This is a genomic window from Rhodococcus sp. Eu-32 (assembly GCF_003336925.1).
GTDB lineage: Bacteria > Actinomycetota > Actinomycetes > Mycobacteriales > Mycobacteriaceae > Rhodococcoides > Rhodococcoides kyotonensis_B.
The window spans coordinates 281429-336209 of sequence record NZ_QGNK01000002.1 but is presented as its reverse complement, the minus strand read 5'-3'; the positions used below and the strand labels follow the sequence as shown (position 1 = coordinate 336209).

Sequence of the window (54781 nt, the reverse complement as noted above, 5' to 3'; positions counted from 1 at the left end):
TTCGTTCGGCAGACCGGGTTCCCACCCGCGTCATCTACATCGCCTCCCTGGCACGTCGTCAGTACACGCCTGCGATGTATGCGGTATCGAGTGCGCTGCGCGGGGCGGCAGATCGGATCGCCGGGCACCGGTCGTGAGTGCGAATGTAGAGCAGGCTCTACATTCGCACTCACGACGGGTAATTCGTGCGACGGGGGCAGGCGGCGAGCCGTAATTCAGCGGCGAGCATCAATCCTGTCGGACCGCTGCCGACGACGACCACATCGTGCATCTGTTGCTCCTCACTCAGTCGCGGACGAGTAGTGGAACGAGGCGAACGTACGCGACCATACCGACAAGTTCGACGAGTGTCTGAGTAACCACCACGACTGCTGCCAACGACAGTTCCTCCGGAAGCGCCAGGGCCAACGGCAGGACGACCAGTGAGTTCCGCGTCGCGCCCGAGAACACCAAAGCCCTTGTCGCTCGGACGTCTTGACGCGATACGCGACTCACCGCGAGGCCGACGAACGCCATGATCACCAGGAATGCCACGAAAATCGGTACTGCCGAGAGCAGTTCGGTGCCGTGTGCCCGAACCTCCTCGATCTGCGACGCGACGACGACCAACAGTGTGGCCATCATGATCGGAACCATCGCCGACGCCATCGCATCCATCACCCGCTCGCCGACGCGGTGGCGTCGCGCAACCTTCTGCGTCACCGCGGCCAGCGACAACGGGATGACGATGAGTACGACGAAAGCCTCGACGAACGGGACGATGTCGATGATCGACACCAGATCCGATCCGACGAAGATCCACAGGTACAGCGGGAGAAACGCCATCTGTAGCAGCATCAGGATCGGAGCGGCGGCGAGCAGTCGTTCCGACGCCGCACCTGCCAGGCCGCTGAACACGATGACGTAATCGATGCAGGGGGCGAGCAGAACCAGCAGGATGCCGACGAGCAGAGCATGATCGCCGGCGACGAACCGCGTCAAACCGAAGACGACGATCGGTACCAGAAGGAAGTTGAGGACGACGGCGCTGGTCAGAAAGCTGCTGTCGCGCAACGCAGTACCGATGTCCGAGAACGGGACCGCGAGGAACGTGGCGTACAGCAGGACGAGCAGAACCGGATTGATCGCGTGCCCGAACGCAGGGGCCGTGCTCGGCGCGAGCAGCCCGATGACCGCACCCGCGAGCAGCGCCGACAGGTAGAGCGGAATTTGATGCTTCTCGAGCCACTCGACCTTCACGTGGTGCTCTTCGGCGCAGGCATGACACTCAGGATAGGCGCCTTCCGATTACCGCATGGGTGAGCGGGTTATGCGGTCGTAAGCCCCCCGCGTCTACGGAAGGAAGTATCACCATGTCAGACAGCCGCCCCCTCGCGCTGGTCACCGGCGGATCATCGGGGATTGGATTCGAACTCGCCACACAATTCGCACAGCACGGGTACGACGTCGCGATCTCAGGGCAGAGTGAACGTGTCTACGCATCGGCCGACGCGTTACGTGGACTGGGTGTCGAGGCGTATCCGCACCGCGCCGATGCTGCCACGTACGACGGAGTCGAAAGTTTTTGGACTTTCGTTGCCGATCTCGGTAGACCCGTCGAGGCGACGGCGTTGAATGTCGGGATCGGGCTCGGAGGTGCGTTCGTCGACAACGACCTCGACGACGAGCTCAGGCTCATCGCCATCAATGTCGCCGGGACTGTGCACATGGCAAAAAGAGTTGTGCAACACATGGTTCCGAACCGTCGCGGGAAGATTCTGATCGTGTCGTCGGTGTCGGCGACCACCCCGACTCCCTACGAAACCGTGTACGGACCGTCGAAGGCGTTCGGCTTTTCGTTCGCCGAATCGTTGCGAGAAGAATTGCGGGACAGTGGTGTCAGTGTTACCGCCTTGCTGCCGGGCGCCACCGACAGCGACTTTCACGCCAACGCAGGTATGGGTGATACGAAATTCGGCGACAACAGTTGGAAGAACGACAAATCCGTTGTCGCGCAGCAGGGGTACGACGCGTTGATCTCCGGCGTCGACCATGTAGTAGGTGGTGACGACGCGACCAAGCAGGAAGCCGTCGACAACCGTACGACGCCCGAGCCCGAAAAGGCGGCGAAGATGGCCGAGCAGGCGAAGCCGGGATCGAGGTAGTCGAAGATCGGACTTCGCGATCGCGTGCAAAAACCACTGACCGTCGTCGCTACTTCATTCACGGGATTCGACTCAACCGAGTCTCGTTGACGACGAGAATGCCACGCTCGGATTCCTGAAGCGCTACCTCCTGAGACCGTCCCTGTGTGTTGCCGAGTAGTCCATCGATGGAAACCGATGCTCGACGAGCGCCAGTGGCGGGGTCGACGGTCAAGATGTCCTGCCATCCCACCAGGTAGGCGAGGCCGTCGTGCTCGGCGGTCGGCAGAGTCGAACCCGTTTCGTCGTCCGGAGTCCACAGTTCGGCGCCGGTGCGGAGGTCACGCGCCGGGGCATACCCCGATATCACGACGCCGTCGACGATTGCGATCTCCCCACGGAGGTTCTCGTCCGCCCACAGTCGCTCTCCGGTCGACGGGTCGATTGCGGCGCCGTCGAACATGATTGGATCGTTCCCGTGGGTCGTGTCTGCATACACACGCTGATCGACCTGGGTATCGACGCCGGCGACGACGCGCCCGGTCGAATCGACGAGGTCGGAATGGAATTCGAACAGGTCGGAACATCTCCGGCCTGCTATCACGAAGATCGCGTCTTCTCTGTCTACTCGGGCACGTGCGCAGTCGGGTGAGGAGAACCGGTCGATCAGTTCGCCGCTCTCCGTGTCGAAAAGCACTGTTGCCGAAGCGAGTCGAGCCTCTCCGGCGGTGCCGGCCAGGCGGATCATGTCACCCGTCGTGAAGTCGCTCGTCCAGGTGTCGTCGAGCGTAAGTGACCACTGTGCATCGGGATCATCTAGTGTTCCGCGGTGGATACGCACGGTGTAGCCGTCGGGTTCACCCTCGACGGCGAAGATGTCGGTTCCGTCTGATGTCACGCTGAACACGTTCCACTCCGTCGGGTGGCGCGTGATGGTTCCGTCTGTCGCATTCACCGTCACGATGGCACCGTCGGTGCGACACAGGATCATGTCGTTCAGCAATGCGGTCGAGCAAGTGTCGACGCCATCCGCCGGAGTCTTCCACCGAATGTCGCCAGTCGATGAGTCGATCCCGATCAAGTGGGCCTTCTCGAACTCTCCTGTTTCCTGGTTCGTCAATCCTGTCTTCGCAACGAGAACTGCGCCTGCATCGACGACGCCGCCCTCGATCCCGGCGAAACGACCACCGACTAGATCTTCGAACGTCGCGAATTCGCTACCGAGCGCATCGGCTGCATCGACAGTCCACAGGGCGCCGGGCGACGTTGGTGTCGGCTGCGCGACGGGCTCGATGTTGCGGGGAGCGGTGGCCACCGACGCGATCGCGGCCCCGACGCTCACGACGGCCACGCACGCGGTGAGAGCCAGTCTTCGATTCTGATTCACAGCACATCCAATCCGTCGGCCGTGGCGATCGTTCTGAGCTTGTCGACGCCCAGCGGTTCATCCGGGTTCTCGGCGTGTGAACGCACCTCTACCTGCGTTCCCGACGGGTAGGTCACGATGACGGTCCGATACGTGCCGCCGTTCGGACGCCCCTCCGGCGCAGGGGAATACGTGTACGGCGAGTCATCGACCTCCAGTACGGCCCCGCCATCGAGTATCTCGGTGTTCAGTGGGCGGCTCTTGTACGCAGGGTCGTAGACGTCGGGGATTTCGGGAAGTTCCTGACCACCCTTGATGGTCAGTGACAAGTCGGCGCCGGTGTCTAGTACATCGACCTGAGTGCACACCACGTCGTCCTGAAAGTCTGCCAGCATCAGCGAGTTCAGCCCTCTGTCGAAACGTTCACCGACATCGATGCCGCGCAGCACCTCGTTCAACGTGTGAGCCGTCTCGGCGCGGATCGTCGGTCCACCGGACGTGAAACCGAACGTGCCGTCGCAGCCTCCGCCGGGTTGTGGAGTGTTTGGCGGGACTTGCGTCGTGGCCCGCAGTTCGGGTTGCTGCACAAGCGCCTTCAGCTCGTCGATTGTCAGAACGATATCCCGCTCTCCGCTGTTCGAGGACTGGAATCCCGTTGCGTCCGACGCGGTGGCGCTGATCTGCGAACCGTCGGGTGCGTACGCGGTGACGGTGCGAAAATTCGTTCTCTGAGGCCCGATTTCGTACCACGACTCGTTGATGTCGACGACGGCTCCGTCTGCCTCGGTTGTGCGTTCTCGAACAGCGCCGGCGATGCAGGGAGGTACGCCGGTGTCGACGAAGCCCACCGACACCGAGAGCAACCCGACTTTGTCGCCGCGGCCCATTTCGGCGGAGGCCTGGGCGAAACCGGGGCCGGTAACCTCTATCGGGTCGGGAGACGTCTGCGGAATCGGCTGAAAGATCAACGACTCTCGACGACTGCCGAACAGCACCTCCACGCGGTCTGGAAGCGCCTCGGCCACGGCGTCCGTCATCATGACCGACCGCTGACCGGAGTACCAGGGATACTGCGGATTGTCGTACGCGTCCTCGCTGGTGACGGCCTGCACCCACGTCGATGACTCAGCCGACGGTGGTTCGACGACGGTGCACCCCGGGATGTTCGTCGGGTACGTTACTTCGGGCGCCCGGTATGTTGTATCGGCAGGTTCCGGTGGCGCGGAAGTTGTTTCTGTAGAGGTGGCACGCGGCTCGGCTCGTGTTTCGGACGCAGCCGATGGTGGGGAAGCGTGACTTACGAACGCAGCAACACAGATGCCGAGCGCGACGATGGACACGATTGTCAATGCATCCGCCCACGCACCGGCTCGCCCCGGTTCGAGTCTGTTCACGAAGTAAAGATACCGACCGTCACGCCTAGGGCAGGCGCCTGTCCCGACGGCGGGTATCAGTGGAGTGGACACCCTCGTCGACCAGAAGGACTTCACCATGTCTCTCAGCAAGCGCGAACGTACGGCGACAAGCAACGAACTGCACGCCAATCTGGTGCTGTCGGGTCTGTCGCCGACCGACGTTGCAGGCAAGCTCGACATCGACGAACAGCGCATTACCGCAGCGTTGGCGCTCGAACGGGCACGGCCGGAGGACGTGTGGCTCGTGCGCGACTACCTCGACCATGCAATCAAGTCCGCGGGTCTCACGCCCCAGCAGTATTCGAAATTGACGTAGGCGATGCGCGGGGCTGCGCAGCAATGGTTCCCGCTGACCGACGTCGACGACATCACATTTCGCTGACCACGTCGAACACGAACCGACCTCGGCCGTCCGGACGAAACCCCATGGCTTCCAGTAGCGGCATGTCGAGATGGGTGACGACACACCGCGCGCCCGTATCGGCGGCTTCGTTCAATGCCACCCAGACCATCCACCGGATCTCGGCTTCCGGCACGTCGGCTTGCGATTCCACTCGTTCGAGGACAGCGATCTCGTCGACTTCCTCGACCACCACCGCATGTGCGACGCACTGTCCGCAGCGTTGCAGGTGTAACGACAATGGACCGTCGGCCCCGCCGCGTAGGTAGTACTCGGATCCGCCACGGCGGTCCGGCTGACCGAGGTGGACGACGTCGCCGACGCGACTTCTCCGAGTGCGCACCATGTAACCGGTGTGAAATTCCTCGCTGTACTCTTGCGCAACAGTCGACATCCAGGCGGACGGGTTGTGGCCGGGTGGCCCGATGAAATCACTGTCGGACTGCGGGATTCGCGCAGAGATCACAAAGACATTGGGGTTGTTCTTCCATCGGAAGTGAATCTGCAGGGTCGTGCCGTCGACGACTAGGCGCTTCGTCTGGAAGTCGGTCGTTACCGCGCCACGGCGTCGAAAGATCCGGTGGGCGGCTTCGACGGCATCCCGGGCAACGGGCGTCAAGGACTTTGTGTCGCCGACGACATCCACCGTCCATCCACCGTCGGCGTCGGTACGAGGGTCGCGGAAAGGAGTGGTGTCGACGTACGGGCCCGACGACGCCAGCTGATCGCACAGAGAGCCGTTGACCGCGTGCAGCTTTCGTGGTCTCGAACGGGTGTAGAAGATCAACCCCCAGCGAAAATTGTCGGGCGCGAGCATCGGCTCGCCGTGTTCGTCGACGACAACGACGAACCACTTCTGATGCGGGGGAATCTGCCGTCGTAGGCGGTCCGGGATGTCGATCCGGAGTTGATAGGCGTAGTCGGACAGGTGGTGTCCGAATGCAACTCGGGCCCATGCCTCGGCTTCGTCGTCGGAGATGGCCGCCCGTACGCGACCCGGCCGAGACATGCCGGGCTCCAGGGGATAGGCGTGAACGACGGCAGTGAGGGCGAACGGTGTCACACTCGATGGGAAGGATCCGAGATCGCCTGCGTCTCGTCTGTCGACTCGGACGTCCACACGGGTGTCAGGGAGGAGAACCGATTGGCCGGAAAGCATGTACTCCCGCTGGCGATGCTGGGGTTGTTCGGTGACCTGCGCTTCGACGAGCGCTATCAGCTTCGTATTCATCTGTACCTCTGTTGGTTTGAGAATTGTGCGCCGAGTGGCCCCATGCCCACCCTCGCATTCGTTCAACCAGCACACGGTGATGAAATGTGCGCGATGAACCGTCGTGCGTGAGATGTACTGAGCTGCATTGTCTGTTTCGGGCGCTGCTCACCACGCAGGAGGTTAGCCGGATATCCGCCGGCCGCGGAACGTGCTCGCTTCGAACGAAAGCTACCTACTACTCGGCGGTCTATTCTTCGGCCAGGTCGTATTGCCAGTTGACGCTTTGTATTTCGAGATCGATCCGACGGATGCGTGCGGCAAGATCATCGGCCGTTGCGCGAAGTTCGGAAACCGGCAGCGCTGCAACGTACACCAGTTCGGAACGCAGCTGCCTCGGTCCGTACCGATGCTCGTGTTCGCGACCCGACGCGGCATCCGCAGCTGCTGAGACGACTTTGTGCTTGATGCGCAACACATCTCGATGCGCCAGAGCGTCGGTGACGGTTCCGTCCCCGACGACCGCGATGCTGTTGGTTCGGTTGATGCGGCGTATCAACACTTCCAGTCTGTCGAGCGCCAGGGTCAGCTCGGACAGCAGCTGCGCAGCATCTTCGGCCGGTGACTCGCCTTCTTGATGCCGAGAATTGGCCAGAATCCGAACCTTCAGATGTTCGGTGCGTCGGACGAGTTCTCCTCGTTCTGCGAGGGCCTCAGCGAGTTTCATGATCTACACCCCGGAGTCGCGTCACCGAGAGTGGAAAACGTGCGGGCGCTCATGCGCCTTTCGACGTGTCGAATGTGCTCATATCCAACAAGTACCACAGTAGTGGTGCCACGGTCTACCCGTGACCGCAAGAATGGAGCACCATGCACCCCTTTGCGTTCTCAATGCCGCAATTTCTCTATCTCGTAACGGTTTTTGGGGCAACCCCCACTGCATTCGCTGCGGTTGCCATCTGGAGGGTGCAGTCGGAGGATCGACCTACGGGCGGACGCCTGGGTCTCTGGCCGACCGGTGTCGTCGCCTTCCTCGGGGGATTTGTCGCGTGCGCGGGGTGGCTCAGCTGGTCGGCGTACGGACGCGCCCCCGGATTGCCGGCGCCGAAAGAATTCCCGACGTGGCAGGTCGTCGCATGCGGCGCAACAGTCGTTCTCGCGTGCTTCGTGGCCGCGCATCTGTCGAAGTGGGTGAAGTCCGGCGGCCTGGCCGCGGCGGTGGGGACAGCGGCCGGATTCACGACGGCGTTCTGCGTCAGTGCGAGTGCCGATGACACCGGTCAGTCAGGAGTCGGTGTACTCCTGTCGGAGCTCGGGTGGATGTTCGCCCTGGTCATCCTGATGTCCGCGCGGACCGCGATGCTCCGATCGCCATCGAGTTGACACGCCCGCCTGTGACGCGCAACACTTCGGGGGACCGAGCGATCGGTCGGTCGGTGCGACGGAGAGGATCTACATGGCGACGCTCGTGGACGTCTGGAAAGCGAGGGTGGCGGCGAACCCCGAACATCCTGCGATCGCGTATTTCGACGGCATCCTGAGCGCACGCGAGGTCGACGAGATGTCCGACGCCTTCGCCGCCGCGCTGGCCGGAAAGGGCGTCGGGCACGGTGACAGGGTCGGCATCCACCTGCAGAACATTCCGCAGTACGCGATCGCCTTTCTTGCGCTGTGGAAGCTCGGTGCCGCGGCGCTTGTGCTGAATCCCATGTACCGCAGGGCGGAACTGCGCCATCTCGTCGACGACGCGGGTGCCGTCGGCATCATCTGCGCCGACACCGCCGTCGCCGAGAACGCAGAAACGATGCAGGACAGCACCGTCCGATGGATCGTCAGCACCAGCGATCTCGACTTCCAGACGCGTAACGACCCGCGTGTGTTCAATGACCGGACTCGGGAACGCCACGACGGTGCCGACGATCTGGTCGAGCTCGTCGAGCGGTTCCGCGGTTCGAAGCCCTCGGTCGCCGGGATAACCCCTGCTGACACCGCCATCCTCGCCTACACGTCGGGAACCACCGGACCGCCCAAGGGCGCGTTGAACTCTCACTCGAATGTCCTCGCGGTGGCGACGACGTTCGCCGAGCTCGCCCGCGTCGACGACGGCGACGTCGTGCTGGCCGTCGCGCCGCTGTTCCACATCACCGGCGCGGTCATCAACGCCACGATCGCGTTGATGAAGGACTGCACCCTGGTGTTCGCGAACCGCTTCGCCGCCGACGTCACGCTCGACGCATTCGCCGAGCACGAGGTCACGTACACGATCGGCTCCATCACCGTCTTCAACGCGCTCTACAACTCACCGGCAGCGACGGCGGACCACTTCGCGTCCATCAAGACGCTGTATTCCGGCGGTGCGCCCATACCGCCGGCTGCTGTCGAGAAGTTCGAGAACAAGTTCGGCCACTACATCCACAACGCCTACGGGATGACCGAGACGTCGTCGGGCGTCATCGCCGTCCCGCCGGACCGTCGCGCACCCGTCGACCCCGCCAGCGGAGCGTTGTCCATCGGTATGGCGTTGCCGCAGGTGGAAATTCGCGTCGTCGACTTCGACGGGACGCCGCTGCCCGACGGCACGCAGGGCGAGCTCGAAATCGCTGGGCCGCAGGTCGTTTCCGGGTACTGGCAGAAGCCTGAAGCCACCGCGAAGACGTTTCCCGACGGCCGACTCCGCACCGGCGACGTCGCCATTCGCGACGCCGACGGTTGGATCTACCTCGTCGACCGCCTGAAGGACCAGATCAACGTGTCCGGCTACAAGGTATGGCCTCGCGAGGTCGAGGACGCGTTGGTCGCGCACCCGGCTGTGGGCGAGGCAGGCGTCGTCGGACAGCCCGACGAGTACCAGGGTGAATCCGTCGTCGCCTTCGTCTCGCTCGTCCGCGACGCCGAGGTCACAGAACAGGAGCTGAGGTCGTTCGTCGGCGACAGGCTTGCTGCGTACAAACGCCCCAAACACATTCACATCGTCGACGAACTACCCAAGACCCAGACCGGAAAAATTCGGCGCACCGAGTTGCGCACTACAGAAGCAGAGGCCACACGATGACAACTCAGGCGGCAGCCCCAGCTCTGACGATGCGAGCAAAACGTAAGTCGCTCTTCGCGAGTGCGGTCGGCAATGTGCTCGAGTGGTACGAGTGGAGCGTCTACGCGGTGTTCGCGCCGTTCATCGCAGCGGTCGTGTTCAACAGCGACAACCCCGTCTCGGCGCTGTTATCGACGCTGGCCGTGTTCGCGGTCGGCTTCCTGATGCGTCCGCTGGGCGGCATCGTGTTCGGACGCATCGCCGACCGGCGCGGCCGAAAGTTCGTCCTGATCTGCACGATGCTGATGATGGCGGGCGGCAGCCTGGTCATCGGCGTCATGCCGACGTACGACGCGGTCGGGGTGTGGGCGTCGATCATCCTGCTCGGTGCCCGGATGGTGCAGGGCTTCGCGCACGGCGGTGAATCGGCGACGGCGTACTCGTACGTCAGCGAGATCGCGCCGCCGAACCGTCGTGGCATGTGGGGCAGTGTTGCGTTCATCGCGATCTTCGGCGGATCCGTGCTTGCGTACACGATCGGTGGGGCGATCACCTCGACGTTGTCGGAAAGTGCTGTCGGTCAATGGGGTTGGCGTATCCCGTTCCTGATCGGTGCGGTTCTGGCGCTCGTCGCGCTCTACCTGCGACGCAGCATGGAAGAAAGCGAGGTGTTCGACGGTCAGGCCGACGCGCCCGAGCGAGTGAAGATCCCGCGTCGCACCATCGTTCGTGCCGTCCTGCTGATGATCTGCATGACGTCGGGAATCACTGCCGCGCACTACACGTGGACGTCGTACATCTCGACCTTCGCGATCACGCAGAAGGGCATGGACCCGGACGTCGCGTACTGGATGCTCGTCATCGCGCAGTTGATCGCGCTTGTGTCGCTTCCGTTCTGGGGCCGACTGTCCGACAACATCGGGCGTCGTCCGATGCTGTTCACGTTCGCGGTGTTGTTGTTCGCGCTGCAGGTGCCGCTGACGATGATGATCACCGACGCCGGCTGGACCTTGTTGGTGTCGACGACGGTCGCGCTTCTCATCGTGTCGGTTCCCGCGTCGGTGTTGTCGGCGACGCTGTCGGAGAGCTTCCCGACCGCGTTGCGTACGCAGTCGATCGGGTTCGCGTACTCGCTGTCGGTGGCCATCTTCGGTGGTACCGCACCGTACTTGAACCAGCTGTTGATCAACCTCGAGATCGGTTGGGCGTTCGGGGTCTACATCATGGTGCTGTGCGTCCTGACCGGTCTGGCCTGTGTCTTCATGCGCGAGACCAAGGGAATTCGCTTGGAAGACGCGTGATTCCTGGGTTCTTCGCCCGGTAGCGACAGGCCATGCGGCCGCCCGGTCGGTGGGGGTTTCGAGTGGTTCGGTGTGGTGCACACTACATTTTCGACGTCCTACTCACCGAAAAGGATTCCTATGCGCCCACTTGCACGAGTTCTGACCGGAGCGGCCGCGTGTGCGCCGCTGATGCTGGCCCTGCCCTCCACCGCGGCGGCCGCCGAGCCCGGCGACGTGACCTACTCGTACGCGGTGAACGGTTCGTCGGTGACCAACACCATCACCAACAATTCGGGTGTGCAGTTGCAGTGCGGTACGTCGCTTGCCCCTGCGCCCGGCGGGGTACTCCCACCGGTGGCCGAGGTGCTCGCCAACGGTCAAACTCTGTACTCGACCGACCCTGCCGGACAGCCAGGAGTGAGTACGCAGACGGTCTCCGACGTCCCCGCGGGTGACTACGTCGTGCTCGCGACGTGCGGTACGCAGGACAGCGACCCGGCGTACGCCTGGATCTCGGACTACCCCGGCATCCAGGATCAGCTGGAGACGTTCCCGTGGACGGTGTTCACGGTTCAGCAGGCATCGACGGTCGTCACGGTCGGGCCGCCGAGCCTCATCCCGGACTTGGGTTCGCTTCTCCCCAGCGGTAGCGCCTTCTGAGATTGACGGCCGCGCATCTGGGTAGTTCGAACTCAGGTCCAGTCACCGGAGGAGGAACCATGTCGCAGACCGCAGAGAGCTTGCAGGCCCTGTACGACAGCGCACCCAATGCGCGGCTGATTCTCGAAGAGGGTCGACTCGTGCTCGACGTACCCGAACAGCATGTCGACAACGACGTCGTCGAGGTGATCACCCGCGCCGGGTTGCTCGACCGACTCGCGGAGTTGGGTACCGAGCACCCGTCGGCGCAGGATCTCGAGAACTACGCGCCGGTGGTCGACGACATCGCGGCGAAACTCGGGGCTTGAGGGCGGCTCCGCCGCGCGTGCGCGGAAAGTTGGCCTGGGGTACAACTATTCACGCACGGGTGGCGTAGCCGCACGCTGACCATCACCCGTCGGTCGGCCGGGTGAGGCGAAACCCGAGTCGGTGCAACACCATTCCGACTACCGCGCCGATTGCTGCGCCGGCAGTCGGAACGGCCCATCTGCGCCAACGTGAGAACACGCCCTCCAGAGGTTCGGTATGGAGGCCGACAGATCTGTCGTAGGCGCTTGCTACTTGGACAGTGCTGTGCAACGACTGGTACACGCCGTTGTACATGACCTCGGGTTCGAAGAACGTCTGCTGCACGTAGTCGAAGACCATGGGCAGCAGTCAGACTGCGAGTCCGACAACCATGAGTAGTAGTACGAGTGGGCGCACTGACTCAGAGTATGAGCGAACTGGAGTTCTCCCCGCAACGGCCACTGCCTCGCCGACGGGTGGCGTCGGCGAGGTGCGAGGAAGTCACTTCGCAGCGGCTTTTATGCAGCAGGCTTTCGCCGCCGGTGATAACTGGGAACCGGTTTTCGCTCCGGATCGACCGATATCGGGGGTACGAGGAACGGGTGGCCGTCGTCGCCCATCACGACGTCCCAGCCTCGGTGGTGAATGTCGTTGTGGCAGTTCGTGCAGAGCAGCGTCAGGTTGGTGATGTCGGTGTTACCGTCGTCGCGCCAGAAGACGATGTGGTGCACCTGGCACCAATCGGCAACCGAACCGCATTTGATGCAGCAACGGTCGCGTACGGTGACTGCTATGCGCTGTTCGCGTGTGGCGAGTCGGACAGACTGTCCCATGGCGAGGACGGCGCCGTTGTCGTCGACGATGATCGGGTTGAACTCGGCGTCGCACGTGAGCATGCGGGCGAGGCTGTGGCTGATCGGGCCGGTCCAGTCCAGGTGAAAAGGCCAGCCCGGATACTCGGCCCTTCTGTTCGACGAAGGCGACGGAGTGCAATCGGCGCCGGGGGCAAGCAGGTCGCGAAGCTTGACCGTCGCGTTGACACGTGTGGCAGGTCCGCTTGCGTCGCCACAGCCAGCCTGAAGTTCAAGGATGCGGGAAAGGCCGTCGGCCTGCCGTTTCGACGCACTTCGCGGGTCGCGGGTACCGTCGGGCCCAGGTTCAGGCCGCGAATGCTCGGCGATGGCCGATCGCAGTTTCTCCCCGAGAATTTTGTCGACGTCACCCTGAATGGTGGTGCGGCCGTTGGCCTGCTCGTACAGGTCGAGCTTGTTGAGGTCCGTATTCTCCGAGACAGCGGGCGGTGGAGGTCCGATAGGGTCCTCGTCGTCGACAGGTGGTTCGGCGTCACGCCTCTCGTCCTGCTCGCGCTTCTTCTCCTCGTATCGGGCGCGCGCATCCTCCGCGGCGGCGTGAGCGAGTTCCTGTGCACGGACCTTGACGTCCTCTGGAGTGCCGGCTGTCGCGGACGTGAGAAGGTCGGCAACCACGTCGGCCAACTTCTCTGCTGTCAGGGTGGGATCGGCTGTCTTGATGTGGTTGTGGCCGTCGTAGATTGCTTTGAAATGGCCGGCGTGGATGTCGCTGGCTGCGAGGGCAGCGGTGACCGTCGGGAATGAACCGAGCCAGACCGCGGTGTCGAATTGCCGGTAGGCGTTCCCCAGTGCGACGCGTGTCGCCAGAGCGAGCCACGGTCCGGGTTTCGTGTGCCCGACCATCTCGCTCAGACCCCGCTTCGAAAACTCTGCAAGTGCTGCGAGTTTGCGTGCTGCGAGGAGGTTTTCTGCAGCATGGATCGCAACGACGCTGTCGATGATCTCCTGATCGGACAACGCCTCCGCGGCACCGTACAAGTCCCCCAACTCGTGCATGGCGGGGAAGATACAACGACCCTCCGACAAGTACGGCCGACGGCATCACCAGTGCCAGGCGTCGCCTCCGACGTTCTCGATCGTGCGCTGCAGGACCAGAATTGTCGTTGCGAATTCGTCTTCGGTGATGCCCTGCATGCGCTCGGTCTGCAGTTCGCGCTGCAACGTTTCCGCGCGAGTGAACTGCTCCGCACCAGCAACGGTGAACGTCAACATCGAAGTCGATGCGGAAATCCACCCTTTCGACATGGCCGATTCGATGGCGTCGACGATCGCCCGGGGTGTGTCGTTGTGTCCGATCTTCTCGACCGTCGCGTTGCGGGCGACACCGCCGGGATGGAGCGAAATCTGGTGTAGCAGCCACCATTCGGGTTGTGTCATACCAATGTCGCGTAATGCGCCCTGCGTGCGTCGACGAATAGCCTCGCCTGCGCGGACGGTCCAAAATCCGAGAGGCTGACGTTCGGGTGGTTGCATCGGGCGCGTCGAATTCATGCACGCAACGGTAGAACCTGAAGCGGACTCGAGGTCAAGTGTCAAGGCCACAACGGCTTTCGTGAGTCGGGACCGGTGCCGACTCCCTCCGATCAAACCGACCCATGCCCCAGGTCGAGCAGCTCCTCGTAGAACCCGCCGATTCCGCGCTCGCGGTCGACGAGGTGAATCTCAAGGATCCAGTGGCATCGGCGCCCGGATCGGTCGTTGCGGCGCATCGGTCGGTCGCTCCCAGTCGCGATGTAGGAACCGATCTCCTCGCCGGCGATCTTTTCGTGGGGGAATTCACCGACGAGATGCCCTGCGATGGAGCCTCCGAACTCCCACCCGGACTCTTCGGCGAGTTCGACGACGCGGGCGTACAGCTGCTCCCCGGTGATGTCGGGATGGGCCTCGAAGTGGGCTCGACCGGCATCGAACACCGTCGGGAGGGCATCGCGCAATCGGTGTTTGATCGGGTCGTCACCCAAGACGTAGGTGCGGCCGAAGTCGGCTTCCCACTGCTCGAAGATCGGGCCGAAATCGCAGAAGACGATGTCGTCGTCGGCGATCGTCCTGTTCGGCGGGTTCTGGCGGTAGGGCTCGAGCGTGTTGACGCCGCTGCGCACGATGCGCTTGTGCCAGAACTTGGTGGTTCCGAACATGTCCGACGCGAGGTCGCGGATCTCGTCGCTGACCTGCTTCTCCTCCGCACCGGCGCGGATCAAGCCGTAGTCGGTGATGGCGTCGAACAGTGCGACGGCTTTTGCCTGGGCGTCGATCAGCTTCGCGACTCGGGTCTGTTCGTCCTCGACGGGGGCGGCCATGCCCCGAATCTATCAACCGGTCTGCGTGTCGAAGTAGAGGTGACTGTGGAGCCTGCACCCCGGATTGAATGCCGAAGAGCAGTGCGGGCATTCGGTGACGTTCAGGTAGCTCTCGATGCTGATGCGAGTTCGACATGCGCCGCACAGAACCGCGGGGGAGTCGAAGGTATCCGCAGGCCAGACGGTCCGCGCATGATCCTCGGTCCCGTCGTGGCACAGGTAGCACGGATAGAACTTGCCGCAGCAGTGGAACTCCATCGCGACGATGTCGAGGGCCGTCGCGTAATGGATGCATCTTGTCTGATCGTCGACGGTGGGTCCGTGCACGGTGACCATGTCGTGCCCTCCCATCGGGTGTGCGCGGGTTTCGACGCACCTTACAGATCAGTCGGGTATGGACGCGACGTCGGGAGCGACGACGCCGAACAGATCCGAGATCGCGGCGAGGCTTGCTACCTGCAGAGCCGAGGCGGCCGCGTCGGGAAGGCGTCGTGTTGCGGTTGCACTTGCGACGACCGTCGGCTGATATCCGAGACTGAACGCCCCACGCGCACTGGAATTGATGCACATGTGAGTCATGAAGCCCGCCAACACCAATTTGTCTTGGCCGAGCGCCTTCAACGTGTCGTCGAGGTCGGTGCCGACGAACGAATTCGGGAAGTTCTTGACGATGACCTTCTCGTCGCCCTGGGGTGCGACGCGGTCAACGATTTGGCCGATGTCGGCCGTGACGTCGTACGGGGTTCCGACGCCCGCGTCGTGCATGATGTGCACGATCGGGGTGCCTGCGCGTCGCGCACGATCGAGCAGCGTTGCCGCAGCATCCAAAGCGGGCTGAACGTTCTCCAGTTCGAGCACACCCTCGGTGTACGTGTTCTGGCAGTCGATCATCACAAGGGTGGAGTCGCTCAGCGCAGCCGGAGCATCGGGTAGGCCGGTGAGCTGGCGCAGGGTCACGGGTTCGGTCATGTCTGCCTCCTGAATTGGTTCGTTCCTGCAGGCTCCACTCTCGCCCGGCTCGAGCGTATCCAGGCTTTGGTTGCATGCGAGTTGCAGCTACAGCGGCACCCATACGATTGCATCCATGAGCACCGAAAGCGCACGCGGATCTGCATGGTCGACGGCGGCAGTGATCGTCGGAATCGTCGCGGCGGGCACCGTCGTCGCGGGTCTGTTGAACGAGCCGCAGTCCGACGCAATCTCGATCCCCGGATGCGACGAGGTCATCCAACCGGAGGAGATGGAGCGCATCAATGGTGGGATTGTTGGTGGCGGCGACGCTTCCTGGCTGTCCGAACCAGAGATACAAGCACTGTCCGACGCGTTGGTGCAGTCGGTGCCGGAGGGCGTCGTCGTCGAACAGGATCCGTCGTGGCCTCCGTTCGCTTTCGAGTCAACAACCGGCGGGGAGGAAGTAACCGCGGTCGGAAAGGTGTCCGTCGACGGTTACGACGGTCAGCTGGTCGTGCGGGTGCTGCACTCCGACGACGGGCCCGGCCCTTGTTTCGCCGGAACCGTCGACGAACGACGTACTGACGACGATGGAATCGTTCTGGACATCTCCGATCGCCGCGTTATCGCTTACGTGCCGGACGGCAGCAAGATCGATGTGTCGAGTGATGTACTCACGCGAGACCAGATGATCACCGTCGCAACGGATCCGGGCTTACGCGTCGGCGATTCGTAGGTCGGAAGCGGGCTCCCACCGAAGTAGGTCACCGGGCTGGCAGTCCAGTGCTTCGCAGAGCGCTTCGAGTGTCGTGAAGCGAACGGCCTTGGCGCGCCCGTTCTTCAGCACGGCGATGTTGGCAGGCGTCACGCCGACGAGTTCGGCGAGAGTGCCGACGGACATTTTCCGACGCGCGAGCATGACGTCGATGTCGATGACGATGGGCATCAGATGACTTCGTCGAGTTCGGACTGCAGCTTGGTGGCTTCGGTATCGCGCGCAACCGCCTGTGCCAGCAGCATTCTCAGCACGAGGACCAGCAACGCAACTCCTCCGATCACCAACGATGCGCCGCAGATCAAGCCGACGATTCCAGGCGGTACCGCTTCGCCCGGAGCCAACACCACCGCGAGAGCGAACGCAAGAACGGCAGCTGCCGTCACCGCGCCGATGATGACGTCGACGAACCGAAAAGATTTGGTGGAGAACACGGTTCCCTTGCGGACCAGCGTCAGTAGCTTCCACACGCAGATCGCGACGATTTGGAGGGTGACGATCCCGAGCACGACGATCACGACCAGCGGTACACGCACCGAGGCGGGCGCGTCGTCGAGATCGATCCACGTCAACGGCACCATGACGGCTTGCACGAACACCGAGCCCGCAAGCGCGAGCGCGATGACGACTCGGAGAGCTGCGACGACGATCCGTCCCATGGCAGGTCCTTCCTATCGAGCTCCGATACAAAACTATCGATTATCGATAGATGATGCCATCAGTGCGGCGGAAAGGGAAGTGCGTGATTCAGGGTTCTCGGTCAGGACGCGGTGAACTGTCCGCGGCTCGGGATGTGGGGGGAGGTCGTGTTCACCGTGACGCTCACGCGTCCGGGACCCGTTTCGATGGACGCAATGGTGCGCGCATTCGGCCCGTCCCACCCACTGACGGCCCATGGCCTGCTTCCGGTTTGTCCCGTGTCGAGGTTGCGCCACTCGATTGTGCCGTCCACCAAGCAGACTCGCGAGACGCCGATGAAGTGCGTCGTGAAGGTCAGGTAGTTCGGGGGATACGGAGCGTCGTAGTCCGATGCTGCTCGGACATCGATGTAACCGACGCAGGCAGCGAGCTCGCCGACGACGAGCCCGCGTCCGAACGTGATGATCGGGGAGAAGTTCACGGTGTCGGCCTGGGCGACAGAGGAAGGGGCAATCACAGTCGCCCCGGCCACGGCTGCAACGGCGACAACGCGGGCAACGGTTCTGCGCAACTTGAACGCGGACATGCTGTGCCTTCCGTCAAGTGGTCTGTGCTGGGTGAGTCGTGATGACCATCAAGGTGCAACGATGCACCCTGGGCCAACAGGGATCGCGGGATTCACGGTGACCGTCTGGACCGGACCGCCGGCAGACGTTTGGTAGGCCATCAACGAATGGGAGCCCGGTGCGGTGGGTGTCCACAGCGTCACCTTGTGCCCGAGGATGACCGGCGTGCTGTAGTACGGGTCGAAGTTCCACGCGAGTTCCTGTGGGAGCATGACCGATTCGTTGGTGTAGTCGACGATGTCCGTGCGCGGCTCCGTCAAGTTCTCGGTGCGGGCCACTACGAGATACGTGCATCCGGCGCCGAAAGGCGTGGTCGGTCCGGCGCTGAGACCCGGCAGGATCGTCAGATCCACTACTTCAGCAGATGCACTCGGAGCGGCAGCAAGCGTTCCTACGGCGCACGCAGCGAGGGCGGAGAGAGTGACGCGCAACAAGTTCATACCGATGGGTCGGAAATTCTGCCCAGGGTGTTACGGCTGGTGTTCAGTGACGCGGCTCGGCGAATTCATGCCCACCGGGCCAGCCCTCCGGGAAAATCCTCACCCGCTCCTCCAATCCTCACGCGATGCATTGGATGAGAATCAGGAATCGACGTGAGGATTCCGCAGCAGGCGACCACGTAACACTCAGCTACGGCGGTGCGACGTGCGAAATCGGCGTCAAGGGTCAGCTCACGTGCACATCCATGGGCCGTTCGTTCGTGGCGTGGACGCCTTACTTGAACGTGTCCTGAGCTGAGCGCCTGCGGCGCAACGAGATTCCCGACAGAAGAACCAAAGCCGCACCGGCGACGATCAACGCGAGGTGCGCCCTCGGGACCCACAGGTCGAGCACGAGGATCTGCCACAGCACCCACCCGATGGCCAAAGCCCCGATCAGTCCGGCTGCAGTGGATGCACCGGTGATGTCGACGAGCAACGCCGTCGCGCAGAGGAGCGGCAACATCCCGAGGAACACCAGCACGAACAGGCCCGAGTAGCGGTAGTCCCACGTGTGCCACGACGGGAGCATGTCGACGCGCAATCCCAGCGAACGGCCCGAAGAATCGGTCACCAGGGACACTCCGTTGAACAGTCCTGCGGCGCCGAGCACGGCCAAGATTGCTGCGGTCGACAGTTTCCTCACGACCACAGTGTGTACGACCTACCGCCGAGGATCCACCAGAACCTTCGCGTGCACGCTCTTGCCCGAATCCAATTCGTCGAACATTGCGGTCAACTCACCCAAGCCGATGGTTCCGGTGTGCAGTGACAGCACGTCGACGCGGCCCTCGGCGATCGCCGTCATCGATCCGACGAAGTCCTCGTGCGAATAGGCGAGCGATCCGATGACCGTCAGCTCGCGACTCTGCCAGTCGCCGTAGCTGACCTGGGAGTCCGTGCCCGGGTAGCCGAGCAGCGACAGTATTCCGCCGCGGCGCACCAACTCGGCCGACGGCTGGAAAAGCTGTGCGACGCCGGTGCATTCGAACAGCACGTCGGCACCGAGTCCGTTGGTCGCGGCCTTCAGGACATCCGCGAGTTCCGACGGCTCGACCACATCGCGGAACCACAGCTTCACGGCCGCGTCGCGACGCGCCTGCGACGGCTCCGACACGATGACACGTCCCGCGCCGCTGTTGCGCGCGTGCTGTGCGGTGAGGAGTCCGATGGGGCCTGCGCCCTGCACGACCACCGTCGATCCCACCTTCATCGCCGTGCGCTTGACGGCGTGGAACGTGACGGTGGCAGGTTCGACGAGGGCAGCCTCTTCGTCGGACAGCGCGTCGGGAACGGGGACGACACGACGCTCGGACACTGCCAACACCGTGCCGAAGCCGCCGTGGACGGGTGCGTCGTCGGTGATGCCGTTGGCCTCGGCGAAGGCGAGATCGCAGTGCGCCGCATGACCGGCGGTGCACATGGGGCACTTGCCGCACGCAGGCCCGACGCCTGCCACGACGCGCTGCCCGACGGTCACCGTCGTCACGCCCGATCCGATGGCCAGCACCTTCCCGGTCCACTCGTGCCCGAACACCGCCGGCGGCAGCGCAGCCGACGCGTAGCCGTGTGTATCCGTCGCGCAGATTCCGCAGTAGGTGATCGCGACGACGACGCCGAATTCGGACGGCTCCGGCATGCGCGTCTCTTCGACGGTCTCGGCTTGCTTGGGAGCGACGATGTGGACGTAGCGATTGGCGTTCGTTTCGGGCATGACGTGGCCACTTTCTCGACGGGGTTCGGCGAGGCCATCTTACTCTTCAGCTTGTCAAGTAAGTGAATTACACCCGAATCAGTGCAGCCGTGGGACCAGGACCGCCGTCCCCGTAGACGACGATCACCACCGGCCCGGCGCCGGTGGGCAGCACGCCTGCCCGATCGCTGATCCCCGCATCTCCCGTACGCAGGTTCGCCCAACCGATGTGTACGGACGGCCCGCCGAGCGTCACCGTCACGCGCTGGGCCGCGTGATCGACGACGGCATCGCCGCGCAATTCGAACCTCACGGCGTCGACGCCCACGACGCTCGGCTGCGCTGCCAACGCGGCGACCTCGGTGGGAACGCCGGCTTCCTGCAGGGCGCTGACCGGGTCGACGGGTGGGTTCGCGTGTGCGACGGAGCCGAGGCCGAAACCGACCAGGATCGCGATCACGGCCGCCGCAATCGCAGACGCGGCCCTGGCGAGAGGCTTCATCCGGTCTCCGATCGTCGGCTACGGTCACGAAGCCTCAGTCTGACCCGCGCGCGTCCTCCATGGGATCGAAGTGATCGGATCGTGTTCTCGGGCGGAGATCGAAATAAGAGCTACCGCGACACCGAGCCTGGTCCGGCTCCGTCGCTCCCGCACAATCACCCAAGGCGCATCCCGGGGTGGAGGTGGGCGCGTCGGGACATTTCGTTGCGGAGAGCTGGAGCTGGCAACACCAGCCTGCCGACGGGGTTGTCGTCGGCGCAGGCTGTTCCCGACGGTACGGCCGGTCGCCCTGTAATGTCCCCGATCGTGATTAAAAGAATGGTAAAGCGTTGCGCGGTCATCGCTGGCGCTGTTGCCGTGACGGCTGTCGGCGCGCCGTCGTCAGCGCACGCGCATCATCAGGAGTTCACGCCACTTCCGGTGGCGTACTCGCTGGGAGAACAGTTCTCGGTGCCGTGCAGCGGACAACTCACCGGCGCTGTTCATACGCCGCACGACAACCCCGGGCACGTGACGGTGTCGGTGTCGTGGCTACCGTTCTTCACAGGTCAGTGTCACAACGCGATATTCGTGAACTACTGGTCCGCAGTGGGCGAAAACGGCGAGGGTAGTGGTACGCGCCTGATCCTGCTGCCGTTCGAGTCGCGGGCTTTCCAGCCGCTGACCGGGCAGATCACGTTCCCCATGGCATCGGGTGGAGGATCGATGACTGTGACGACCAACGGGGTGAGTACGACGTACTTGGATCCGTTGGCGAACACGGTCAGATTCACGGTCGCCTGAGTCAGTCGCCGATGTAGCCAGTGTCAGGGTTGATCTGGAGCAGGAAGTCTCTGATCGACTCGCGGTGTTCGGCCACTGACGACGGCTCGAATGCGGAGGGGTCGTTCGCACGATCCAGCACGCTGGGGTAGGCCTTGCACAGGGAGCTGGAGTAGCCATAGCCCTCGTTCGGTCCGGATTCCCAGGTGTAGTCGTACGAGCCGGATTCTCCCGGTCGTGCTGTCACGGTGAAGGTTTCGCCATCGACGATGACGGTGAACGGACCGTCATCCGCGGTCGGGCGTGCGTCGTCCGGGAGTTCGTCCTCGCCAATGCTCATGTCGCGTTCCTGTTCTCACTGGGGCGCCATGAGACTAATCGGGACCGGCGCACGAAGCGACGGAGTTTCTCAGCGGTCACAGGTTTCGAACGCGATGTCCCACTTGCGCTGATCTCAACCGGATTCCCGTGTCGTCAGTGCGCGAGTGGGACATCACTCCCGTTCGGTTGCGCAACGGCCGTCATTGGCAAAGATGCTGTGCCGCAGATAGTCCCATCATTCCGCACACGAAAGTGCGGGACACTTTCCATTCGCCGTCCGAGCGCACGAACGGGATCGGCCCCACTGGATAGGGCTCCGCGCCGAGAAAAGTGGCCTGACCGGACGCCTCCACTGCGTCGGGGCCGACGGGGACAGCGGAGATGAACTCGACTTGTTGAGGGTCGTGCTGCGCGCCCCATTCACGGGCGAGGGAAAGGTTGCCGTCGCTGGGACCCTCGATGAGGCGCGCCCGATCTTCCTCACGAATCGAATAGTCGTAGGACGCGCGGAAGAGAACCGTGAGCTGCTCAGGAGTGGGCTCGGGATCGTTGACAGGTTCGGGTGCTGCGGCGAACTGGGTGGGCCGAACAAGTGCGTTCGATTGCGGTGAATCGATCTCTCCGGTCGGTGAGCAAGCAGCAATTCCTCCCACAATACTGCGACAGCGCTCGCGCTCAGCAGCATTCGCCTCATCGTGTCATCGAGAACCGACATCTGCCTCTTCCTGTCCCTCGTACCGCCAGTTCCTGCGTCGTCGTCGATCGCACCGGCATCGACGCGTCACCGGGCACAATATGGACCGAGCGGAGACTCGGCGCGGTGGATCCGAAAAGTAACGCGCAGATGTTGTAGCTAGAGCTTATATAAGTCAAAGACGGTATTGCTGTCGCCATGCACGCGTTCGACATCCTCGGCGACCCGGTGCGTCGGCGAATTCTCGAACTGCTCGCCGACGGTGAGCAGACCTCCGGTGCGATCACGGACGTCATCCGGTCCGAGTTCGGAATCTCTCAACCAGGCGTCTCGCAGCATCTGAGGGTGTTGCGCAACAACGGCTTCGCATCGGTTCGGGCTGACGGCACTCGCCGGTTCTACGCCGCTGAGCCCGCTCGACTGCATGAGGTCGACGTCTGGCTCGACCGGTTCCGTCGGTTCTGGGATCAGCGCCTCGACGCTCTGGGGACAGAGCTGGCCCGAGGGAAGCGTGCAGCTCGAACCAATGCCGATCGATCATCGAAGGGAACGACACCGTGAAAGACGTACTGGACGAACTCGCCGCCGCACGCCGCACAATGGGCAGCGGCAGCGTGCCCGCCGGCGAGGCGTACACCATCGAGATCCGTCGTCGATACGACGCGTATGTCGACGACGTCTGGGACGCCATCACCAAACCCGAACGGCTGCAACGATGGTTGAAGCCGGTGACCGGCGATCTGCGACTCTGAGGAAAGTTCGAACTCGACGGAGGTGAGCCGCGAGATCCTCGCGTGCGAGCCACCGCATGTCCTCGAGGTGTCCTGGCTCTTCGGGCCCGAGGCCGACGCGTGGCCCGGCACCAGCGAGGTGCGTGTGCGCCTGACTCCAGGCCCGGCCGATGACACCGAACTCGAGCTGGTCCACGCAGTAGTTCTCGAAGAGCCTCTCTTCCCGACGTATGGCCCCGGCTCAGGCGGCGTCGGCTGGGATTTGTTCCTCCTCGCGCTGTCCCGTCTGTTGCACGGCGACGAAACCGTCGCGCATGAGGAGCTCGAAAAGTCCTCCGAAGCACGTGAATTCATCCGATGCAGTGCTGCGGCGTGGGGTGAGGCGCACCTCGCAGCCGGTGGCGAACCAGGGCATGTCGCGGCCGCGGTCGAGGCAACCACGAAGTTCTACGACCCCGATGTGTCCTGAACCAATCTCGTTCGCCGGGTTGTAAGTCAGGGAGCAAGCGCGGCGCATATTTGGGGACGACGAACCCGGGAAGTGAGTCATTCGAACAGTCGACGAGCGGAATGCCCGATTTGCCTGGCCTGTAATGTCCGTTCCCATGATCAAGACAGCGGTGGCGAGGTTGGCAGCAATTGCCGGTGCAGTGGTGGTGTCGGCTGTCGGTGCGCCTGCATTGGCGCACGCACATCACCAGGACGTCACTCCGCTTCCGGTGGCGTACTCACTGGGTGTGAACTTTTCGGTGCCGTGCAGCGGACAGTTGACGGGCTTCGTACATACGCCGCACGACCGGCCAGGAATGGTGACGGTGAGTGTGACGTGGCTGCCCTTCTTCACAACCCAGTGTCACAACGCCATCTCTGTGAACTACCTGTCTGCCTCTGGTTCCGACGGCGCAGGGAGCGGAAATCCGTCGATTCTGCTTCCCTCCGACTCACGGGCGTTCGTTCCTCTGACCGGCCAGGTCACGTTCCCGATGCCATCAGGTGGCGGCTCGGTCGTCGTCGCGCCCAACGCGGTGAGCACGACCTACCTGAACCCCTTGGCGAACACCGTCAGATTCACGGTCGCCTGACTCGTCCGAATTCGCGAAAATCTGTCGGCAGGTGTTGTTTCACCATCACGCGCGGCGGATCATCGCCGACGAGCCGGGAATCATCCCGTCGGTGATGCGGGCTTCGAAACCGAATCGTTCGTACAGTCGTCGGCTTGCGGGCGTCGTGGATTCGAGAAAAGCTGGTGCGGAACCGATTTCGTCCAGACGATACTGAATCAGCGACGTGCCCACTCCTGTGCCTCGGGCTCGCGCCGATGTAGCGATGTCGTGGATGTACCAGTGCGGTTCGTCCGGTCGTTGATCTTCGATCGCTCGATCATGTGCCTGACCGACTTCGGTAGGACTGAAGCTCCGGGACTCGTCGCGGGGGCCGGGAGGTTCCCATATCAGCGCGCCGAGCAACTTTCCGTCCTCGTCGACTGCGACGTCCACGTGCTCGGGTGTGCCCTCGACCTCGCTTGCGTAGAACTCGGCGAGCGCGCGGCGTCGCGTCGACGCATCGGGGAGATGCGCTGCCCATACCGGATCACCGTCGAATGCCTCGCTGAAGATCTCGCCGATTTCGCTTGCGTCAGAGGCAGTTCCGGGTCTGATCGTTGCCACGGGTGAATCCTTTCATCGGGCCGTAAGCCCCCGCCAGCTTAGCGCGAGCCATGCGGTCCGAAATTTTCAGGCGACATTTCGACCGGAACGGGGAGCCTTGTCCGCGAGCCATGGACCGACGAGGATGCTGGGGTGAGCTTCGTCGAACGAGTCCAACGCGCGATCCGACTGACCGAGGACCTGAATTTACTGCGTTATGCCGAGCAGGATGCGATTCGCGCGGCATGGAGCGAGCTGACCGGCAGAACCGTCGACGAGTCCTTTCATCTCATCCCGCCGGTCTATTCGGATCATGGAATCAACATCACCGTCGGCCGCAACGTCTTCGTCAATCAGGGTTGCCGTTTCAACGACATCGGCGGAATCGACATCGGCGACGACGTCATGATCGGCCCCAGCGTCAGCCTCATCACCTCGGGCCATCCGATCGGCCCGGACGAGCGGCGGACGGGTATCACGTCGGCACCCATCGTCATCGGGCGAGGCGTGTGGATCGGCGCGTCGGCGATGATCTTGCAAGGGGTGAGCGTAGGCGACGACGCCATCGTCGCGGCGGGTGCCGTCGTCACGCGAGACGTTCCGGCTCGGACGATGGTGGCAGGGGTTCCGGCGTCGGAGATCAAGACGCTGGATCAGTGACGAGACATCATGCAGGCGTAGCTGTTTCGAGGTACCTGTTCGCGTGCTCGATGAGGTAGCTGAGCTGAGTGCGCGTCTCGGCGATGGCCTGCATCTGTTCACCGAGACGGTCGTGCTCGGCGAGCATGATCGCGATGGACTCCCGAGTGACATCCGACGACGGCGCGTCCACGCACGGCAGGATCGATGCGATGACCGTGCTCGACAGGCCGGCCGAATAGAGCTGACGCAGCAGCCTGACTCGATCGACCGCGTCGGCGTCGTAGACACGGTGTGCGCCGGACCCGCTGCGCCGTGAATTCAGCAGGCCGCACTCCTCGTAGTAGCGCAGCGATCTGACGCTGGCCCCCGTGCGTCGCGCCAATTCGCCTATCCGCATGGGTGACTCCCCTCACAAAGACTTGAACCTGACATCGACGAGAGGTTCTACGGTTGATTCGAACATACTCCTCGATTCGAAGGCGAAGGCCCGTCAATGCTCGCAGTGCAGTACAACTCGTTCGGTGACCCCTCGGTGCTCGAAGTCGCCGAGCGTCCCGATCCGCACGTCGGACCGAATTCCGTGCGCATTCGTGTCCTGGCCGTCAGCATCAATCCGATCGACAGACTCCTGCGCGCAGGGCATCTGAAAGAGGTTCTGCCGCTGGAGCTACCGGCCATCCCTGGTCGCGACGCCGTGGGCATCGTCGACGAACTCGGTGACGGTGTCACCGACGTCGCGATCGGCGACAAGGTGTTCGGACTCGGGGGCGTCAGCGACACGACCGCCGAGTACGCAGTCCTCACCGCGTGGGCGAAGGTGCCTGCAGTGTGGAGTGACGACGAGGCTGCCGCGGCGGGGCTGGCGTCGGTGACCGCGCTACGAGCGTTGGACGCACTGGGCCACGGCTCGACTCTGCTGGTCGACGGTGCCGCCGGCGCTGTGAGGAGCGCGGCCGCAGCCTTCGCAGTCGCCGACGGGGTGCGCGTCGTCGGCACCGCCAGCGAGGCCAACCACGAGCGCCTCCGTGCCATGGACGTAACGCCCGTGACCTACGGCGACGGACTCGTCGACCGCGTCCGCGCCGTAACTCCCGAGGGCGTCGACTTCGCCTTGGACGCAGCGGGATCGGGGTCGCTTCCCCAGCTGATCGAACTTGCCGGTGGCGCAGCACATGTCGTCACCGTCGCTGATCATCAAGGTGCGAGCGAACTGGGGGTGCGCAGCGTGAACGCCGAAAACGATTCGGCTCTACTGCGTCGCGCAGCAGCCTTCGCCGACGCCGGGCACTACACGCCGCACGTCAGCGAGGTCATGTCGTTCCGCGATGCGGCGCGGGCCCACGCTCGGTCCGAAGCGGGTAGCGGGAAGATCGTGCTGCGAATCGATGGCTGACGGCCGGGCTCGCGAATCCTCACTCCCGGTCGTAATGCTCAGGCGATGCATGCCGTGAGGATGAGAATTTCGAGTGAGGATTCGGCGCCGACCCGCCTACAACGTCGTCTACAAAAACTGATAGCGGACTGAATCGAAACTCGACGCTGTCCCTCCTTCCGGAATTACTTTCTGCTTCAATTTTGTTTGAAGCCCTTGTCGTTCGACCCTGTTCGCAGACTGAGGCTGAGCGCCATGGCCCCCGAACGGCGTTGCTCAACTGGTGAAGATCGCATCTCTGTACTCGAACCCAGGACTCACCTGGAGTACGAGGTCCGCAGGATTGCTAGCTTCGAACGCGATCTTGAACTGACTTTCCCTCGACGGCAGGATGACGGTGGACGGGGCGCCACTGATGCCGTTGGCGGTATCGAAATCTTGATCACCTTCAGCGTTGCCGCTCTGCAGCGACGCGGAGAACAGTGCCGGGTCGTAGTTCTTGTCGGACCCATTCACAATCGTCACCGTGAATGCAACAAAAGATCCCGTAGGGTCGTCGGTCGAGGCCGACGCACTCGGGAAGTAAGGCTCGGGTGGACTGACACCCACCGCGACTCCATCCCGGAAGGTAAACGCCTGCCCGAAGGTGGAGTTCGCTGAATCCGACTCGACCGTCGAATCCGGGGAGGCTTGTTCGCCGGGCTGGTTCGATCCAGCGCCGGGGTCCGCTGTGGGCGCGCCTTCTTCTTGGCTACAACCCGCAACGCCCAAGACGAGCATGGCGGTAGCTACTGCAGTAGTTAGTAACTTGAGCATGGCAATCCGTTCACTCGTGTCCGATATTTCGGTCACCCCCTCCTCAGATCGCCGGTGTGTGATCTGCGTTACATACCGTGTGGATAGCGCGGCTTGGGGCCGCATTCCGGAGGGTCATGACATCGCCAACTATTGGCGCGTACTGCCCGGCGTCGGCGAAGGCTGCTGCTCGGCGACAATGCGAACACGGGTGGCGAAGCCGCAATAACATCGGCGGCATGCTCAGTGCGGAAGAGTTGACCCACCGTATTCGCGAACGAGGCCTGCCGGAACCGGTCGTTGCGTTGGCAATTCTTGGAGGAGCTGCGGTGCACCCAGCATTGGAGTATGAAGTCGACTCCATTCACCTCGACGGCGACGGGCCGTCGTTCAGCGTCATCGAGCAGTCGGGGCGGGGCGACCTCGTACCTTTGTGGACCTTGTCGGCAACGGTCACCGTCTTTTCTGCATCAGACGGCACGTTCCTGGAGTGGAGTGCGGAGGACGAGGAGCCCTGGACGATCTGGCCCGACTTCGCAGCAGTAGTGAGACATCTCCTGACCAACCTGTACGAGGCATCGGCGTCGGAACAGCACCGACAGGAGATCGCGGCACTGCTGCTTCCGGAGCGCCAGGCTGTCGGTTCTTTAATGCCCGAGCAGCGTTGACCGGGGGCTCGACGGTTGTGGGCCATAACCGCCGAATTCAGCGTGCGGCTATGCGCCTGAGTGAGGAAGTGGGCTGGTCGCAGGAAGTTTCGGCCGGCTGAGCATGTACGTCGCAGTTGACGCTAAACCTCAGGATTTAGTGTCCGATCACAATCTTCGCGATTGAACCAAAAAAAGTAGTGATGCGTTTCCGTTCGAAGAACATGATTTGTGCCATGATGGGCGGTGTGCCGGTCACCAAGAACAACCCCCAGTATGACGAGCCACCTGTGCGGTCTGTGGTGCTCACGGTCTACTACGCCCCAATAAGTGACCTTGGTCTACCCCTGGCGCTCGAACTATCGAAACTCTGGATGGGCAGCTACCCGGCCGTCAGCCAAGAGACATTGCGGCCACGGCCGCCTGAGCTCCCGGCTACCAGCCCTTTCGAAGGCGATTCATGGCCATTCCCGCGAATCGTGCAGACGGATAGCACTCTGAGTAGGGCCATCTCGTATCAATTCGACCAGATTTCGCTGAGATGGACATTCGACGGTGGGGTTCAAGCCAACAAGTATCCGGGCTTCGAGGAACTTTTTCTTGAATTGACCAACGTTTACAATGATTTTTTGCAAGTTGTGAACAAGATCAGTGAATCGCATGTGATAGTCCAAGGTTGCGGCTGTGAATATTCGAATTCGTTCGACGCCACTCCGCCAGAAAATTGGGCCGTCGGTTTCATGACCGGTTGGAGCTCAGGTATTCCAGATAAGTCGGTAGTGACGGGGCAGAACGAGGTTTTCATCCGATTCTCGGGAGAATCAGCTGTTGATGACGTCGACAAGACTTATTCAGTGCAAGCGAGCCGTGGAAAGACACACGGATCTTCTATCCGAATCAGAGCGACTGCCCGCTATCGCAGCGCCGATGGCAGCGATTCGACCGCAACCGAGTCCGTCAACGAATTTGCGGCTGTATCAGTGTTGATGAATTCGGCCCACGATCTATTGATAGAGAAATTCGAAAGCGCAAGCAGCGACTCGATGAAGGAGGAATGGGGTAAGCATGAGTCTTCACACGCATAACGAGTCCGTAGAAGATGAACCGCTTCGAGTCCCACGCGCTTGGGCGCTTCGTTACCCGCCGTATCGTGCAGATTCGGCGTCCGCATCGGCTTTCGACGAGTGGTTGGAGTTGGAAGAAGCAACTCCTGCATGGGCATCTTCGTCATCGGTGCACGGATCCGAGCCCTCGGCATATCACCACGGCCAGCAGAAAATTGGAGAATTCTTACGTGAATCGTCCATCGACGAGGTAATGTTTACCCGCGCCGCTGAGATGATGAGGTACCTCTTCACCTCGAAGACCATCTTCGCGTCGATCGCGCCAGATGATGGCGACTTAATTTTTTACTGGAAGGCTGCACAGCTTTCCATCGAGATCGACTTGCTCGCGAATGGCAATGCCTGGTGGTCGGTTGACGGTATTGAAGATTCCGAGTTCACCGGCAGCAGTCATGAGCTTCCTCTAGTCGCGTTGAAGCACTACCTCAACATTTTTTCGAAAGAGGTGGAAATGGTCAACCCGAGCTGGCGTAACCTGCAAGAGCAGTGAGTCAGTTCGTAGACGCGGCAACACCACGGGATGACGATGCCTGGATCGTCGACGACGTATCGGTGGCCGACGAGGTTTATTTGCATCGCCGGGTCAAGAAGATCCCGACTCATTTCGAGACCAAAGACTGGATGACCGGCGAGGCAGTCCTGCACCCTGCCGCGTACAGGCTGGACAACGACGGGATGTCGGTGCAGATCGATACATTGCTCAACCGCTGCCCCGCATCGCGAGATGACTTGTGCGAGTGGGGAACCTACGGAGTCGGAGTGTTTGCCGCCCGCGTACCGCGTAGTGCGGGAGGCGGAGTGATAGCCAGCGAGGATGAGCGTGATTCAATCCTCGGGAAGGCTCACGGTCTTGTTCGTCCCCGACAGAGGGGCGACAAAGTCCATTGGAGAGCTGTCCGAAAAGAGCTGATTAAGAACACTAGGTGGTTCCCCAAGGCTCCTATTGTGTTGTAATGCATAGCCTTCGCGTGTCGATCAGGACCTCGTCCGTGCCGATGTCATAGCCAGATGGTGGAACGATGTAGAGGGTACTGAGTCGGTAGACATCGGCTCTGCGCGCTGTCACCACCACGTGCACGGGCATTCCATCGGCGGGAAGCTTGCCAACGGCGCCAGTGAGGACACAGTTCGGTTTTGCTCGTCGACGACACCGAAGCCGACGATGTCCTGCAATGAGGTCAACGTGGTGACGTGAAAAGCGAGCTGCCACAAGCGATTGCTGGGAGCGGCCGGCGGTATATCCCAGAAATCCCCGGCCGTACCGTCGTAGAAGAGGGTGGCCCAGGGCATGCCTCCGGTGACCGTCCAGTCGTACAAATGGTTGTCGTTCATCGGAACGGACCACACGGAGCGGTCGCCCAACTGCACCAGAGTCGGAGTGCCTGCGACTGCAGAACCATGCGGTGGCATCCAGGTCGCCGGGTTGAATGCGTTCTCCGCAATGAGCACCCTCAGCTGGCTTCGGAACAGGCGCAATGTCCGATTCGACGAGTTGCCGATGCGCGGTTGGATCACAATCTGGGACTGATTGCCGGGGATGCCGTCGAGCACCGCATAGCGGGACACCTCAGCCACTATCGACGGAGCAGGAGCGGCTGGGGCCGGCCCGGCAGGCGGGGCTATTGCGCTGTCGCTGTTCGGAGCCGTCGAATTCGAACTGGTCGGGTCGAACACCAGAAACACAGCCGCAACGACAACCACCAGCGCCGCGAGCAGTGCCCAGAACTTGGTCGACGTACCACGCCGTGGGGCTTTGCCGACCGGACCACCTGGGCGTGTCGAGCCACGGCGGGCGGGCCTGCGCTTCGGCTCCGGAGGCGCGCCCTGGCCGCGGGTCTTCGGGTCCAGGAGAAAGTCGGGAATGTACGTCGCAGTCGCCGGATCGATGGTGCGCTCCCCACGTACGGCGGGAGGCGTTACCCGGGCCGGCTTTGCGGGGACAGCGCGGGGTGGCGGCGCTGACACCTGGCGTTGCTCGACGCTCGGGGCGGCAGGTGGCTCCGGTGTTGTAGCTGCCGGTGATGGATCGTCCTGCGAATGTCTCTGGTTCCACAGTTCGTTGCGCATCGCGGTGATTCGACGGGCCTGTTCAGGCTGGCGGATGGACTCGAGGAGTTCTGCTGCGCGAGCCATCGCGATGTACACGTCTTGCTCGGACATCTCAGCGAAGTGCGCCAGGTTGTTCCTGTCATCCCGAATCGCCGATGCGAGTCCTTCCGTCGTCTTCTTCGTGTTCTGTCGCCGCTTCTTCACGAACGCTGGTGCTTCGCGAAACTCCTCGGTCAGCATTCGGAGGCTTGCCTGAGGGTCTCTTTTCGAATACTTGGTGTTGAATTGGCGTTCGTTGTTCCTCGTTGCGGTCGCCCCATCCTTCTTGGCGAGCAAATCAGGCCAGTTCGGACTCTCGATGCGCGTGAGGAACTGATCGAGCCCCTTGGCCACTTCGTCCTTGTAGATGCCGTACAGCCGTGTCTGCCAGTCGAGGGCCATCGTCCAACTTCCTGCCGTAGTCGCTCGATACGACCGCACTGTCGCCCGGGGCGCACGTCGGTTGCTAGATCGTACTGTTATCGATGTGGCCGTGATGGGCGGAAACTTCGATCCCGTGGACTCTCAAGTGCAGCTTTCGCCGGGGTTCTACCGAATCGAGGCGGCGATTTAGTCTGTTCGAATGACGCGTGACCTATAACTCCAGGTTTCGTTGAGGTGAACGCGAACTCGGCCAATGCGACAGTTGTCGGTGAGTGGCTCTACTATCTGCGTGCCGGTACTTCAGCGTCCCGGTGGTTAGTTCACTTCCAGTCCGGGGGACACACAGATCATGCGGATCACGGTTTTCGGCACGGGGTATCTCGGTGCAACCCATGCGGCGTGCATGGCCGAGCTGGGGCACGAAGTTCTGGGTGTCGACGTCGATCCAGCCAAGCTCGCCAAGCTCGAAGCCGGTGAGGTTCCGTTCTACGAGCCCGGCCTCGAAGAGGTGCTGCAGCGCAACATCGCGGCGGGCCGTCTGCGCTTCACGTCGTCGTACGAGGAAGCGGCCGAGTTCGCCGAGGTCCACTTCCTCGGTGTGGGCACGCCCCAGAAGAAGGGCGAGTTCGCCGCCGACATGGTGTACGTCGACTCCGTCGTCGAAACCCTCGCTCCGCTGCTGACCAAGCCTGCCGTCATCTTCGGTAAGTCGACGGTTCCCGTCGGCACCGCGTCTCGCTTGGGTGCGCGAGCTCGTGAGCTCTCGCCCGCGGGTGATGACGTCGAGGTGGCGTGGAACCCCGAGTTCCTCCGCGAAGGCTTTGCCGTCAAGGACACGCTGCACCCGGATCGTCTGGTGCTCGGCGTCGACCGTGACCGTCCCGGCCGCGCAGAGGCTCTGGCTCGTGAGGTCTACGCGCAGTTGCTCGACGAGCAGATTCCGTTCCTCGTCACCGATCTCGCGACGGCGGAGCTGGTCAAGGCGTCGGCCAATGCATTTCTGGCCACGAAGATTTCGTTCATCAACGCCATCGCCGAGGTCTGCGAAGCGTCTGGAGCGGACGTCAAGATACTGGCCGACGCCATCGGTCACGACGAGCGCATCGGCCGCAAGTTCCTCAATGCAGGCATCGGCTTCGGCGGTGGCTGCCTGCCCAAGGACATCCGCGCGTTCATGGCTCGGGCCGGTGAGCTCGGTGCCGACCAGGCGCTGACGTTCCTCCGCGAGGTCGACAACATCAATATGCGACGACGCACCCGCATGGTCGAGTTGGCACGTGAAGCCTGCGGATCGCTCCTCGGTGCGCGCGTCGCCGTGCTCGGTGCCGCCTTCAAGCCCGATTCCGACGACGTCCGCGATTCGCCGGCCTTGAATGTCGCCGGCCAGATCCAGCTTCAGGGCGCAGCGGTCAACGTGTACGACCCGAAGGCCATGGACAACTCTCGTGCGCTCTTCCCGACGCTCGGCTACAGCAGCTCGGCGCTCGACGCCTGTGAAGGTGCCGACGTCGTGCTCGTCCTGACGGAGTGGAAAGAGTTCAAGGCTCTGACGCCCGCCGATCTCGACGGCGTGGTCCGGGCGAAAGTCCTGATCGACGGCCGAAATTGCCTCGATCCGCAGCAATGGCGCGACGCCGGCTGGACGTACCGCGGGCTCGGTCGTCCGTGACCTGAAGAAAACCAGCGTCCCCGACGGAGAAAACTAATGTCGTTCAGTTGAACGAACCAATTACGTCTCCGTTTGGATAGTGTCCTCACGACCCGGCAGAATGATCGTCGATCGAGCATCAATCGGTTCAAAGGATTGTTTCGTGATGATGGCGCCTGCCAGCGTCCGAAATGCTCGTCGGGAAAAGTTTTTACGTTGTTAACAATCATGACAACGGGGTTGTGATTGTGAATCGATGTCACAGAAACGCTGTGTCGCAGCATGATTCGGCAGTTATGTGGCGGTCGACGCTGGCTGTAACGTCGCCTAGACGTGCAGCGATGCTCGGTCTGGTCGGGAATTACTCTCATTGTGTCTGCAGGGCTACCTGCGGGTGTGATAGACCAGGAATGGTTACGTGATCGTCCTGTGATGTAAACCACTTGGCAGAGTTCTAAACCTGACTGCGTGCGAAAATTTGAAAGCTCGAACAGCGGGCAACAGTGACCGGTTTCTTCACGTCAGTGCAGATGTGAGTGGAGAAGGTTCGCGTTGAACCCACAGGACCGTCGGCCACAAGCTGTCGGAGCATCGTAAGGAGGGGGAGTCGGTGGCAACACTGGGATCGGTGCAGCAGGCTCCGCAGGGGGTATCTCCGGCAAGGCAGGCGTGGCGCGTTCGTCGTCTCACGTCTCGGCGCGTGTGGGAACACCAGTACGTCGACCGGTTGAGGGTCACGGATGTTCTGGTCGTCGTCACCGCCGTCGCGCTCGCTCAGCTCATTCGTTTCGGCGAGGCGCAAGCAGGCCAGCCCACGGCGTTCTACGCGTACACGGGGGTGTCGCTCGCGCTGGCTGGTTTGTGGATCGCGTTCCTCGCGATTTTCCGTACGCGTTCGCCGCGTGTCATCGGTAATGGCGCGGAGGAGTACCGCCGCATCGTGTCGGCGACGTTCCGATTGTTCGGCGTCATCGCCATTCTGTCGCTGCTGTTCAAGATCGACATCGCGCGGCTCTATCTGGCTATCGCTCTGCCGATCGGTTTGCTCGGCCTGCTGCTGACTCGGTGGGTGTGGCGCAAGAGCGTTGCAGGCCAGCGCAAAAAGGGCCAGTACCAGACGTCGGTCCTCATCGTCGGCAGCCGCAAGGCCGCTGTGGCAATGGCCAAGCAGTTCGAACGTTCTCCGTCGGCCGGGTACAGCGTGGTCGGCATGTGCCTGCCGCGCTACGAGGTGCACGGCGCCGATGATGCGGTGAACGTCGACGGGTACGAGATCCCCGTCCTCGGTGACGAACACACCGTGACCGAGGCGATCGAGGCGTCGGGTGCCGACACCGTGGCTGTGACCGCGACCGAGCACCTCGGCCACAAGGGCATTCGCAAGATGGTGTGGGACCTCGAGAAGAAGAACGTCGATCTCGTCGTGGCGCCCGGTGTGGTCGACGTGGCAGGCCCGCGCCTGGTCATGCGTCCCGTTGCCGGCTTCCCGCTGATTCACGTGGAGAAGCCGCAGTACAACGGTGCGACGCGGTTCAGCAAGACGGCTTTCGACTTCGTCTTCGCGGCAACGGTTCTGCTTCTGATTTCTCCGATCCTGCTGGTGGTGGCTGCGGCGGTGAAGCTGACGAGCCGTGGTCCGGTGTTCTACAAGTCGGAGCGCATGGGCATCGACGGTAAGCCGTTCCCGATGATCAAGTTCCGCAGCATGGTTCAAGACGCCGACAAGCAGGTCGACAAGCTCCTCGCTCAGAACGAGAGTGAGGGCGGCGTGCTGTTCAAGATGCGTGAGGATCCGCGGGTCACGAAGGTCGGCAAATTCATGCGCCGATACAGCATCGACGAGCTGCCCCAGTTCTTCAACGTGCTGCGCCGCGAGATGAGCGTGGTCGGCCCGCGTCCGCCGTTGCGTCGCGAGGTGGAGACCTACGACGGAGATGTGCGACGCCGTCTCCTGGTCAAGCCGGGCATCACGGGGCTCTGGCAGGTCAGTGGCCGCAGTGACCTGTCGTGGGAAGAAACTGTGCGCCTTGATCTCTCGTACGTGGAGAACTGGTCGATGGTTGGCGACTTGCTGATCATCGCGAAGACTGTGAAGGCCGTCGCCGGGAGCGACGGGGCTTACTAACTAATTTCGGTAGCTTGCCGGCGGTTCGACAGCCGCCGCCTGCCGTGCTGCTCTTATGAAAGAAAGTAGTCGGGGATGAAGAAGCCTTCAGTGGCAATTATCGGTACGCGCGGTTATCCGAGCTATTACGGGGGATTCGAGACTCTGATTCGTAGGCTCGCCCCGTACTTGGCTGACGCCGGGTGGGATGTAATCGTGTATGGACGGCCCGGGACGGTTGCGACAGACGACACTGTCGACACGCGCGTTCGGTCGGTCATCACGCGCGGGTTCGAAACAAAGTCACTCAGCACCTTGAGCTTTGGTTTGTCGGCGATTCTGCATTCTGTGAAGCGGAAGCCTGATGTCACGCTCATCATGAATGTGGCAAATGGGTACTGGCTCCCGATTCTCAAGGTGCGGAAGGTTCCGACGGTCATCAACGTCGACGGTATCGAATGGGAGCGCGCAAAGTGGGGGCGCGCCGCGAAGTTCATCTTCAAGACAGGTGCGAAGCTCACCGCCAAGTTCGGCGACCAACTGGTGTGCGATTCGGCTGAAATCGTCCGCCGTTGGCAGGACGAGTTCAACCGCGACGGTGAGTTCATTCCCTACGGCGGCGAGGACATCGAACCGCTTGCCCCGCCAACCGAGCTCGCTGGCCGCAAGTACGTGCTCGCTGTTGCGCGATTCGTTCCTGAAAACACGATCCCTGAATTCATCGAGGCCGCGAAGACGTTGGCGCGGGATTGGGATGTCGTCATCGTCGGCTCGTCTGGCTACCCAGGGCCACTGGACGTGGCAGTGGGTGGGCTCGCCCGTGACACTTCGCGTGTCCACTGGATGGGGCATATTAGCGACGACAAGCTTCTGTTCTCGCTGTGGCAGAATGCCAGCGTGTACTTCCACGGTCACAGCGTTGGCGGTACAAACCCCGCGTTGGTTCAGGCGATGGCATGTGGAGCGCCGACTGTCGCTCGGGACACGGTGTACAACCGTGAGGTCTTGGGCGATGCCGGACTCTTCACTGATCCGAACCCGACAAGCATTGTTCAAGCGATAGATGCGCTTATTCGGGACGACGCACGCCAGGACGCACTGCGGCGGATGGCCAGACAACGCGCGCGCGAGCACTACACGTGGAAGCTTGTTTGCGAGAAGTACGAGCTTCAGCTGCAGCAAATGCTGTCAGGCGACACAGACCTTTCGGTCGAAACAGTTTGATGAGGGTACTTGTAGACGCCTATTGGTGGGCTGATGGTCCTCCCTCCGGTCAGATGGTTCTTACCAACCTGGTCCAGGGGTGGAGTACGGCTTTTCCTGACGACGAGCTGATCTTGGCAGTGCCGGCGTCGGTCGACTCTGTAGATCTCGACGGCGTTGACGAATTCGAAGTCGTGCGAACTAGGGGACGCATGCACCCTGTTATCAACGCGGTCGAGCTTCCGATCTTGGCCAAGCATTACGACATCGATGCCATATTCGCTCAGAACTTCTCTCCCCTGTTCGGTCGATCCGCGGTATTCATACACGACGTGCTCTTCCAATCGAACCCCGAGTGGTTCACGAGGGGCGAACGCCTGTATCTTTCGTTGATCCCTCGGCTCGCGCGGCACGCGACGTCGATTGTTACTTCGTCCAAAACTGAGGCGCGCCGCATACGGCGCATCAATCGACGATTGCAGTCAGTTCATGCTGTGGGTCTGTCAATCTCCGAGGGTTTGAGCTCAGCATCCTCGGCCGCACCAAGTGGACACGGCTCGGTGTCCCGCTTCGTACTGACAGCCGGCCGAATCAACAGCCGGAAGAATCTCGTGCGCACCCTTGTCGGGGCGCTGCGTTCTGGGGCGCTATCGGTTGACTGTCCGCTTCTTGTGGTCGGTGAGGAATCCGGTAAGACAGACGCTTTCGGCGAAGATGTCGCCACAGCTGTGGACCAGGGATTAATCAAATTTCTCGGCTACGTGTCGAACGATGAGCTCCGCTGGTTGTACGAGCAGTGTCAGTTCTTCTGCTACCTCTCGTTAGACGAGGGATTCGGACTCACGCCGTTAGAAGCCACATTCTTCGGTGCGCCCTGTCTAGTAAGTGATATATCGGTGTTTCATGAAAACCTAAACCGGCCCGGGGTCGACTTTGTTGACCCATATAATGTTGACGATATTGCAGGTGCGTTCCGCTCACTGGCCAATAGGACACGGCCAACGGTCGAGGTCTCACGGCGATCCGGCGCTGCAGCAATCGAGCCGCAGACCTGGGGAGCATCTGCTACAGCTATTCGTAAGTCACTGGTCTCGTCGGAACTAATGGAAATCATATGACTGATATTGGCCGGCAAGTGACTCCTGGCCCGGATTCAGTTCGTCCGGTGGTGGGTTGAGAACGTGACAATGATTAAGAGGCTTGCGAACTCCGCGTACGGTCGCGAGCGGGGCATTGAAGCGGTCATCGACGACAGAGTTCCTGACTCCTACATAGTCGGGGAGGTACTGACACGCTTCGTGCAGAAGGCAAGAGCCGCCGGACGCCTGTACCCTGACGCTTACATCGCCCCGAACGTTCGCATACGGTGCCGACGTCAAGTTCAGATGGGCAGGAGCATCTCGCTTGGGCGAGGGGTCTTAATTAACGGACTCTCTGCGAATGGAATATTGATCGGAGATAACTGCACGTTTGACGAATATGCGGTGGTGAAAGGCAGCGGTGTCATTCGTAACCTGGGCGTAGGAGTGCGAATCGGTCACCGGACCGCAATTGGAACGAGAAATACAATTCTCGGACAAGGTGGCGTGCGAATTGGGGACGACTGTCTACTCGGGCCGAACGTCACAATAGTTTCGGAAAACCACAACATCGCCGAGTTGGAGCGGCCGATCCGCGCACAAGGGGAGACGCGATCGGAAATATTCATTGGCAACGATGTATGGATCGGCGCCGGCGCCACCATCTTGGCCGGATCAACAATCGGTGATGGTGCCGTTGTAGCGGCGGGGGCCGTAGTACGCGGAGCGGTCGAACCCTTCTCGATTGTGGGCGGTATCCCGGCACGCACGATAGGTCGAAGAGGCGGTCATGAGCGCGCTTAGAGTTGCATTCGTCACCGAGTCATCGCAGGTATGGGGCGCTGAGACCAGTCTGTTGCTCCTATTACAGGAGTTCGACAAACTAAGTATTGAGGCGACGACGATCATCGCGGACCAGTCTCCCTTTGCTGAGCAACTTGTTGAAGGCGGGCTTCCGTTCATTAGGCACAAATTTGCCAAGCATCATGCCCTGTCGAGTGGGAGTCTATCGACCGCGAAGATTTCAGATCTTCTGAGGGAACCTCCGCCAATTGTCAAGTCGGCTCTGAGGCTCCGTAAAATTCTGAAAAACTTCGATGTTGTTGTGATCTTCAGTCTTTGGCAATCGGCAGAGGTCTTGCTCGCCAGCAAGCTTGCTCGCGTACAGTGCGTCTTGGACTTACATGAAACCTTCGACGGACGGTTTAGTTCTCAGATTGTAAAGGCTGTATCCCAAGCTTGTGCCGGGGTCATAGCTCCCTCGAAGTCTGTTCTTTCATCTAATAAATTAGAGCCCGGTGGTGCGATTATCGTCGTGCCGCGCCCGGTTCATGCTGAAACACAGGAGACCTTCTCCGTAGGATCTCGGAGATATCGCATTGGAATGTTTGGACAGGTTGTGCCGCACAAAAGAGTTGACCGGTTAGTCGCGGCGGTCGAAAAATGCGGCGACGACACGGTTAGCGTCCTAGTCGTTGGTGGTGAACGTGAAGAGTCCAGCCGCAGCTCGTATGAGGTTGACATGCGAGCGCGGCTATCACAGTTAGAAGGATCTGCGTTCTTGAACAGAGTCAATGACGTCGGTCGCTATATGAAGCAGTGCGACGTTATAGTCAACCTTTCTGATCACGAGGCGTTTGGCCGGACGGTTATTGAGGCATTACAGTATGGTGCATACCCCGTGGTTGTCGACGGCGGAGGTCCTGCCGAGGTAGTTCGCAACGTCGGGGTTGGGTTGGTACTGAAAACGATTGAAGAGCTGGAGAAATTTGTTTGTAATTTGAGGGCTGATTCAACACTAGGATTTACCCGCGAGCGTAATGATTGGCACTTGAAGGTGGCGCAGTACGGCCCGAAACAAGTCGCCAAACATTACGTTGATGTACTAGAAAAACTAATAGTAGAGAATCAAAAATAACATGAACCTAAAGGTGCATTCGAAGCTTGCATGGGCGGCAGTATATCTTCTCGTGCTTGGCGCCGGGGCAGCTGTCGCTAGCTCTTTCTGGGCCGCGCCTATTGTGGTGATCGTTGCCGGCACAGTTTGTTTTCTATCGTATCTGTCGCCGTACATTGGTTGGGCACTTTATGTCTTCGCTATAATGGCGAATGGTCTTGTTGTCTCTGCTCCGTTCGGCACTTTGCGGCCAGAGATGCTGGCGCTGCCAATATTGATTCTAGTATGCCTGAAATTGCGCATAGTGAACTGCGGAGTGCGAGGCATCTTGTACCTGCCCATAGGGCTTTGCTTTTTTGCTACACTATGGCTCTCAATTACCGCGCTCTCAAGTGCCGCGACTGCGCCAGAGTCACTGCGTAGCCTATGGATTACGCTTCAGATAGTTTTAGCTTTCATTACATACGCTTTGATTGCGAATAACGCACAGAAGCAGCAGCTGATCAAAACGGGTAGTCTGGTACTTGGTGCAATTGCTGCATTGAGTTTGGCGGGCTACTTCGCATCGAAATTTTTGGGCGTGTCACGAACAGTAGCGCCCGGCGTCGCTGACGATGGTCGATTGATAGGATTCTCATTTGAGGTAAATATCTTTGCCGCTCAGTGCATTGGCTGGCTAGCGCTTATTTGTGTTTCGCAAGCCGCTCTCGGTCGTTGGCTTATTCCAATCACTTCTGTGCTCTTTGTTTCTTGCCTTCTGAGTGGTACACGCGCGGCATGGGTGGCGTTGGTCATTTTGGCCGCGGTCGTTGGTCGACGATGGCTATCTGAATCGCGAATCCTTCAAATATGCGTCGCTCTTCTGGGCCTTCTGGCGTTCGTTGGATACTTGTCCAGTTATGCGTCCACTGCCAGTTCGACCGATGACATTGCATGGCGAATCTCAAATATTTTGAATACAAGTCAAGGTACGGGAGGCTACCGATTAGATATCTATGAAACTGCAATCTCGGACATTACAAGCTTGCACAGATTCCTTTTCGGATCTGGCGCTAACTCGTTTTCTCAGTATCACCTAATGGATTCGACGAATGTCGGTACACCTTACCTGAGTTCAGTCTGGCCAGCCGTGCTTTATGATTCTGGTGTCGTGGGTCTTATTGCGTTCATTGCGGTGATGGTTCTCTGTGTTCGCAGATTCGAATTAGGACTTAAGTCTGCCATCGTCCCGCTGGTTCTGCTCATCTGCGCGACGACAACAAACATAACATGGTTTGCGTTTTTTTGGATCATACTTGGCTTGGTGGCGACGCAAAAGCAGGTTACTGTCGATGATCTGGCAAAGCCCGTCTCTCGACAGATCTATCATCCATTCAAGAACAGTGATTGGAGAGTGTCGTGAATTACGTCCCAGCTAGTGGCGAGATCGTCGTGCTTGCTGCGTTCGCCGCAAATCCCGATATGAGCAGCGAGACCGGAATCGGTTGGCTCTTCACCAAAGTTGCGGGAAACGTGGCGAGGGAGCGTGGATTCACAGTAGTGCCTGTGATGAACCTACGGTCAGCAGTTCGTGTCAGGGCCGAGTTGGAAAAGTATGGTTTGCATGAGCACGTCAAGCCGATCGGGATTGCAATGCCGCGACGTTTCCGGTTTCTGGAGACAAATCCTCGACTGACGCGGCTGGAGTACTTGGTTTGGTGGTGGAAGGCACGTACGGTCCTTAGGTCACTTAACTCGGAGCACCGTATTACCCTGGCGCACCATGTAACGTTCGCGACAGAGATGTTCCCTACTCCGGTCGGGTGCCTTCCCACTTCTACCTATAGAGTTTGGGGCCCTATCGGTGCATCCGGGGATAGCTCGGTGTATGACATCGCACCTGTGACTCCGATGTCGAAACGTGAAAAGAAAGTTCAACTGGTGCGCGGTTTTCTGGCGCGGCGTGTCGCGCGATTCTTCTCGCAGGGTATCGACTATGTATACGCTCAGAACGAATCAGTCGAAGCGATGTTCGTGAAAATGGGTCGTTCCGTCGAGACCTTTCCCAATGTCGTGCTTTCGGATGGTCTAAGGACGGCGATTTCCGACCTTCCGGTGCCTGAGCCAGCGGAGGATCAGAAGACCGGTATAGATATTCTCGCGGTCGGCCATCTAATACCGCGGAAGAGGTTTGAAATAGCAATTGCTGCGATGGCAGATGACCGGTTGCGTTCGTCTACATTGACTATCGTTGGTGCGCCACTCCCCGGGACACCAAATTACTTGCCAGGTATTGTAGAGAATTTCGGGGTAGGTGACCGCGTGAAGTTTGTCGGAAAAATTGCTCGCGCAGATGTACTCAAGCACATGAATACATGCGACGTGCTCATACATCCGTCGGCGAGGGAGGGCGCAAGTGGTGTTGTGGGCGAGGCTACGGCAGTTGGAATTCCCGTCGTATGCTTCTCTCGCACGGGGGCCTCATCGGTTCTAGATGCGTCAGGCTCTTCTGGAGTTCAGCTTTCGACGAGCGAGTATGACAGTAGCGCCTTGGTTTCGGCTCTTCTGAAGGCTGCAACCATGCCTAGGATCCGTTCTCGTGTATGGACTGAGGCACGTTTCGAGGCCCTGGTTCGTCAGGCGCACTCTGATGCAGTTGCTCGTCGTGTTACGAACTCGTTGAGTTAGAGTCTATGTCTGTTGCTTTGTCGGGCTCCACAGCGCGGGTCTTGGTTCGCATGGCCGATCAAGGTTTGTGGTCCCTCGCGTTCTTCACATTCAACGTGGCAGCGTCCGTGGTTCTCTCGGTGCAGGAGTACGCCGCGCTGGCAGTGTGTACCTCGGTAGCCTTCATCGCAATCTCGATTGTACGTTCCGGCTCAATCAGCTCACGCCTCATAGCTGGTTCGCGCGTTTTGTCGCCCGAGGAGACGCTAAGTGCGAGGTCTGTGTTTATTTGGTCATGCGCGGCAACTTTTGCGACAGTTGCGGCCTCGGTAGTGTGGCTTCTTATAGGAACCGTCCCGGCTGTAATGCTGTCCGTCCTTGCTGTCGGGGCGCTCTTGGTAATTTTGGACGGCCCGCACCAGCTCTTGGTCTATGGGTCGCGGTATGGTTCCGCGGCAGCCTTGTCGGTGGCGTATTTTGTGTTTGGTGCGATTGGCCTGGGATTGTCACACCGTTTCTCGACGTTAGAATTGATTGGGTATTGGTGCATCGCATGTTTAGTCGTATGCGCTGCGGGTTGGAGACTTGCAGGAATTACTGTGCCGTGGCGTGGAATGCGGATCGACTCGACTAAATTCGCATGGCGTTTGTCTGCTGAAGCGTTGTACTCTGGCGTCGCAAGTCAGTTGACAATACTGGTGCTTTTTTTGCTAGACGACAGCGAGGCTGCGGCCGGCTTTCGATTAGGATATGCATTGGTCTTTGCGCCCGCGTTCATGATTGTTCAAGGTTTGATGCCACTCTTCTTGAAGAGCTTAGCGAGAGTGCGCGACTCTGCTGCATTCGCTGAGAAGACAGTTCGGTGGCTGTTTCTTTTATATGGATTGATTGGGGCATGTGCTGTTGCTGCGCCAGCAGTTTCGAGCCTGTTTCCTGGCTATACAGCCCTGCATCTAGCAACGGGGTATCTCGTGCCCGTGGGTTTGTCGGTTCTCGCTAGCCAAGTGCTGGAAGGTGTAACCGCGCCTGCGAGATTTGTGATGGAGCCAAGCGGCCTGCATAATCTGCGTTTGTTTGTTGTAAGTGGTGAAATTTTTTGTCAGCTAATTGGCGTTACTGCTTTCGGGATTCAAGGATTAATTGTGTCCGTAATTTCAGTGGCAGCAGTTAAGCTTGGAATTTCTGCCGCACTTGTCATTCACGTTTCGCGTTCGTCTATCCAACTTTGACTCATCGCGGTAGCCGTAAATCGAACTTGCTCAAGAGTCGCCCGAGGCAAATTTCTCGACTTCGGCTGCCCACAGAATATATCCATCCGCATTCGGGTAGGTCCCGGTGGGGTCTAGCAATGATTCCCAATTCGGTTGCTCGATGAAGCGTTGGTTAATGTCAATTGCCGCAAAGTCGTTGATTTGAAGGGATGTACGTAAATCTGAGATATTAAGCTCATTAGTTTTTGAAACGTCTGCATCGGGCCGCCACGGATTTTGCAGAATGGCCACAATATGCGTCTCGGGATTTTCGTTTCTTAGCTGTTTGAGGCTTGGTAAAGCTGCCTTGGCGAGTGAGCGCGACCCTGCATTCTGGCCTTGGCTGTAGAGGATCAAGTCGATATGATCGGCCATGTCTGCTGTCGGGAGCAGCGTAGGGATACGCAATGCGGTTTCGTGTACAGTCAAGTTTTCAGGATTTGCGTTGAAAATGTTGACCGCTTCGCTATCTATCTGCAGACTTACTGATTGTACTTCGCGGTATGCTGATTCACTAGTAGCGGATGCAGGCTCGTAAATGCGCACCGGTCGTTGGTGATTCGTGCTGACCCAGTTTGCGAAGATATTGACCCACCCGCCTATCATTTTGGACGTGTTGTCGCCAATGATGACAATATTGTATGGCGATTGTCGATTGGACAATCCTGCGTCAACCTGGTCGCTAATCTGACACTTGTCATTCGATTCAGTGATCGTATCGGTCCTCTGCTGCTCGACGTCCTGCGGTGTCGTCGTGTCAGCGCAGCCGGAGCAGCAGATCAAGATCGCCATCGCGACCACGGTCGAAGTACGGCGTCGGAGAGCGCTCATGTGGCGGTCGGTTTCTGAATGCGCTTCACGGAGCCCAGTATATAGGCTCAGAATCCGTTCAATAAGGGCGCAAGCGGGGATCCTGGTCGTATATGCGAGTAGGAAGCGTCTCTCCGGGGGAGTGAACTCGCTGTAGATCATCGGAGCTGCCGTATTGGGTGTCGAGTATGGCAAGAAGCGCCGTGTCAGCGCTCCAAAACGCAGCTTGTAACACATTGGTTTCGAGCAGACGGCCTCTGGTCACAGCGTCGGGCCAAAGAGTGGGCGCCTTTCGCGCCGTGGTGGCGCGGCCGAACATCTTTCAGGCTGGTCTTGGGCAATTCGTCCAGCATACATTCTCGTCGTGCGACAAGTCAGAGCAGTCGATGAATCCTGTTTGAGTGCTGACCTCAGGGTAGGGATCGATCCATACGTGCTTTGCAGTGTGGCCGTCCGTGTCGATCGTTCGAAGCATTTTTAGCGCACGTGTACAGCGGCAGACGAAGTAGATGTTACGGTGCGATGTCCCTCCCTACCGTCCAGGAGTTCCCTTGCATCGCCTCCTTCAGCCGATCTTTTGGCGCGCGTTCCAGACACTTCCTGTGAAACAGCGTAGACAAATCTTGTTCAAAAAATGGATCGGACATCCTTTGCCTGACGTACCCACAACCTTTACCGAGAAGATCCAGTGGCGCATCATCCGCGACCGTCGCGAACTGCTCGCGCGCGGTGGGGACAAGCTATCGATGAAGATGCATGCGCAAACAGCCGACCCATCTATCGCTATCCCACGTACTTTGTGGTTTGGTGAGGACCTGTCGACTGTGTACGAGCGGAATTGGCGCACAGATTGGGTTTTAAAACCCACCACAGGATCGGGGCACAATTCGTTCGGTAGCGGGTCACTGAAAGACTCCGGTATCAGGCTCGACGAAGTTGCCGGGTGGAACGAAGATACCCTCTCAAGGGTGCACGGAGAATGGGCCTACAGCCAGGCACGGCCCGGATACCTGATCGAGGAACGCATCCCTACCGCTGACGGCGAGTCACCTCTCGACATTCGATTCTTCGTTTTCGAGGGCAAGGTACAGGTCATTCAAGTCGATACACCCCGTTCAAATGTCGTGCGGCGTCGTTTTTATACACCCGAGTGGATGCCGCTTGAGGTCAATCAGGGCGGGAAAATTCTGGATGACGTACGCCCGGCGCCAGCGACGTTGGCTCTAATGATTGACCATGCATCGCGCATCGGGGCGGACTTCGACTTCATCCGTGTAGACCTGTACGAAGCACTCGGCAAAATTTGGTTCGGTGAAATTACGCCGTATCCTACAGGCGGATTGGACCCGTTCACTGATCCTGCGTTCGACCAAAAGTTGGGTTCATACTGGAACCTCGCTGTCAAATTATAGTTTCGATATTGTGGCGGTGAGTCGCCAGCGGTGGCGACGTCAGAGTTGTGTGACGACTTCGCGCACTTCTTTCATGTTGAGCGCCAACTCGTAAGCCGGCTTCGTCGGCGGGACACACATCCATGGCGGTTTGTGTTCCAATCGAACATCCTGTGTTTGGATCCGAACCGCTCGACCGGTCGCACCAACAGGCCTTCACCGATCGACAGTCGTTCGCTCGACGAACCCAAGGGGGCCTCCTCCGTCTCGACCTCGACCGCACTGCAGCCGTCGACGTCGACGTCGAATGCGTGCCGCGTTGTGCTTGTCCGAAAAATGCGTGGCGCCGTCGTACATGCTCGGTTATGTTCTCGTGTGTTGATCTCCAGTTCCTCGACGACGACGCCGGACATCTCCGGTGCCCTCGCGATGGACTGACCCACTCAGCCTCACACTAGCCCCGGATCGGATCCGGGGTTTTGTCGTTTCCTGGGTCTGTATCCGTCATCCAGATACAGGAGCGCACTCATGACCCTCGATCACCGCGAACTGAACCGCGACATGTCCGTCTTCACCGCCAATCCGCTCGTCGGGTCCGGCCTTCCCATGTGGTTGCCGGCTGGTGCCGTCATCCGTCACGAACTCGAAGCCCTCGCGAAAGAGATTGCACGCGAGGACGGTTGCCTGGGCGTGTATTCACCGGTGCTTGGGAAGCGGGCGCTGTACGAACGATCGGGACACTTGAGCAAATTCGGTGACGACATGTTCCCTGCCATGCGTCTCGGCGAGGACGAGCTGATGCTGCGCCCGGCGAACTGCCCACATCATGCGCTGATGTACGCGTCGGCCACTCGCTCGTATCGTGAACTGCCGATCCGGCTCAACGAACTTGCGGCGATGTTCCGGGCCGAACGCTCGGGCGTCGTATCCGGACTCAGCCGGGTGCGGCAGATCAATCTCGATGACACCCACGTCTTCTGTCGTGCGGACCAAGTATTCGACGAGGCGCAGCTCGCGCTGCGCTCTGCCATTCGGGCGCAACAAATCCTGGGGCTACCGGTCGACTACGTGCGGCTGTCGATGCGCGACGAGTCCTCGTCCTGGCTGGGAACCGATGCGCAGTGGGCGTCGGGACAGAAGAGCCTGCGCGACGCGGCCGCACCCATCACCAACGAACACGGGCTCGAGCTCGTCGAAGCAGCTGGTGAAGCCGCGTTCTACGGACCGAAGCTCGACCTACAGGTTCGGGACAGTCGCGGGCACGAGCAGACCATCGCGACCGTGCAGCTCGATTTCAACCAGCCGGAACGATTCGGCCTCGAATACACCGGGCAGGACGGGCGACCGCACCGTCCGGTGATGATTCACCGCGGAACCCTGGGGTCGATGGAGCGCGTGACCGCAGCGATGCTGGAGCACTATCAGGGCCGACTTCCGTTCTGGCTGGCGCCGATTCACATCGCGCTATTGCCTGTCGGCGTCGACCAGGATGATGCAGTTCGTTCCTTCGCGGATGCTGCAGCCCGAAAGGGGTTGCGGCCGAACATCGATCAGGCTGGTGCACTCGGGGCCAGGATTCGACATGCACGAGCCCGACGCGACCACCTGATCGGCGTCGTGGGACCGGAGGAGGTCGAAGCGGAGACCGTGCAGGTCACCGACATCGCAGGTGGTGTGCGACGGCAGGTTCGGAGAGACGAGTTGCTCGCGCTGATGCTGGAAGCGCAGCAGTCGCGTTTGAGGAGTCCACGGTGGGAATCGCTATCGTGACGGCCTTAGAAGTACGCCGAACGTCCGAATCTGTGGGCTTGAACAAGCGGAAGCCCCGTTTATAAGGTTCAATCCTTGCATGCGTAACCGACTGCCGAGCCGAACACGTGGCACCGATCTACGATTCCTTCTCCTTGCTGCCGTCGTGGGTCTCACCGCGGGAGCGCTCGTCGTCTTCCTGCTGTGACGACGGTCGCGGCGACCACACGCCCACGGCCGTGCCGTGTGCCACGTGATCGGCGTAAATCGCAACCTTGGTGCGGATGACGTCCAAGTTCTCCCGGAGCGTGGCGATCTTCTGTTCGATCGCGGCCTCGTGCGCGCGCAGGATCTGCAACCGATCCGCCTCGTTGCCGGGGCCGCTACGCACCAGTTGGGCGAATTGCCTGATCGTCGCGATCGGCATGCCCGACTCGCGAAACCTGTTGATCAGCAACAACCAATCGACGTCGCTGGCGTCGTACATCCTGTGTTTGGAGCCGGCCCGCTCGATCGGACGCAACAACAGGCCTTCACGTTCGAAGTAGCGCAGGGCATGCACGCTCAGGCCGATCGACGAGGCGACATCCCCGATCGACAGTCGGTCGGATGGCAAACCCACAGTAGCCCCCTTCGTCTTGACCTAGACCGCACTCTAGTTTCTACCGTCGAGGCATGCCTACAACGCAGCAGCGCATCGGTAGCGGGTTCGACGCACACAGCACGGTCGACGACGTTCTTTCGGAAGTCGATCTGACCGGCCGCACCGCGTTGGTGACTGGGGGCTACTCAGGCCTTGGCCTCGAAATCACGCGCGGGCTGACAGCCGCGGGCGCGTCGGTGATCGTGCCTGCGCGACGGCCGGACCTGGCTCGCGACAACCTGATCGGCGTGGATCGTGCGCGGGCGGTGCCGTGCGATCTGTCGAATCTCGAGAGTGTCGCGCAGTGCGGACGCGGCATCGTTGCTATGGCGTCGAACATCGATCTTGTCATCTGCAACGCCGGCATCATGGCGGTGCCGCTCACGCGGGTGGGGGACGGTTGGGAATCCCACTTTGCGGTCAATCACCTCGGTCACTACGCGCTCGTCAACGGGATTGCGCCGGTGTTGACGGACAGCTGCAGAGTCGTTGTGGTGTCGTCGTCAGGTCATTTCCAATCAACAATCCGGTGGAACGACATGCACTTTCGCGACGACTACGATCGCTGGATCGCGTACGGGCAATCGAAGACGGCCAATGCGCTGTTCGCCGTGGAGTTGAACCGGCGGCTCGAACCCGCCGGTGGCCGAGCCTTCTCGGTACACCCCGGCAGCATCCTGACACCTTTGCAGCGGCACGTACCGGATGAGGAGCAGATCCGTCTCGGTTGGCGAACAGCTGAAGGCAAATCCGCCGATGGCTTCAAGACACCGGCGCAAGGTGCGGCGACCGCAGTCTGGGCGGCGACGTCACCCGCTTTGGTGGATCACGGTGGTGCGTATCTGCAGGATTGCGACGTCGCGGAATTGGCAACGGGGGACGACATGCTCGTCGGCGGCGTGAAGCTGTGGGCAATCGATCCGAGTGAAGCCGAGAGACTATGGGAAGTCACGGCCTCGTTCGTCGGGGTGGATGAGTTCGGTCCAAGAAGGTGAGGTCGATAGCTAGCGGTGCGCGCCGCATCTCGACAGGCGCACAAGTCATCGATGTGCTTATTCGAAGATGCGTTCGCGCACTATCCACGCCACGTCCTGCAACAGCTGCACGTGACCGGTGGTCCATTGGCGGGGCTGTTGATCCCAGACGCAAAGTGTCCCGACGGCATGTCCGTCGTTGTCGGACAACGTGATTCCGAGGTAGGACACCATCAGCTCGCCTGTGACGGCTGCGTGTTCGTTGTAATTGGGGTCGAGTCGCGCGTCCTCGACGACCACCGTTTCCCCAGCGTTGACGACGTACTTGCACATCGACAGCTCCAGCGGGATGTCGCGCGCACCGTCGAGCTCGGACGGTAGCCCGATCGCGCTCTTGTAGAACTGGCGCTCGTCGGTCAACAGTGAGATCGCTGCGCCGGGCGCCGACAACGCATCCGACGCCATCGCGGCGAGCCGGTCGTACCGCTCCTCGACGTCCGTGTCGAGCAACCCCGTGGCCTCGACAGCGCGCAAGCGCTCGGGATCGTGGATCGCGGTACCGGCCAGAGACGGGTCGTAGGAACCGTCCTTACCGCTGTCGAGATTGGATTGCAGGTGGCGTAGCAGCTGCCCGACGTCCGATTCCTCGTCGGCTTTCAGCGCCTCGACCAGCCGAGTCACTACAGCACGCCGAATGAAGGTGTCCACCGTTTCACCGGCTTTCTCGGCCTGCTCGGCGAGAAGCTGATTCAGGCGGGCGTCGAAGCCCGCAACGGGCACAGCGCGAGACTCAGTGGACACGGCGATCCCGTGCCGGTGGTGGGAGGCGCAACAGGATGCGGGTCGACGCGCGGGTGTCGTCGAGCGAGAGTGCGATGTCCCGAGTCGTGTCGGCCAGGACCGGGGCGGTCTGAGCGAGGGCCGACGGGGAGGGTTCGAGGGTGGCAGTCAGTTCGACGACGCGCTCTCCTCGATCGGAACGCGTTGTGCCGCGCGCACTTCGGACATAATCGGACGCGGCCAAGGCGTCGGCTGCGCATCGCGCGATGGTGTCGACGTCGACCGACAACTGTCCGGCCTGATCACCCGTCGACGACACCGAAAGGCGACCGACACGTCGGCCGGGCCGATGCGCGAACAACCACCGGAGCCCGACGAGCACGAAGACGACGGCGCCGGCTCCGAGAGCCCACGGCCACCACGTCGCCTGAATCGTGTTCTCGGCGAACGGAACATCGATGCGCTGGCGCGTCTCCGGCAGGTAACCCCACTGCCATGCCGCTGCCCCTGCGCCGACGGCGATCAAGGCCAGGCCCACGAGCGCCACTGCAATACGGTCGAACGCTATGGTTGCGCGGTTCATGAGCGGGTCCTTCCTGTGGAGGCCGAAACGGTGACCTTCGGTGACTTCGTCAGCGAGGACAACGCGTCGTCGACCGCCGTCTTTGCTTGCTTTTGCAGTGCGGCACAGTCGGTTCCGGGGTGCACCGTCAGCGCAACCGAGACCTTGCGTCGCCTAGCCCGAACTCGGGTCGATGTCACCGAGGGCATGTCGACGACGGCCGCGTGCGCGAGCGCCGGGAGGTCGCGACGGCGAAGCCACACACCCGGGATCGAGGTTGCGACATACGGGCGTCGGCGCGGCGCGACGGCTGCAACAAGAAGTACGACGCCGAGCACGGCGACACCGATGCCGGCAGGCGCCATCCAATTCTGCGCGGTGAGTCCGTCGAGCCAGAGCAGGCCGGCGTCGATCCACCTGTCGCCGGTCAGAGCGCCCGCGGCGATGAGGGCATCGCGGCCTGCGATCACCCCGGCCGCGACGACGGCCGCAGCCAACAGGACCGCGACCGCAGCCGCGGCACCACTGCCCAGTGGTTTCTTCTCCGCGACGGGCGCATCCGAAACCGGGGTTGTCGCACTGTCTTTCGAGATCGTGGTCGGAGCGGTCATTGCACTCTCCTGGTCTGTCGCGTCGAAGAATCGGACGCGGCCGCGACGGCTTCTGCGGTGACGACGAGGACGGTGACGTCGACCGTGTCGACCGTCAGTGCCGTGTAGCGGGCGAGGTCCGCGGCGACACTGTCCTGGATCTGTGCAGCGGTTCGCGCCGTGGGTGCCGGCCACACGATGGCCACGTCCAGCGATGCTCGGATGTGGTCTCCGCGAATCGTGACCTCGACGCGCGGCAGTCCGCGGCCGGTCAGTTTCGACAAGCCTGTCGACTTCGCGACGACGTGCGGCACCGCGAGCGCCGCCTTGCGTGCGATGGTCTCGGCAACCGAATCCCGGATGGTCAGCGCACCGCGTTCATCCGGTTCCCGCAACGCCGTCGTCGGCGCATCGGTGACGGTCGCACCGGAAGGCGCGACGCCACCGTCCAGGGTGGTGGTCGTGTCAGCCACGGCCACGGCCCCGCAGGATCGACTGAAGGTCGACCTCGCCGTCGCGGTAGCTGCCGTAGAGGTAGCCACCTGCTCCGAGAAGCAGTGCGAGAAGGAAACCGGTGAAACCGCCCGCGGCAGCCGCAATGGCGATCAACAAACCTGCCAGAAGTCCGATCGTCGACGTTCTCATGTGGTCTCCACGTGTAAGGAATGAATGGTTGTGTCCAACATGGCTTTCAGCGCCGTGCCGGCTTGGACGAGCCGGTGAGGCGACGCCGGACCTTGCGGCGTACGGCGTCGATAGTGCGGCGCCACGCCCGACGCCGTAGCGAGCGGCGAGACATGCCCTGCACCGCTGTTGCGCCGGTGGCCGGGCGCGATGTCTGCCGTCGATCGAGTTCGGCGAGCAGACGGATGTATGTGTCCGGATCGCCGCCACGATCAGGGTGGTGAGTGCGGGCGATCTCGCGGCGCGCTGCTTTCAATGCAGCAGCACGCCGCTGCTCGGCCGACCTCTCCTGACCTGTCACGAATTCGCCACCTCGACGACGTCCTCGACGGTGATGTGCACGGGACGGTCGGCGACCGCGTGTACTGCGCGGCGCACGGCGTCGGCCGTCTCGCGTATCGGTGCACCGGCCAACAGCGAGATGTGTATGTCGATCCCGTTGTCGTCCAACCGGATTCCGGCGACGCGGCGGCCGGGCAGATAGGTCGCTACTTCTCCGAACATGCCGCCGTGCAGACCCGCAACGCCGTCGGTGGCGGTCACGGTGCGGGCGAGTGCCTCGGACAGGTCGACGTCCCCGCCCGTGTCGGGGCGGGGACGGCCGTTGTCGCTGTCACCCGATGTCATTGGACGCGGACAGGTGCCGCTTCGTCGGTGTCGTCGCTGCCGTCGTCGAGGTAGACGTCGTGGACGGTGATGTTCACTTCGGTGACCTCGAGGCCCGTCATCCGCTCGACCGCGGTGATGACGTTGCGACGGATACCCGCAGCCAGGTCGGCGATGGAGACGCCGTACTCGGCGACGATGTCGATGTCGACGGCTGCCTGCCGCTCACCGACCTCGACCGACACGCCCTGAGATTGGTTGACGCGTGCACCCGGGATACGCTCGCGCAGCGCACCGATGGCCCGGACAGCTCCGCCGCCCACATCGTGCACACCCTGGACCTCGCGGGTGGCGATGCCGGCGATCTTGGAGACGACCGTGTCCGCGATGGTGGTGCGGCCGTCCGAACTGACCAATGCCGAATCGGAGACCGGCTTGGGGCTCGTCTTCGTGGTGGTTGCGGGGGCCGTGCCGGTGGGTGCTGCTTGCGTGGTGGTCATCGTCCATATCCCTTCGTTCGATTGTGTGTTCTTCGGTGATTGGTCGTGGCGACTCGTGGAAAGCGCACGTCCGAAATACGTGTTCTGGATCACACTGGTGAAGGCCGAAAACCCGGGATGTTTGGACGGAACAACCCGGAGGTACAACAGAGCACTGTGAAACGGGGTCGGCACCCGTCGACTCCGTAGGACACGTCGGGTGGTCCTCGAAAGGAACATGGGGATGCTCGACGACGGACATGACATCGATGCAGGTGACGCTGCGTGGCGACGACGCGGCGGCGATGTGCCGGACCAGTCGCTGATCGCAGCGGCTGTCCTCGGGGACCGGCAGGCATTCGAGGCCATCGTGATGCGGTACGGCCCGGACATGTATCGCTTCACCCGCAACCTCCTCAGCGATTCCGGGGCCGCCGAAGAAGTCGTCCAAGACGCGTTCGTCGCAGCCTGGAAAGGGCTCGAGAACTTCCGGGGCGCGTCGAGCCTGCGGACATGGCTGTTCAGCCTGGTCTCGCACAAGGTCGTCGATCACCGTCGTCGACGCGCGATCTCCCCGGCCGAGGACTGGGTGTTCGAACGAGCCGACCACGACCCCTCCGGCGACCCCGAACGTCAGGCGGCGAGTTCCGGGTTCATGGCGGCCCTGGACGCGGCGCTGTCCGAATTGCCCTACCGTCAGAGATCAGCATGGCTCCTTCGGGAAGTCGAAGGCATGACCCACGTGGAAATCGGTCAGATCATGTCCATGTCGCCCGGCGCGGTGCGCGGACAACTGCAACGAGCCCGAACCACACTGAGCGCAAGGATGTCGACATGGAGATGACCCCCGACGAACCCGACGACGCTCTCCTCGCCCGAGCAGCGCAGGAGCTGTCGGCTCACGACCGCGAACCGCGTTGGGTCGACATCAGCAGCTCGGTGCTCGCGAAGGTGCGGGCAACCACGCGTCGCACCTGGCCGGTCGACGCCTCGTACCCGGCTGAGTCCGTCGAGCAGGGGCACGACACCCTTCGCATCAGTGACCACATCGTGCGCTCGACCGTGCGACGCGCTCTGCTCGGCGTGCACGGCGCCGACCCCATCGCCGTCGACCTCGAGCTCGACGGGCACACATGTATCGGGGCCGCCATCACCGTGACGGGTGCGTACGGCACCGACTTGCATGCGGTCGGGCTCGACCTCGGCAACCTCGCGCGCACGACGCTGACCGACCTGCTCGGCCACCACATAGACGACACTGCCGTCACCGTGCACTTCGAGGACGTCACGGAGGGGTAGAGCCGGAGGGGTGCGCTGCTGCGCGGCGTCGTGCGGCGACGATGGACAATGCTGCGGCGACGACGCACAGCGCCGCTCCTGCCCACCAGGCGTAGGTGTAGGTACCGAAGGTGTCGCGGACAACGCCTGCACCGAATGCCGCTGCCGCTGCGCCTATTTGGTGTGAAGCGAACACCCAACCGAACACGATGGTGCCGTTGTCGCCGAACAGCGTGCGGCACAACGCCACGGTCGGCGGGACAGTGGCCACCCAGTCGAGGCCGTAGACGACGATGAACAGCAGCATGCTCGGGTGGACGTGGTCAGAGAGCAACCAGGGCAGCAGCAGCAGTCCGACGCCGCGAAACGTGTAGTACGCGACGAGCAGGATGCGGGGATCGAACTTGTCGGTCAGCCAACCCGACGCGATGGTTCCGATGATGTCGAACACACCGACGGCTGCGACGAGTCCGGCCGCGGTGGTGGTGGACATTCCGTGATCGTGCGCAGACGGTATGAAGTGAATCCCGATGAGTCCGTTCGTGGTTGCGCCGCATATCGCGAATGCGACGGCGAGTGCCCAGAACGCGCG

Annotated in this window: 68 protein-coding genes (2 of these 68 cut by a window edge); 33 read left to right on the top strand and 35 right to left on the bottom strand. The window is 61.4% G+C overall.

Annotated elements, in window-relative coordinates:
* Positions 1-137, top strand: the final stretch of a protein-coding gene (locus DK926_RS05150; RefSeq protein ID WP_114329304.1) for a LysR family transcriptional regulator. The gene continues 790 nt to the left of window position 1, outside the view; the window shows 137 of its 927 coding nt (coding positions 791-927); its start codon lies off the left edge, out of view; its stop codon occupies positions 135-137.
* Positions 138-285: 148 nt separating this feature from the next.
* Here the strand turns inward: DK926_RS05150 and DK926_RS05145 are convergent, their stop codons facing one another.
* Positions 286-1239 (bottom strand): arsenic resistance protein, encoded by a 954-nt coding sequence (locus tag DK926_RS05145; RefSeq protein ID WP_114329262.1) that lies wholly within the window; start codon positions 1237-1239, stop codon positions 286-288.
* Positions 1240-1352: 113 nt separating this feature from the next.
* On the opposite strand from DK926_RS05145, the gene DK926_RS05140 reads away from it, so the two are divergent.
* Positions 1353-2144, top strand: a complete 792-nt coding sequence (locus tag DK926_RS05140; protein ID WP_207890742.1) for an SDR family NAD(P)-dependent oxidoreductase — start codon at positions 1353-1355, stop codon at positions 2142-2144.
* A 58-nt stretch (positions 2145-2202) separates the two neighbouring features.
* On the opposite strand, the gene DK926_RS05135 is transcribed toward DK926_RS05140, so the two are convergent.
* Both DK926_RS05135 and DK926_RS05130 read right to left on the bottom strand, forming a co-directional pair.
* Positions 2203-3510: a PQQ-binding-like beta-propeller repeat protein gene (locus DK926_RS05135; RefSeq protein WP_243636658.1), complete on the bottom strand. Its 1308-nt coding sequence runs from the start codon at positions 3508-3510 to the stop codon at positions 2203-2205.
* Entirely contained in the window at positions 3507-4601 is a 1095-nt protein-coding gene (locus DK926_RS05130; protein ID WP_243636657.1) for a hypothetical protein, read from the bottom strand. The genes DK926_RS05135 and DK926_RS05130 overlap by 4 nt, the downstream gene beginning before the upstream one ends.
* Positions 4602-4980: 379 nt before the next feature.
* Here DK926_RS05130 and DK926_RS05125 point away from each other — a divergent pair, with 379 nt between their 5' ends.
* A complete protein-coding gene (locus DK926_RS05125; protein WP_125833381.1) occupies positions 4981-5220 on the top strand; it encodes a DUF2316 family protein in 240 nt (79 codons plus the stop codon).
* Positions 5221-5272: 52 nt separating this feature from the next.
* Here DK926_RS05125 and DK926_RS05120 read toward each other — a convergent pair whose 3' ends face one another.
* Positions 5273-6535 (bottom strand): hypothetical protein, encoded by a 1263-nt coding sequence (locus DK926_RS05120; protein ID WP_114329256.1) that lies wholly within the window; start codon positions 6533-6535, stop codon positions 5273-5275.
* 229 nt (positions 6536-6764) lie between these two features.
* Positions 6765-7241 carry a DIP1984 family protein gene (locus tag DK926_RS05115; protein WP_114329254.1) on the bottom strand — a complete coding sequence of 159 codons (477 nt, stop codon included), beginning with the start codon at positions 7239-7241 and terminating at the stop codon, positions 6765-6767.
* A gap of 239 nt (positions 7242-7480) precedes the next feature.
* Between DK926_RS05115 and DK926_RS05110 the strand changes: the two genes are divergently transcribed.
* From DK926_RS05110 to DK926_RS05090, 5 genes are all read left to right on the top strand, one after another.
* Complete coding sequence (locus tag DK926_RS05110) at positions 7481-7897, top strand: hypothetical protein (RefSeq protein WP_243636656.1); 417 nt, start codon at positions 7481-7483, stop codon at positions 7895-7897.
* 73 nt (positions 7898-7970) lie between these two features.
* On the top strand, positions 7971-9566 hold the full coding sequence (locus DK926_RS05105) for an AMP-binding protein (protein ID WP_114329250.1): 1596 nt from the start codon (positions 7971-7973) through the stop codon (positions 9564-9566).
* Entirely contained in the window at positions 9563-10846 is a 1284-nt protein-coding gene (locus DK926_RS05100; RefSeq protein WP_114329248.1) for an MFS transporter, read from the top strand. Before DK926_RS05105 ends, DK926_RS05100 begins: the two co-directional genes overlap by 4 nt.
* Before the next feature lie 120 nt (positions 10847-10966).
* Positions 10967-11488, top strand: a complete 522-nt coding sequence (locus DK926_RS05095) for a hypothetical protein (protein ID WP_114329246.1) — start codon at positions 10967-10969, stop codon at positions 11486-11488.
* A gap of 59 nt (positions 11489-11547) precedes the next feature.
* Complete coding sequence (locus tag DK926_RS05090) at positions 11548-11796, top strand: hypothetical protein (protein WP_114329244.1); 249 nt, start codon at positions 11548-11550, stop codon at positions 11794-11796.
* 82 nt (positions 11797-11878) lie between these two features.
* On the opposite strand, the gene DK926_RS05085 is transcribed toward DK926_RS05090, so the two are convergent.
* From DK926_RS05085 to DK926_RS05060, 6 genes are all read right to left on the bottom strand, one after another.
* Entirely contained in the window at positions 11879-12136 is a 258-nt protein-coding gene (locus DK926_RS05085) for a hypothetical protein (protein WP_114329242.1), read from the bottom strand.
* A 158-nt stretch (positions 12137-12294) separates the two neighbouring features.
* Entirely contained in the window at positions 12295-13644 is a 1350-nt protein-coding gene (locus DK926_RS05080; RefSeq protein ID WP_114329240.1) for an HNH endonuclease signature motif containing protein, read from the bottom strand.
* 45 nt (positions 13645-13689) lie between these two features.
* Positions 13690-14025, bottom strand: a complete 336-nt coding sequence (locus DK926_RS05075; RefSeq protein WP_243636655.1) for a hypothetical protein — start codon at positions 14023-14025, stop codon at positions 13690-13692.
* Positions 14026-14231: 206 nt separating this feature from the next.
* On the bottom strand, positions 14232-14945 hold the full coding sequence (locus DK926_RS05070; protein ID WP_114329236.1) for a M24 family metallopeptidase: 714 nt from the start codon (positions 14943-14945) through the stop codon (positions 14232-14234).
* Positions 14946-14957: 12 nt separating this feature from the next.
* Entirely contained in the window at positions 14958-15281 is a 324-nt protein-coding gene (locus tag DK926_RS05065; protein ID WP_243636654.1) for a CHY zinc finger protein, read from the bottom strand.
* Positions 15282-15329: 48 nt separating this feature from the next.
* Positions 15330-15914 (bottom strand): cysteine hydrolase family protein, encoded by a 585-nt coding sequence (locus DK926_RS05060; protein WP_114329231.1) that lies wholly within the window; start codon positions 15912-15914, stop codon positions 15330-15332.
* A 115-nt stretch (positions 15915-16029) separates the two neighbouring features.
* Here DK926_RS05060 and DK926_RS05055 point away from each other — a divergent pair, with 115 nt between their 5' ends.
* Positions 16030-16632 carry a hypothetical protein gene (locus tag DK926_RS05055; protein ID WP_114329229.1) on the top strand — a complete coding sequence of 201 codons (603 nt, stop codon included), beginning with the start codon at positions 16030-16032 and terminating at the stop codon, positions 16630-16632.
* Here DK926_RS05055 and DK926_RS05050 read toward each other — a convergent pair.
* From DK926_RS05050 to DK926_RS05020, 7 genes are all read right to left on the bottom strand, one after another.
* Positions 16612-16842, bottom strand: a complete 231-nt coding sequence (locus tag DK926_RS05050; RefSeq protein WP_068422918.1) for a helix-turn-helix transcriptional regulator — start codon at positions 16840-16842, stop codon at positions 16612-16614. The genes DK926_RS05055 and DK926_RS05050 overlap by 21 nt on opposite strands.
* On the bottom strand, positions 16842-17330 hold the full coding sequence (locus DK926_RS05045; protein WP_114329227.1) for a DUF2975 domain-containing protein: 489 nt from the start codon (positions 17328-17330) through the stop codon (positions 16842-16844). Before DK926_RS05045 ends, DK926_RS05050 begins: the two co-directional genes overlap by 1 nt.
* A gap of 101 nt (positions 17331-17431) precedes the next feature.
* Positions 17432-17896: a hypothetical protein gene (locus DK926_RS05040; protein ID WP_114329225.1), complete on the bottom strand. Its 465-nt coding sequence runs from the start codon at positions 17894-17896 to the stop codon at positions 17432-17434.
* Between the two features lie 48 nt (positions 17897-17944).
* Complete coding sequence (locus DK926_RS05035) at positions 17945-18289, bottom strand: hypothetical protein (protein WP_243636653.1); 345 nt, start codon at positions 18287-18289, stop codon at positions 17945-17947.
* Positions 18290-18650: 361 nt separating this feature from the next.
* Positions 18651-19061 (bottom strand): hypothetical protein, encoded by a 411-nt coding sequence (locus DK926_RS05030; protein WP_243636652.1) that lies wholly within the window; start codon positions 19059-19061, stop codon positions 18651-18653.
* Positions 19062-19079: 18 nt separating this feature from the next.
* Positions 19080-20129 carry a zinc-binding dehydrogenase gene (locus tag DK926_RS05025; RefSeq protein WP_114329219.1) on the bottom strand — a complete coding sequence of 350 codons (1050 nt, stop codon included), beginning with the start codon at positions 20127-20129 and terminating at the stop codon, positions 19080-19082.
* A gap of 67 nt (positions 20130-20196) precedes the next feature.
* Positions 20197-20610 (bottom strand): hypothetical protein, encoded by a 414-nt coding sequence (locus DK926_RS05020; protein WP_114329218.1) that lies wholly within the window; start codon positions 20608-20610, stop codon positions 20197-20199.
* 357 nt (positions 20611-20967) lie between these two features.
* Here DK926_RS05020 and DK926_RS05015 point away from each other — a divergent pair, with 357 nt between their 5' ends.
* Positions 20968-21393 carry a hypothetical protein gene (locus tag DK926_RS05015; RefSeq protein WP_243636651.1) on the top strand — a complete coding sequence of 142 codons (426 nt, stop codon included), beginning with the start codon at positions 20968-20970 and terminating at the stop codon, positions 21391-21393.
* Between the two features lies 1 nt (position 21394).
* Here DK926_RS05015 and DK926_RS05010 read toward each other — a convergent pair whose 3' ends face one another.
* Positions 21395-21712 carry a hypothetical protein gene (locus DK926_RS05010; RefSeq protein WP_114329214.1) on the bottom strand — a complete coding sequence of 106 codons (318 nt, stop codon included), beginning with the start codon at positions 21710-21712 and terminating at the stop codon, positions 21395-21397.
* Between the two features lie 181 nt (positions 21713-21893).
* On the bottom strand, positions 21894-22346 hold the full coding sequence (locus tag DK926_RS05005; RefSeq protein ID WP_114329212.1) for a hypothetical protein: 453 nt from the start codon (positions 22344-22346) through the stop codon (positions 21894-21896).
* Between the two features lie 239 nt (positions 22347-22585).
* Here DK926_RS05005 and DK926_RS05000 point away from each other — a divergent pair, with 239 nt between their 5' ends.
* The 4 genes from DK926_RS05000 (at position 22586) to DK926_RS04990 (ending at position 24200) form a co-directional block, all read left to right on the top strand.
* Positions 22586-22948 (top strand): metalloregulator ArsR/SmtB family transcription factor, encoded by a 363-nt coding sequence (locus tag DK926_RS05000; protein ID WP_114329210.1) that lies wholly within the window; start codon positions 22586-22588, stop codon positions 22946-22948.
* A complete protein-coding gene (locus DK926_RS26835) occupies positions 22945-23139 on the top strand; it encodes a hypothetical protein (RefSeq protein ID WP_207890741.1) in 195 nt (64 codons plus the stop codon). Before DK926_RS05000 ends, DK926_RS26835 begins: the two co-directional genes overlap by 4 nt.
* A gap of 22 nt (positions 23140-23161) precedes the next feature.
* Entirely contained in the window at positions 23162-23587 is a 426-nt protein-coding gene (locus DK926_RS04995; protein ID WP_207890740.1) for a hypothetical protein, read from the top strand.
* A 136-nt stretch (positions 23588-23723) separates the two neighbouring features.
* Positions 23724-24200, top strand: coding sequence for a hypothetical protein (locus DK926_RS04990; RefSeq protein WP_243636650.1), 477 nt, complete (start codon positions 23724-23726; stop codon positions 24198-24200).
* Positions 24201-24245: 45 nt separating this feature from the next.
* Here DK926_RS04990 and DK926_RS04985 read toward each other — a convergent pair whose 3' ends face one another.
* Positions 24246-24785, bottom strand: a complete 540-nt coding sequence (locus tag DK926_RS04985) for a GNAT family N-acetyltransferase (RefSeq protein ID WP_114329206.1) — start codon at positions 24783-24785, stop codon at positions 24246-24248.
* 132 nt (positions 24786-24917) lie between these two features.
* Between DK926_RS04985 and DK926_RS04980 the strand changes: the two genes are divergently transcribed.
* A complete protein-coding gene (locus DK926_RS04980) occupies positions 24918-25424 on the top strand; it encodes a DapH/DapD/GlmU-related protein (RefSeq protein ID WP_114329204.1) in 507 nt (168 codons plus the stop codon).
* A gap of 7 nt (positions 25425-25431) precedes the next feature.
* Here the strand turns inward: DK926_RS04980 and DK926_RS04975 are convergent, their stop codons facing one another.
* A complete protein-coding gene (locus tag DK926_RS04975; protein ID WP_114329202.1) occupies positions 25432-25803 on the bottom strand; it encodes a MerR family transcriptional regulator in 372 nt (123 codons plus the stop codon).
* Between the two features lie 96 nt (positions 25804-25899).
* Here DK926_RS04975 and DK926_RS04970 point away from each other — a divergent pair, with 96 nt between their 5' ends.
* Positions 25900-26799: an NADP-dependent oxidoreductase gene (locus tag DK926_RS04970; RefSeq protein WP_114329200.1), complete on the top strand. Its 900-nt coding sequence runs from the start codon at positions 25900-25902 to the stop codon at positions 26797-26799.
* Between the two features lie 255 nt (positions 26800-27054).
* On the opposite strand, the gene DK926_RS04965 is transcribed toward DK926_RS04970, so the two are convergent.
* Entirely contained in the window at positions 27055-27630 is a 576-nt protein-coding gene (locus DK926_RS04965; protein WP_125833380.1) for a hypothetical protein, read from the bottom strand.
* A gap of 182 nt (positions 27631-27812) precedes the next feature.
* On the opposite strand from DK926_RS04965, the gene DK926_RS04960 reads away from it, so the two are divergent.
* From DK926_RS04960 to DK926_RS04945, 4 genes are all read left to right on the top strand, one after another.
* Positions 27813-28241 (top strand): hypothetical protein, encoded by a 429-nt coding sequence (locus DK926_RS04960; RefSeq protein WP_114329196.1) that lies wholly within the window; start codon positions 27813-27815, stop codon positions 28239-28241.
* 215 nt (positions 28242-28456) lie between these two features.
* Positions 28457-29305, top strand: a complete 849-nt coding sequence (locus DK926_RS04955) for a hypothetical protein (RefSeq protein WP_114329194.1) — start codon at positions 28457-28459, stop codon at positions 29303-29305.
* On the top strand, positions 29286-29834 hold the full coding sequence (locus DK926_RS26430) for a hypothetical protein (protein ID WP_125833379.1): 549 nt from the start codon (positions 29286-29288) through the stop codon (positions 29832-29834). Before DK926_RS04955 ends, DK926_RS26430 begins: the two co-directional genes overlap by 20 nt.
* A complete protein-coding gene (locus tag DK926_RS04945; RefSeq protein ID WP_114329190.1) occupies positions 29831-30298 on the top strand; it encodes a hypothetical protein in 468 nt (155 codons plus the stop codon). The genes DK926_RS26430 and DK926_RS04945 overlap by 4 nt, the downstream gene beginning before the upstream one ends.
* A 108-nt stretch (positions 30299-30406) precedes the next feature.
* Here the strand turns inward: DK926_RS04945 and DK926_RS04940 are convergent, their stop codons facing one another.
* Entirely contained in the window at positions 30407-31834 is a 1428-nt protein-coding gene (locus DK926_RS04940) for a Swt1 family HEPN domain-containing protein (protein ID WP_114329188.1), read from the bottom strand.
* Positions 31835-32165: 331 nt separating this feature from the next.
* Here DK926_RS04940 and DK926_RS04935 point away from each other — a divergent pair, with 331 nt between their 5' ends.
* From DK926_RS04935 to DK926_RS26425, 8 genes are all read left to right on the top strand, one after another.
* The gene (locus DK926_RS04935; protein ID WP_114329186.1) at positions 32166-33485 is read left to right on the top strand and encodes a UDP-glucose/GDP-mannose dehydrogenase family protein; all 1320 of its coding nucleotides are present in this window, start codon (positions 32166-32168) and stop codon (positions 33483-33485) included.
* Between the two features lie 607 nt (positions 33486-34092).
* A complete protein-coding gene (locus tag DK926_RS04930; RefSeq protein ID WP_114329405.1) occupies positions 34093-35589 on the top strand; it encodes a sugar transferase in 1497 nt (498 codons plus the stop codon).
* 75 nt (positions 35590-35664) lie between these two features.
* Entirely contained in the window at positions 35665-36792 is a 1128-nt protein-coding gene (locus DK926_RS04925; protein ID WP_114329184.1) for a glycosyltransferase, read from the top strand.
* Between the two features lie 53 nt (positions 36793-36845).
* The gene (locus DK926_RS04920) at positions 36846-37889 is read left to right on the top strand and encodes a glycosyltransferase (RefSeq protein ID WP_165839510.1); all 1044 of its coding nucleotides are present in this window, start codon (positions 36846-36848) and stop codon (positions 37887-37889) included.
* A gap of 751 nt (positions 37890-38640) precedes the next feature.
* The gene (locus tag DK926_RS04910; RefSeq protein ID WP_114329178.1) at positions 38641-39768 is read left to right on the top strand and encodes a glycosyltransferase family 4 protein; all 1128 of its coding nucleotides are present in this window, start codon (positions 38641-38643) and stop codon (positions 39766-39768) included.
* Between the two features lies 1 nt (position 39769).
* Positions 39770-41149 carry an O-antigen ligase family protein gene (locus DK926_RS04905; protein WP_114329176.1) on the top strand — a complete coding sequence of 460 codons (1380 nt, stop codon included), beginning with the start codon at positions 39770-39772 and terminating at the stop codon, positions 41147-41149.
* 461 nt (positions 41150-41610) lie between these two features.
* A complete protein-coding gene (locus tag DK926_RS26580) occupies positions 41611-42414 on the top strand; it encodes a glycosyltransferase (RefSeq protein ID WP_165839509.1) in 804 nt (267 codons plus the stop codon).
* 5 nt (positions 42415-42419) lie between these two features.
* Entirely contained in the window at positions 42420-43622 is a 1203-nt protein-coding gene (locus DK926_RS26425) for a hypothetical protein (protein WP_125833376.1), read from the top strand.
* A gap of 30 nt (positions 43623-43652) precedes the next feature.
* Here DK926_RS26425 and DK926_RS04895 read toward each other — a convergent pair whose 3' ends face one another.
* Positions 43653-44435, bottom strand: coding sequence for a hypothetical protein (locus tag DK926_RS04895; protein ID WP_125833375.1), 783 nt, complete (start codon positions 44433-44435; stop codon positions 43653-43655).
* A 620-nt stretch (positions 44436-45055) separates the two neighbouring features.
* Here DK926_RS04895 and DK926_RS04890 point away from each other — a divergent pair.
* A complete protein-coding gene (locus DK926_RS04890) occupies positions 45056-45865 on the top strand; it encodes an ATP-grasp fold amidoligase family protein (protein ID WP_165839508.1) in 810 nt (269 codons plus the stop codon).
* 507 nt (positions 45866-46372) lie between these two features.
* A complete protein-coding gene (gene thrS, locus DK926_RS04880) occupies positions 46373-47614 on the top strand; it encodes a threonine--tRNA ligase (RefSeq protein WP_114329166.1) in 1242 nt (413 codons plus the stop codon).
* A 118-nt stretch (positions 47615-47732) separates the two neighbouring features.
* On the opposite strand, the gene DK926_RS04875 is transcribed toward thrS, so the two are convergent.
* The gene (locus tag DK926_RS04875) at positions 47733-48215 is read right to left on the bottom strand and encodes a MerR family transcriptional regulator (protein ID WP_114329164.1); all 483 of its coding nucleotides are present in this window, start codon (positions 48213-48215) and stop codon (positions 47733-47735) included.
* A 53-nt stretch (positions 48216-48268) separates the two neighbouring features.
* Here DK926_RS04875 and DK926_RS04870 point away from each other — a divergent pair, with 53 nt between their 5' ends.
* Positions 48269-49231, top strand: coding sequence for an oxidoreductase (locus DK926_RS04870; protein WP_114329162.1), 963 nt, complete (start codon positions 48269-48271; stop codon positions 49229-49231).
* 57 nt (positions 49232-49288) lie between these two features.
* On the opposite strand, the gene DK926_RS04865 is transcribed toward DK926_RS04870, so the two are convergent.
* The 8 genes from DK926_RS04865 to DK926_RS04830 are packed head-to-tail and all read right to left on the bottom strand — an operon-like array spanning position 49289 to position 52932.
* Positions 49289-50011 carry a GAF domain-containing protein gene (locus tag DK926_RS04865; protein ID WP_243636649.1) on the bottom strand — a complete coding sequence of 241 codons (723 nt, stop codon included), beginning with the start codon at positions 50009-50011 and terminating at the stop codon, positions 49289-49291.
* Positions 50001-50573: a hypothetical protein gene (locus DK926_RS04860; protein WP_125833374.1), complete on the bottom strand. Its 573-nt coding sequence runs from the start codon at positions 50571-50573 to the stop codon at positions 50001-50003. The genes DK926_RS04865 and DK926_RS04860 overlap by 11 nt, the downstream gene beginning before the upstream one ends.
* Positions 50570-51163, bottom strand: coding sequence for a DUF6286 domain-containing protein (locus DK926_RS04855; RefSeq protein ID WP_114329156.1), 594 nt, complete (start codon positions 51161-51163; stop codon positions 50570-50572). The genes DK926_RS04860 and DK926_RS04855 overlap by 4 nt, the downstream gene beginning before the upstream one ends.
* Positions 51160-51615 (bottom strand): Asp23/Gls24 family envelope stress response protein, encoded by a 456-nt coding sequence (locus DK926_RS04850; protein ID WP_165839507.1) that lies wholly within the window; start codon positions 51613-51615, stop codon positions 51160-51162. Before DK926_RS04850 ends, DK926_RS04855 begins: the two co-directional genes overlap by 4 nt.
* Positions 51608-51787, bottom strand: coding sequence for a DUF2273 domain-containing protein (locus tag DK926_RS04845; protein WP_068425778.1), 180 nt, complete (start codon positions 51785-51787; stop codon positions 51608-51610). The genes DK926_RS04850 and DK926_RS04845 overlap by 8 nt, the downstream gene beginning before the upstream one ends.
* 46 nt (positions 51788-51833) lie before the next feature.
* Positions 51834-52127 (bottom strand): hypothetical protein, encoded by a 294-nt coding sequence (locus DK926_RS04840; RefSeq protein WP_114329152.1) that lies wholly within the window; start codon positions 52125-52127, stop codon positions 51834-51836.
* A complete protein-coding gene (locus DK926_RS04835; RefSeq protein ID WP_114329150.1) occupies positions 52124-52453 on the bottom strand; it encodes an Asp23/Gls24 family envelope stress response protein in 330 nt (109 codons plus the stop codon). Before DK926_RS04835 ends, DK926_RS04840 begins: the two co-directional genes overlap by 4 nt.
* Entirely contained in the window at positions 52450-52932 is a 483-nt protein-coding gene (locus DK926_RS04830; protein ID WP_114329403.1) for an Asp23/Gls24 family envelope stress response protein, read from the bottom strand. The genes DK926_RS04835 and DK926_RS04830 overlap by 4 nt, the downstream gene beginning before the upstream one ends.
* A gap of 223 nt (positions 52933-53155) precedes the next feature.
* Between DK926_RS04830 and DK926_RS04825 the strand changes: the two genes are divergently transcribed.
* Positions 53156-53755 (top strand): RNA polymerase sigma factor, encoded by a 600-nt coding sequence (locus DK926_RS04825; RefSeq protein WP_114329148.1) that lies wholly within the window; start codon positions 53156-53158, stop codon positions 53753-53755.
* Complete coding sequence (locus DK926_RS04820) at positions 53746-54210, top strand: hypothetical protein (protein WP_243636648.1); 465 nt, start codon at positions 53746-53748, stop codon at positions 54208-54210. The genes DK926_RS04825 and DK926_RS04820 overlap by 10 nt, the downstream gene beginning before the upstream one ends.
* Here DK926_RS04820 and DK926_RS04815 read toward each other — a convergent pair.
* Positions 54197-54781 carry the end of an MFS transporter gene (locus DK926_RS04815; RefSeq protein ID WP_114329146.1) on the bottom strand. Its footprint extends 720 nt past the window's final position, so only the last 585 of its 1305 coding nucleotides appear in the window; its start codon lies off the right edge, out of view; it ends in the stop codon at positions 54197-54199. The genes DK926_RS04820 and DK926_RS04815 overlap by 14 nt on opposite strands.

Excerpts from the sequence above, each read along its gene's own strand:
- DK926_RS04940 (WP_114329188.1), bottom strand. The coding sequence starts at position 31,834 with ATGGCCCTCGACTGGCAGACACGGCTGTACGGCATCTACAAGGACGAA.
- DK926_RS05025 (WP_114329219.1), bottom strand. The coding sequence starts at position 20,129 with ATGCCCGAAACGAACGCCAATCGCTACGTCCACATCGTCGCTCCCAAG.
- DK926_RS05120 (WP_114329256.1), bottom strand. The coding sequence starts at position 6,535 with ATGAATACGAAGCTGATAGCGCTCGTCGAAGCGCAGGTCACCGAACAA.
- DK926_RS26425 (WP_125833376.1), top strand. The coding sequence starts at position 42,420 with ATGTCTGTTGCTTTGTCGGGCTCCACAGCGCGGGTCTTGGTTCGCATG.
- DK926_RS04990 (WP_243636650.1), top strand. The coding sequence starts at position 23,724 with ATGATCAAGACAGCGGTGGCGAGGTTGGCAGCAATTGCCGGTGCAGTG.
- DK926_RS04910 (WP_114329178.1), top strand. The coding sequence starts at position 38,641 with ATGAGCGCGCTTAGAGTTGCATTCGTCACCGAGTCATCGCAGGTATGG.
- DK926_RS05095 (WP_114329246.1), top strand. The coding sequence starts at position 10,967 with ATGCGCCCACTTGCACGAGTTCTGACCGGAGCGGCCGCGTGTGCGCCG.
- DK926_RS05090 (WP_114329244.1), top strand. The coding sequence starts at position 11,548 with ATGTCGCAGACCGCAGAGAGCTTGCAGGCCCTGTACGACAGCGCACCC.
- DK926_RS05010 (WP_114329214.1), bottom strand. The coding sequence starts at position 21,712 with ATGAGCATTGGCGAGGACGAACTCCCGGACGACGCACGCCCGACCGCG.
- DK926_RS04970 (WP_114329200.1), top strand. The coding sequence starts at position 25,900 with ATGCTCGCAGTGCAGTACAACTCGTTCGGTGACCCCTCGGTGCTCGAA.
- DK926_RS04905 (WP_114329176.1), top strand. The coding sequence starts at position 39,770 with ATGAACCTAAAGGTGCATTCGAAGCTTGCATGGGCGGCAGTATATCTT.
- DK926_RS04870 (WP_114329162.1), top strand. The coding sequence starts at position 48,269 with ATGCCTACAACGCAGCAGCGCATCGGTAGCGGGTTCGACGCACACAGC.
- DK926_RS04925 (WP_114329184.1), top strand. The coding sequence starts at position 35,665 with ATGAAGAAGCCTTCAGTGGCAATTATCGGTACGCGCGGTTATCCGAGC.
- thrS (WP_114329166.1), top strand. The coding sequence starts at position 46,373 with ATGACCCTCGATCACCGCGAACTGAACCGCGACATGTCCGTCTTCACC.
- DK926_RS05055 (WP_114329229.1), top strand. The coding sequence starts at position 16,030 with ATGAGCACCGAAAGCGCACGCGGATCTGCATGGTCGACGGCGGCAGTG.
- DK926_RS05100 (WP_114329248.1), top strand. The coding sequence starts at position 9,563 with ATGACAACTCAGGCGGCAGCCCCAGCTCTGACGATGCGAGCAAAACGT.
- DK926_RS04895 (WP_125833375.1), bottom strand. The coding sequence starts at position 44,435 with ATGGCGATCTTGATCTGCTGCTCCGGCTGCGCTGACACGACGACACCG.
- DK926_RS04920 (WP_165839510.1), top strand. The coding sequence starts at position 36,846 with ATGGTTCTTACCAACCTGGTCCAGGGGTGGAGTACGGCTTTTCCTGAC.
- DK926_RS26430 (WP_125833379.1), top strand. The coding sequence starts at position 29,286 with ATGAGTCTTCACACGCATAACGAGTCCGTAGAAGATGAACCGCTTCGA.
- DK926_RS05020 (WP_114329218.1), bottom strand. The coding sequence starts at position 20,610 with ATGAAGCCTCTCGCCAGGGCCGCGTCTGCGATTGCGGCGGCCGTGATC.
- DK926_RS04835 (WP_114329150.1), bottom strand. The coding sequence starts at position 52,453 with ATGACATCGGGTGACAGCGACAACGGCCGTCCCCGCCCCGACACGGGC.
- DK926_RS04825 (WP_114329148.1), top strand. The coding sequence starts at position 53,156 with ATGCTCGACGACGGACATGACATCGATGCAGGTGACGCTGCGTGGCGA.
- DK926_RS04935 (WP_114329186.1), top strand. The coding sequence starts at position 32,166 with ATGCGGATCACGGTTTTCGGCACGGGGTATCTCGGTGCAACCCATGCG.
- DK926_RS05125 (WP_125833381.1), top strand. The coding sequence starts at position 4,981 with ATGTCTCTCAGCAAGCGCGAACGTACGGCGACAAGCAACGAACTGCAC.
- DK926_RS05080 (WP_114329240.1), bottom strand. The coding sequence starts at position 13,644 with ATGCACGAGTTGGGGGACTTGTACGGTGCCGCGGAGGCGTTGTCCGAT.
- DK926_RS05045 (WP_114329227.1), bottom strand. The coding sequence starts at position 17,330 with ATGGGACGGATCGTCGTCGCAGCTCTCCGAGTCGTCATCGCGCTCGCG.
- DK926_RS04860 (WP_125833374.1), bottom strand. The coding sequence starts at position 50,573 with ATGAACCGCGCAACCATAGCGTTCGACCGTATTGCAGTGGCGCTCGTG.
- DK926_RS04960 (WP_114329196.1), top strand. The coding sequence starts at position 27,813 with ATGCTCAGTGCGGAAGAGTTGACCCACCGTATTCGCGAACGAGGCCTG.
- DK926_RS05070 (WP_114329236.1), bottom strand. The coding sequence starts at position 14,945 with ATGGCCGCCCCCGTCGAGGACGAACAGACCCGAGTCGCGAAGCTGATC.
- DK926_RS05105 (WP_114329250.1), top strand. The coding sequence starts at position 7,971 with ATGGCGACGCTCGTGGACGTCTGGAAAGCGAGGGTGGCGGCGAACCCC.
- DK926_RS04955 (WP_114329194.1), top strand. The coding sequence starts at position 28,457 with ATGATGGGCGGTGTGCCGGTCACCAAGAACAACCCCCAGTATGACGAG.
- DK926_RS05085 (WP_114329242.1), bottom strand. The coding sequence starts at position 12,136 with ATGGTCTTCGACTACGTGCAGCAGACGTTCTTCGAACCCGAGGTCATG.
- DK926_RS05040 (WP_114329225.1), bottom strand. The coding sequence starts at position 17,896 with ATGTCCGCGTTCAAGTTGCGCAGAACCGTTGCCCGCGTTGTCGCCGTT.
- DK926_RS05050 (WP_068422918.1), bottom strand. The coding sequence starts at position 16,842 with ATGCCCATCGTCATCGACATCGACGTCATGCTCGCGCGTCGGAAAATG.
- DK926_RS04845 (WP_068425778.1), bottom strand. The coding sequence starts at position 51,787 with ATGAGAACGTCGACGATCGGACTTCTGGCAGGTTTGTTGATCGCCATT.
- DK926_RS05060 (WP_114329231.1), bottom strand. The coding sequence starts at position 15,914 with ATGACCGAACCCGTGACCCTGCGCCAGCTCACCGGCCTACCCGATGCT.
- DK926_RS05140 (WP_207890742.1), top strand. The coding sequence starts at position 1,353 with ATGTCAGACAGCCGCCCCCTCGCGCTGGTCACCGGCGGATCATCGGGG.
- DK926_RS05115 (WP_114329254.1), bottom strand. The coding sequence starts at position 7,241 with ATGAAACTCGCTGAGGCCCTCGCAGAACGAGGAGAACTCGTCCGACGC.
- DK926_RS05065 (WP_243636654.1), bottom strand. The coding sequence starts at position 15,281 with ATGGTCACCGTGCACGGACCCACCGTCGACGATCAGACAAGATGCATC.
- DK926_RS05000 (WP_114329210.1), top strand. The coding sequence starts at position 22,586 with ATGCACGCGTTCGACATCCTCGGCGACCCGGTGCGTCGGCGAATTCTC.
- DK926_RS04975 (WP_114329202.1), bottom strand. The coding sequence starts at position 25,803 with ATGCGGATAGGCGAATTGGCGCGACGCACGGGGGCCAGCGTCAGATCG.
- DK926_RS04820 (WP_243636648.1), top strand. The coding sequence starts at position 53,746 with ATGGAGATGACCCCCGACGAACCCGACGACGCTCTCCTCGCCCGAGCA.
- DK926_RS04855 (WP_114329156.1), bottom strand. The coding sequence starts at position 51,163 with ATGACCGCTCCGACCACGATCTCGAAAGACAGTGCGACAACCCCGGTT.
- DK926_RS05075 (WP_243636655.1), bottom strand. The coding sequence starts at position 14,025 with ATGACACAACCCGAATGGTGGCTGCTACACCAGATTTCGCTCCATCCC.
- DK926_RS04830 (WP_114329403.1), bottom strand. The coding sequence starts at position 52,932 with ATGACCACCACGCAAGCAGCACCCACCGGCACGGCCCCCGCAACCACC.